Raw genomic sequence first — 57350 nt, 5'->3', positions numbered from 1 at the left:
GCCGCGAGGGCATTCGCTAGATTATGTCTTCCCGGCATATTCAGCCGAAGCGCATGCTTGGAACTGTCATGGCGGTCGACGATCATGGCGGCTTGTCGGATCGGTCCTTCGGCAATGCTGCCGGGCACCACGCCGATTTGCGCCTTCTGTTGCTCGATCCCGAAAGTAATGACTTCCTGGGCATGCGGCAGCAGAGCGATGGCTTCTTCATCATCGGCATTGATGACCGATATACGACTGCGCGAGAGATAGTCGCCGAAGAGCTGGCGCAATTCCTCCATGCTCTTGTGGTCGAGGCTGACATTCAACAGTACGCCGACCGCGGGACGATAAAGAGCAATCGACCCGTCGCTTTCATCCACTTCACTGATGTACAGACTTTGCCCGCCCACAACGGCGCTCGCATAGGGGCGTTCTGGTGAGACGAAATTTTTCATCACGGCGCCATTCATGATGGTCGGCTCACGTCCAGTGGCCTGCATTATCCAGCCGAGCATCCCGGTCACAGTAGATTTGCCGCTCGTCCCTGCCACGGCCACGCCCGCCCCGCTGGTATTGAAGAGAATGGAATTGAGCTCCGCCCGCGTAAGGCGAAGGCATCCCAATTTGGTCGCCCGGTTGATGTCCGGGACGCTCTCTTCAATCGCAGCAGAAGCCACCACAATCTGGTCGCCCGACACAATGCCGCTTCCGTCCTGCGGGTGCAGTTCAAAGCCCTGCTGTTCAAGCGCGGCGAATTTGTCCGGCGTGCGCCCCTGATCAAAACTCCGGTCCGATCCGCCGACCTTGGCGCCGCGCCCTTTCAGAATCTGCGCAAGCGGAAGCATCCCCGATCCGCCGATCCCGACGAAAAAGAATGGGCGTGCGAAAAGTTCGTCGGGGCTGGGGAAGTCACTCATTTTGAACGCGCTATGCAGTTGTAAGCGCAATGACAAGCGGGCATGGTCCCAAGTGTGCACCGACCTATCCGAAAAGTCGCCATTTGCGCCCCGGCAACGCCACTGAAGCGCAACTATGCGGACGCTGTTCTGAAGCTGGCGGAAACTGAGTTTCCCGACATTGCGCTTACCTTTCACCCACAATGTTTCGTGGTTGAAGGACATTTTGCGGGGAGAGATGAGGTAAGGCTAGAAGCGCTGCTGGAGTGCGCGAACGACCCGCAGTTCGATGCGGTGTGGTTTGCTAAAGGCGGTTATGGTTCAAATCGCATTGCAGCCGAGTTTATCCATAGCGCTGGAATTGCGGCACGAAACAAGGCCTATCTTGGATATTCCGATCTGGGCTTCATACTGGGGAGCTTGTACCGCGCCGGCATCGGGAAGTCGGTTCACGCGCCAATGCCCGTAGATGTCAAGCGAGAGGGGGGCGTCGCTGCCGTCAGGCGCACGCTTTCATGGATGTCTGGTGACGATAGCGGGCTCGATCCCTCGCTTTCCGGCAAGCCTGCCGTCGCCTTCAACTTATATACACTTGCCATGCTTGTCGGCACTCGTTTCATGCCGGATCTTTCCGGCCATGAAATTCTCATCGAAGAGGTTGGCGAGTATGAATACGCCATCGACCGCCTGCTTTTCCATGTATTCGAAAACCTCGAAGGCGTGGCCGGCATACGGCTCGGCGAAGTCACTGCGGTACCGGAAAATGATAGGCCTTTCGGTGCTTCGCCCGAAGAGATTGTGCGTTATTGGTGCGATCGATACGATATCGAATATCTGGGGCGAGCCGCGATCGGCCACACGCCTGACAACAGGATAGTCCCCTTCGGCCTTGAGGGATAAGCGACACGCGCCTAAGCGCAGCCCCGACAAGGAGAGTTACATGACTGCATTCATCTTCCCCGGTCAGGGGAGCCAGAAGGTCGGCATGGGCGTAGAGCTCGCCGATGCAAGCGCCCATGCCCGTGAAGTCTTTGAAGAAGTGGACGAGGCGCTAAATCAGAAGCTTTCTGCGCTGATGAAGGACGGTCCGGAAAGCGAACTCACGCTGACTAGCAATGCTCAGCCCGCGATCATGGCGAACTCGATTGCCACCCTTCGCGTGCTTGAGAAAGAATTCGGCGTGTCGCTCGCCGACAAAGCCGATTGCGTAGCGGGGCACTCGCTAGGAGAATATTCTGCCTTGTGCGCTGCAGGGGCGTTTGGGCTTGCGGAGACCGCCAAACTGTTGCGTCTGCGCGGCATTGCCATGCAGGACGCCGTCCCAATCGGTGTCGGTGCCATGGCAGCGTTGCTTGGCGCAGATATCGAGAAGGCCGGCGCGCTTGCTGAAGCGGCCGCAGAAGGTCAGGTATGTGAGGTCGCCAACGACAATGACCCGACACAGGTTGTAATCTCCGGTCACGCCGAAGCAATCGACAGAGCCATTGAAATGGCCAAGGATCATGGCATCAAGCGTGGGATCAAATTGCCAGTCTCAGCGCCGTTTCATTGCTCGCTGATGCAGCCCGCAGCCCAGCGAATGAAACTGGCCCTTGCCGATACGTCACCGAGCGGTTTCATCGTTCCGCTATATGCCAACGTCACCGCAGCTCGTGTCAGTGATCCTGCCGAAGAACAGGCTTTGCTGGTCGATCAGATTACCGGTCGCGTGCGCTGGCGGGAAAGCGTGCTCGCAATGCGCGAAGCAGGCGTCGAGCGGTTCGTTGAACTGGGCGGCAAGGTACTCGGACCGATGGTTGGCCGTATAGACAAGCAGGCCGGCACCGTCAGCCTCGTCACCATGGAAGACCTTGAGAATTTCGCGAAGGAAAACGGCTGATGTTCAATCTCGAAGGAAAAACCGCGCTCGTGACCGGTGCAAGCGGCGGCATCGGCAGTTCCATCGCTTATGCGCTCGCCCGTCAGGGCGCGCGCCTCGCCCTCTCCGGCTCGAATGGCGAGAAGCTGCGCGCTTTTCGCGATCAGCTCAATGCCGACACCGGCGGAGACCATGTCGAGATCACTTGCAACCTGTCAGAGACCAAGCAAGTTGAGGAACTCATCCCCGCCACCGTCGATACGCTCGGCAGCATGAACATTCTCGTGAATAATGCCGGAATCACGAGGGACAATCTCGCGATGCGCATGAAAGACGAAGAGTGGGATGAGGTCATCCGCATCAACCTTGAAGCGAGCTTCCGTCTGATGCGCGCGAGCGCCCGCCCAATGATGAAAGCCAAGGGTGGGCGCATCATCTCCATAACCAGCGTTGTCGGCCACACCGGCAATCCCGGCCAGATGAACTACGTTGCTGCGAAGGCAGGCCTCACCGGGATGACCAAAAGCCTCGCGCAGGAACTTGCGAGTAGGAAGATCACCGTAAACTGTGTCGCTCCGGGCTTCATTCGGACCGCAATGACCGACGCTCTGAACGATGAGCAAAAGGCAGCTATCAACAGCCGCATCCCGATGGGCCGAATGGGAGAGGGCGAAGAAATAGCGGCTGCCGTGGCCTATTTGGCTAGCGATGAAGCAGCTTATGTCACTGGTCAGACCATCCATGTGAACGGTGGTATGGCAATGATGGGCTGATTCCTCGGGTTTATCCCCAAGGGAAGTCTGTCCTCTGGCGTCCGACGCTTGCGGGGCGTGGCAGCCCCGCTAAGGTCATTGTCCGTATTCCGGCGCTGGTGGGGCGATTCCGGCCTTCACCGCGCCAAAAAGGGACGAAAGAAGGACCATGAAGGCCACAATCGAACGCGCGACCCTGCTGCGCTGTCTCTCCCACGTCCAGTCGGTGGTCGAGCGTCGCAATACCATTCCTATCCTGTCGAATGTCTTGATCGAGGCCGAAGGTAACGGTCTTAGGGTCATGGCCACCGACCTCGATTTGCAGGTGGTCGAGCACATCGAAGCTGCCAGTGTGGAAAGCGATGGTGCGATTACCGTCTCTGCACACCTTCTGTTCGACATCGCCCGCAAGCTGCCCGAGGGGAGCCAGGTCAGTCTCGAAACTGCGGAAAACCGGATGGACGTGAAGGCCGGACGCAGCCGCTTCAAGCTGCCGACGCTCCCGCGGGACGATTTTCCGGTGATCGTTGAGGGGGACCTGCCGACCAGCTTTTCCTTGCCAGCTAAAACCCTGGCCGAGATGATCGATCGGACGCGGTTTGCGATTTCGACCGAAGAGACTCGGTATTACCTCAACGGTATTTTCCTCCATGTGTCGGATGAGGATCAGCCGGTTCTCAAAGCGGCCGCCACTGACGGCCATAGGCTGGCGCGCTTCACTCTTGCGCGTCCTGAGGGAGCGGAAGGCATGCCCGATGTCATCGTGCCCAGGAAAGCCGTGGCAGAATTGCGCAAGTTGCTGGACGAGAAAATGGATGGCGATGTCCAGATCGACCTGTCCGCCAGCAAAATCCGCTTCACGCTCGGCGGTGAAGGTGGGGTAGTGCTCACCAGTAAACTTATCGATGGCACATTCCCGGATTATTCGCGCGTCATCCCCACCGGGAATGACAAGCTGCTAAAAATCGATCCGAAAAGCTTCTTCGCCGGTGTTGACCGCGTGGCCACCATCGCCACCGAAAAGACCCGTGCTGTCAAGATGGGGCTCGACAAAGATCGTGTTACGCTGACCGTGACTTCGCCCGACAACGGGACCGCCTCCGAAGAATTGGCTGCGGAATACGGAGCGGACGGGTTCGAGATTGGCTTCAACGCAGGCTATCTGAAAGATATTCTCAGCCAAATCGATAGCGACGAAGTGGAAATTCACCTCGCGGATGCCGGCGCGCCTACCTTGATCCGCAAAAACGATGACAGTCCTGCGCTCTACGTATTGATGCCAATGCGTGTTTAAGATCGGAAAAGGGGAGGCAGTCTGATCGCTGCCTCCCCTTCTGGTTTGGGCGCTTGAGAGGTTGTGGTCCGTCAGTGATTTAGCTTTTTGCGGCGATCATGCTGGCTATGTCCACGAATTTTTCCCGCGGCGCGCCGGAACGCGCGGCGGCGACTTCGGCGCCTTCGATTTTCTGCCAATCGCTGAAAGTGACGATCTCGAGACCTCTTTCCGAGGCGAGCTCATCGAACCCCTCACGACCTCGCTTATGGCTACCCGAGGTCATATCTTCGGCCACAAGCTCCATCACATTATAGCCATCGGGACGGTTGGTACCGATCGTACCCGTGGGGCCGCGTTTTGCCCAACCGACACAGTACAGGCCGGGGGATATCCGCCCATCCACGCTATCAAAACGCCCGGCGCGCTGGTCGAAAGGCACGTCGCCCAAAGGCGAAGCTCGATACCCGATGCATGAAATGACCAGATCGGCAGGGAGGCGAAACAATTCACCCGTTCCCACCGGACGCCCGTCCACGACATTCATACGTTCGCATTCGACCTGCGTCACTCTGCCATCTTTTCCGTAAAAGGCTTTCGGACCGGCAAAGAACCGGAAGTCGATTGTGATTGCTGTTTTTGCGTGACTTTCCTCTGGCAAGTCCGCGAACTTCCGCAACAGCTCAACTGATTTACGCAAGCCCGGCTCGAGATTTGTGTCATCGGCAGGAGGCGGTAGATCAGCATGGTCCACCGATGGCGCCGCCCGCTGCAACTGCAGGAGTTCGCCCAATTCCTTCGGTGTCATCATTATCTGATGGGGCCCGCGGCGGCCAAGAATAGTGATAGTTTCCAGATTAGATGTGTGCAGCGCTTCGAAAGCGTGCGCTACGATATCAGACCCCCGCATCTCCGCAGAGGTTTTCGCCAAGATACGAGCCACATCCAGAGCGACATTGCCCATCCCGATGACGACAGCATGCTTGCCTGAAAGATCGGGGTTAAGATCCGCGAATTTGGGATGTCCGTTATACCAACCAACGAACTCGGCGCTGCCAAAGACGTTGTCAAGCTGATCGCCTTCAAGCTGAAGTTGGCGATCATTTGGTGCACCGGTCGCCAGGATGACCGCATCGTAAAGTTCTTGCAACTCTCTGACGGTGATGTCGTCTCCAACAGAAACGTTGCCGACGAAGCGGACATTGCTGGAAAGCGCAGTCTTTTCGTAACGAAGTGCGACTTTCTTGATGGACTGATGGTCCGGAGCAACCCCGCTGCGGATGAGCCCGTAAGGGACTGGAAGGGCATCGAAAACGTCTACGCGAACGTCATCACCCCATTTCTTGTTGGCTGCTTCCGCGGTGTAGTAACCGGCCGGGCCTGAGCCCACGATCGCGATCTGGCGCATAAAGCCTCTCTATATCCTGGAATGCCAGCATGGCGTCGCATTTTCGCTGTGGCAAGTTTCGCCAGCGCGTGGTTATCGGTTCATTAAGCAGTTTGAGATACAGTGCATATAGATCGGGATGACGGTATATTCGAACGGGAGCGGGATCTGATTGCGATGCCGGGGTTATTTTCGAAAGGCTCCAAGGGTGTACCAGACCTGACGGATGACGCGTCGGTTATTCCTATTGCCGAGACCGACTACATTCGGCGGGTCGAATTGCTGGATAGTTTCGAGGATGCGGGTCTGGGCTGGTTCTGGGCAACCGATCATCTGGGCCGGGTTATTTATCTTTCGAAAAATGCGAAAGAAAAATTCGGCCTCCCTGATGCAATGGTGATTGGAAAACCGCTCACCGGTCTTTTTATTACCGACGATGCGTCAATGTTGGATGAGGATGACGTTTCTACGCGCCCGCTCGCCTATTATTTAGGTGCACGAAATTCGATAACCGAAATGCCGGTAAAGCTTGCATCTCGACGCGAAGAAATCTTTCTGGAAATTGCCGGCAAGCCGCAGTTCGATGCTCGTCATCGTTTTCTCGGGTACAGAGGCAGTGCCAGAGATATAACTCGAAGCCGGGAAACCCGGCGCGATGCACAAAGGCTTTCGCTCTATGATTCCCTGACAGGGCTCTCAAACCGTTTGCGAATGGGCAGGCGGTTGGAAACGATGCTCAAACAGTATCGCAATGCGAAACGCGTCTGTGCGCTTATCATGCTCGATCTGGACCGCTTCAAACAAGTTAACGACACCTTGGGCCATCCTGCCGGAGATGAATTGCTCAAACAGGTTGCGGCGCGACTGAAGCAGATTTGTGATACGAAAGGCGAGATTGGGCGCCTGGGAGGCGACGAATTCCAGATTATTCTGCCAGATATTGATGATCGCGGTGAGTTAGGAGAATTAGCTGCTCGCCTGATCCAGATGCTTGCCCAGCCTTACTCGGTAAACGGTTCGCGGGCGACCATCGGAGCTTCTGCGGGAATAGCAATTGCACCATATGACGGGGTGAACTCCGAGGACCTCGTCAAAGCAGCCGATCTGGCCCTTTATGCAGCCAAAGGTGGCGGTCGAGCGCAATACCGTTTCTATTCCAGCGATCTCCAAGAGGATGCCCAATCGCGCAGATATCTCGAAGAAGATCTTCGCGATGCCATCGAGCGCGGGGAAATGCTCATGCATTACCAACCGATCGTGAAGGCGAGGGATTACAAGCTTTCCGGCTTCGAAGCGTTGATGCGCTGGGACCATCCGGATCGCGGATTTGTATCACCGGAGATATTTATCTCATGCGCCGAGGATATCGGGATAATCGACAAACTCGGAAAGTGGGCGCTGCGAAAGGTCTGCGAGCAAGCGCAGCAATGGCCCATGGAACTGCGGGTTGCCGTCAACGTATCTCCTACCCAGCTCAACACCGGCGACTTCGTACAGTCGGTCCAGATGGCTCTCCAGCAGTCAGGCCTCGATCCCAACCGTCTTGAACTTGAAATAACCGAGAGCGTGTTCGCAGGAGACGATGAGCAGACCCTCAAAATCTTTCACGAATTGAAAGAACTCGGTGTGCGTCTCGCCCTTGACGATTTCGGCACCGGCTATTCCTCCATGAGCTATCTGCGGCACGCTCCCTTCGACAAGATAAAGATCGATCAGAGTTTCGTGCGTGGCTCTACTGAAAAGGGGAACAAAAATTCCGCCATTGTCAGTGCGATCGTGAGCTTGGCCGAAGCGCTCGATATGGAGACTGTCGCGGAGGGTACGGAGACACACGACGAACTCGAACTTGTTAAAGCTCGCGGTGCAAGCCACATTCAGGGCTACATATTTTCGCGTCCGATTTCCCAGCAAGAGGCTCTGGGCAGGCTTGAGAAGGGAGATCTCGCCTATGAACCCAGGGGGCCGGAAAGGCACCGCGCTGAACGGCAGACGGTCTTTCGCAAGATTGGCTTAATTCATGATGATCACCGCTACAGGGTAACCCTTCGCAACATTTCGAAGACCGGCGCACGCATTGAAGGTCTTATTGACGTGCCGGTCGGGACCAAGTTCGTCCTGGATCTGGGTGATGGGCAGCTTGCAGTAGCTACAGTGCGAAGGTCGAAGAAACACACCCAAGGCGTGGAATTCGAGACGTCTTTAATCAGTGATGGCGCGGATGGCCTATGCACGCGTCATAGGGTTTCTCCTTATGAGATAGAAGCTGCCGGTAAGCCTTTGACCGCATTGACAAGGGATGCCTACGGTCAGCTGTCCGGCCTCGGGCCGGGAATGAGTATTCCTCGGTTCGCGGAAAAAAGCGACTGACCTGAACTGCAGTCGGAATTTTTTACACTGCCATTGCTGTTGTTAGGTCAATCCTAACCATTTCTTCCTAGTCAGACGGCACGCAATTCGTTGGCAGGGTAAGACCAAATGGGCGCGACGCCCTTCTCCGATTTCTTCAAAGCCCGCAAAACTCCCGCGTCTTCGGAGGTAGAAGAGCGTGTGGATGTAGAAACGCCGCAATTTTCTGCCTCTGACAAACTCGCAATCGTCGAGCAGCTCGAGAATTCGGGCGTCGCATGTTTCTGGGCGACCGATCAAACCGGTATCCTCACCTACCTGAGCCCAGCGATCCATGGCCAGCTCGGCATGAAAGGCGCCACTGCTTTTGAATCGCCTCTTCAACAGGTTTTCGAACCCTTGGAGGGAGATGGAGACAGTCGATCTCTCGGCCTGAAGCTGGGCACGCGAAAAAGCTTTTCGAATCTGTTGGTCGTCGCCGGAGATAAGAGTTCGGACTGCGTTCTTCGAATTAGCGGCAAACCACTTTTCAATGATGAGCAGGTGTTTCTTGGTTTCCGGGGCACGGCGACGGATGTCACCGAAGCATACCGCAGTGAAGAGGAGGCAAGTCGGCTTGCCAAATTCGATTCGCTCACCGGTCTCGCCAATCGTCATCGGATGGAGCAGCGCATCGATTCAACCCTGCAAACCTTTCGCAATGCAAAACGGGCGGCCGCGCTACTCATGCTCGACCTCGATCGGTTTAAGCAAGTCAATGACACGCTTGGGCACGCGGCGGGTGATCAGCTGTTGCAGCAAGTCGCAGAGCGGCTCAATCAGGCCATCGCCGGGCGTGGTGAAATCGGTCGGCTTGGTGGGGACGAGTTTCAGATACTCATTCCCGACATGGACGACCGCGGTGAGCTTGGCGAGATTGCGAAAAAAATCATTCAGATGCTTTCGCAGCCCTACTCGGTGGAGGAGGGACGCTGCGCCATTGGCTGCTCGGTAGGAATTGCGATCGCTCCCTATGACGGGCTCGAACGGGAAGATCTGACCCGGGCTGCAGATCTGGCTCTTTACGCCTCGAAGAACGGCGGGCGTGGTCAATTCCGTTTTTATGCGGCGGATCTCGAGCACGAAGCCCATCTGCGCAGACGGATGGAGGATGATCTGTCCGCTGCAATCGAGGCTGGGAACTTTACCCTGGAATACCAGCCTTGTGTCGACCTCGCTACCAATGCCGTGGTGGCACTGGAAGCACAATACTGCTGGGAGGACGAAGAACGCGGTCGGGTTTCGCAAGAAACCTTCATCCCCGTGGCCGAGGGTAGCCGGCTGATCGTTCCAATCGGGGAATGGGCGCTGCGCAAAGCGTGCGAAGAGGCATGTCAGTGGCCATCGCATTTGCGGCTGTCGATGAACATTTCTCCGGTGCAGTTCGAAGCATCTGGCTTTGTCGAGATGGTCGCCGAGATCTTAGATGAAACTGGCCTGGATCCGGCACGACTGGACCTCGAACTGAATGAGTCTGTCTTGCTCGGTGACAGTAGCAAGGTCGCAGCCGCGCTTGGAGCCTTGTTCAAACTCGGCGTGCGTCTCACGCTCGACCAGTTCGGGACGGGCCTCTCCTCTTTGTCTTACCTTCGCCGAGCGCCTTTCAACTCTCTCAAGCTGGGTGCCAATTTCTTTGAGCCGGTCATGGGCAACGATCTGGGCGACATGGAACTGGTCAAAGCAGTCGTTGCTCTGGCTGGGGCGATGGGCATGGAGACTGTAGCTACCGGCGTCCATGCAATAGAGCTCATGACCGAACTAAGGCGGATCGGTGTCGGCCATGTGCAGGGTTTTGTGTTTTCCGAAGCGGTACCGCAGCAGACTGTTCTGGAGGAGATTGCGCAAGGCGTATGGATCCTCGAACCGACCGATCAGGGCAGCCAGCGCGCAAGCCGGCGAACGGTGTTCCGCAAGGTCGGCTTGATCCACGAGGACCATTACTACGACGTGACGCTTCGCAATCTCTCCCGCTCTGGGGCGATGATCCAGGGGCTTGAGGACGTTCCCACAGGGACGCAGTTCGTGCTCGACTTCGGGCAAGGCCAGCTGGCCGTATGCACGGTGCGGCGGACGATGGGAGATACGCAAGGGGTCGAGTTCGAGCAGGAGATGGTCGACGACGGGGCGGGGGGACTGTGTACGCGCAGCCGAGTAAGCCCCTATGCACTGGCGGCGGCGGGGGCTCCGCTCACCGCGCTTCCGGCTGGCAAGTACAGTCAGGCACCGGAGGCTGCGCCGGGCAGCTATGCGCAGTTCAAGCTTTCGCCCAACGCCCCGAAACAGGGCGGCGGTCCGCAACAGGACTGATCGCGCGCTTTGCTGCTGACAGGGCGATGCGGCGCGGCTAAAGGGCGCGGGCAATGACCGACCTTTCCAAGATCCGCAACTTCTCCATCATCGCCCATATCGACCATGGCAAGTCGACCTTGGCGGACCGGCTGATTCAGTTTTGCGGGGGGCTTACGGATCGCGAGATGTCGGAGCAAGTCCTTGATAACATGGACATCGAGAAGGAGCGCGGCATCACCATCAAGGCGCAGACCGTGCGCCTCAACTACACCGCCAAGGATGGCGAGACCTATGAGCTCAACCTCATGGACACGCCCGGCCATGTCGACTTCGCCTATGAAGTCAGCCGCAGCCTCGCCGCCTGCGAGGGCGCGCTGCTGGTCGTCGACGCCGCGCAAGGCGTCGAGGCGCAGACGCTCGCCAATGTCTACCAGTCGATCGAACACGATCACGAAATCGTCCCGGTCATCAACAAAATCGACCTGCCCGCGGCCGAACCCGACAAGGTAAAGGCCGAAATCGAGGACATTATCGGCCTCGATGCGTCCGACGCCGTACTCACTTCCGCCAAGTCCGGCATCGGGATCGAGGAAACGCTCGAGGCGCTGGTCCAGCGCATTCCCGCCCCCACGGGCGACCGGGACGCGCCGCTGAAGGCCATGCTCGTCGATTCGTGGTACGATCCCTATCTCGGCGTGGTCATCCTCGTGCGGGTCATGGACGGGGTCATCAAGAAGGGCCTCAACGTCAAGTTCATGCAGGGCGGCACCCAGCACCTGATCGACCGCGTCGGCTGCTTCACCCCCAAGCGCACCGATCTGCCCGAACTGGGCCCTGGCGAAATCGGCTTCATCACCGCGCAGATCAAGGAAGTCGAACAGGCCAAGGTCGGCGACACGATCACCACGGTGAAGGGCGGTTCGCAAACCGCGCTGCCGGGCTACAAGGAAGTGCAGCCCGTGGTCTTCTGCGGCCTCTTCCCGGTCGACGCGGCGGATTTCGAAAAGCTGCGCGAAAGCATCGGCAAGCTGCGCCTCAACGATGCCAGCTTCACCTTCGAGGCCGAGAGCAGCGCCGCGCTGGGCTTCGGCTTCCGCGCCGGCTTCCTCGGCCTGCTGCATCTGGAGATCATCCAGGAACGCCTGACCCGCGAATATGATCTGGACCTGATCACCACCGCTCCCTCGGTGGTCTATCGCATCCAGCTGAATAAATCGCGGACCGACCCGGCGCAGGAAATCATGCTGCACAATCCGGCCGACTATCCCGATCCCAGCCGGATCGAACAGATCGACGAACCGTGGATCAAGGCTGTGATCTACACGCCAGACGAATATCTCGGCTCCATCCTGAAGCTGTGCCAGGACCGGCGCGGCATCCAGATCGACCTGACCTATGTCGGCGGCCGCGCACAGGTGACGTATGAGCTGCCGCTTAACGAAGTGGTGTTCGATTTCTACGACCGCCTGAAATCGATCAGCCGCGGCTATGCCAGTTTCGATTACGAACAGATCGGCCTGCGCGAAGGCGATCTGGTGAAGATGAGCATCCTGGTGAACAACGAACCGGTCGATGCGCTGTCGATGATCGTCCACCGCGACGTGGCCGAAAGCCGTGGCCGCGGCATGTGCGAACGATTGAAGGACCTCATCCCGCGCCACCTGTTCAAGGTGCCGATCCAGGCCGCGATCGGCGGGAAGGTCATCGCCCGCGAAACCATCGCCGCCATGCGCAAGGATGTGACCGCCAAATGTTACGGCGGCGACATCAGCCGCAAGAAGAAGCTGCTGGAGAAGCAGAAGAAGGGCAAGGCCCGGATGCGCGAGTACGGCAACGTCTCGATCCCGCAGGAAGCCTTCATCGCAGCGCTGCGCATGGGCGAAGAATAACCCGCATTCCGAAGGTGCGAGAGCATCTTCGGCCACGCCCTTTCCCCGCTTAGGAGGGAGAGGAATTCAAGCATTCCGCAAACAGGCAGGCCGCCTCCTTGCGGATCGACAACAGGCGGGCCGCGCTGCCCGCTTCGGCAAAACCTGCCTTTCCCGCCGGGTAAGACCCGGCCAATCAGAAGAGATAACGCCCCATAATGGCTGGATATAAAGACCCTACGTTCGAAGACCGCGCCGCTCTGGCCCAGAAGGCCCGCGAAAAAGCGCTGAAGAAGCTGGCCAACAAGCCCAGGGTGGATGACGAGACCGTGGCCAAGCGCAAGGCCGCGCAGGAAGCCCGCGAAGCCGAGGCCGCCGAAAAGAGCGCCGCCAAGCGCGCCGCGCGCGAGCAGGCCAAGGCCGAGAAGCTGGCCGCCGACAAAGCCGCCGCTGAGGCCGCTGCCGTGCCGGAGCCGACCGAGGAAGAGCTGAAGGCCGCGCGCGATGCTAAGTATGCGGCACGGAAGGCGCGTAAGAAGCGGTGAGGTTGGGGGAGGGCGAGGGTGTAGCCGTCGGTTGGTGCGGCTGCACCACGTAGTGACCAAGTTTCAAACGTTATAAAAAACAACGGTCTTAAGCGCGCTAGTGCGGCAAAAAAGAGTTCTTACCTATTACGTTAGGTGTAGCTTTTTCTCGTCTTCCTATTCTGGAAGAGGTAAAATTCCAGCTACTATAACTCGAATTGGCTCGCGTGCTCGATCTCTAACCATGTATACTTGCAGATAAACTTGTTCTCTTCCCATTTGCGATAGAAGCATGTCTTGTAGGGATGATTTTTATCTGAGGGAACACTAAAACTAAGAGGCTGCTCAAAATTCCCTAGTCTCACTTTCCCCCAACCAGTCTCTTTGTTGTATTGAATAATATTACCTAGAATAGGAGTTATTTGATCATCCACTTTCGATGAAAGGATCCCCTGCGCCATCGGTTGGTTTAGATAAAGAACATTCGACGGTGTGCCGCTTGAGCGACCATGTATCTTCAAGGTGTCAGCGCTCCGTCGCAAAGCTGTGGCCATTTCAGAAATAAGTGGAGCGGCCATGGAGATGAGCTTCTGCTCTCTCGGTCCGTCAATTTTGGCAACCTGGCCGCTTGCTATTGCCAAGCTGTCCTGTCTTGTTACTTCGCTTATTCGACGTTCTATCAACTCTGATGCTTCTGGAAAAATCGTCCCACGAAGCTCTGGATCGACGATCAAAAGTCTGACGATCTCCTCCAGTCGCTTGCTGTCGTCTGGTGATAGCCGACCAAACCGGTCAGTTATCTCTGGGATAGCATTAAAAAGCGAAATTAAATCATCATCATTAGTCTTCTCAATCACCCGCTCAATTACGTAGGCTAACAAGCTAGACAAACTCATATTCAAAAATGCGTTTTCAGTTTGGCTTTCTACTCTAGAGTTTGGATCGGGCGCGTCGGTATTTATTCGAAAGCTACCTTCAGACTGACTTTCTAAGATTATCCCAAGATTTGAAACGTCGGTAATTTTTTGACGGAAACGCCCTGTACTTCTGAATTGAGCTAACTTCACCAGTAGTCTTGCCGCAGCGTATTGAAATCTGGCTGCTTCATAAAAGTTCATCTGGTGTTGATCAGCAAGAGCGCCGTTGAATTCAAAAACTATTTTCTCGCTCAATTTACGATTTCCCTCTGTTCCCCTGCTCTAGAATTGACACCAAGGATGGCGAAAGCATAGGAAAATCGAAGGAGGCTAATGGGGCAAAAAAGATGGGTGGTCTAACTTTTGGAGCAATTGGCGCGGCACTGATTGCAGCAGTAGTTTCTCTGATCGGCCTCATTCTCGGGAAAGAGCAAAAAACATCAGAATTCCGGCAGGAATGGATAAACAAGCTACGAGAAGAGATAGCAACCTATGTAACAAATGTAAGTGTTATAGCTGATCATCTGAAGTTAGAATTCAAAGATGATACCGAAAAACTTAAGACTTTAGCGCCCTATTATTCGCAAATTAATTCGGCAGCAAACTCGATCAAGCTTCGGCTTAATCCTGAAGAAGACCGTTCTTCGATCGTTCTCAATTTGATGGCTGAGGTCGAGAGTGCTTCTCATGTAGATGCTGATTTCTCCTCTGCGAGAGTTCTAAATCTTGAAGAGAAGTTAATCAGTGAATCACAGATTCTTCTAAAAGAAGAATGGGTTCGCGTAAAAAAGGGCGAAAGAGCGTTTAAATGGGCTAAGTACTCTGCCCTTACTTCAGCAGTGATGCTATTTGGATTTTTAGTATTTGTCGCATTTAAAAATCTTGAGGCATCAGAGGAGGGGAAGGAGCTACAGGCTAGCCATACTGAGCAGGCCGAGTTTACGGATAGTCATCTTCCTTCTCCAAATCCTGATAGCTCGTTGGTTCCGTCGGCAACCACTCCATCGAGAGAAATGGCGCAAGATCAATGACCTTCGGACTTTTTATGCACAAAGATGGGTCGATCTATGACGACATTCCGGAGGTGCATTTCTAGTTTGCCAAAAGCTATATCAGCCGTGCACAGAAAATGGTCGACGATTGGATTGTTTATCGTGCACCGCAAGGTCAATGACCGCGAAAGTGTCGAGGCGATCATTAGCACCACGGGCAAGCTTAAGGTGCCGGAGATCCAGTCCTACGGGCCGCATCCCAAGTCCTTGTCTTGGCATCGAAAGTTTCACGGCTTCGACACATAGCTGAAGCACTCTTTTGGTAGCTTTATCGAGGGCTCGGTTTTTTGTTATGGGCCCTCAGACGCCGGGCGCGACGCGTCCGCGTCGCTTGGCTTCCTCGCATAAGCTCGGACGGCCGGTCGGCCTTGCGGCCCGCTGGTCGCGGGCCGGGTTAGCGCCATTCTGCAAGGCCGATTAGTGGCTGGTCCTCACCCCAAATCCTTCCAGTAGTCCTCGTCCTCGTTCCACTGTTCCAGCTCCTCCTCGACCGAATAGAGGTCTTCCAGCTCGCCGGCGGCCTTCCAGTCGGTGGTGACCAGGTGGGCGAAATGCGTGTCGGCATCGTTTTCCGGCGGGCCGTCCTCGTCGGCGCGCTTGCGGCGGGCGATTTCGGCCAGCTGGGCCTGCATCGCCTCGATCTCCTCCAGGGTCATCTCCACCGGATCGAAATGTTCCACCATGGCGGCGTTCATGTCGTCCTTCTCCGCGCGGCTGAGGGCGGGGGTGGTCATGCTTGCGGGGTGGGAAGAGTTTGACGACCCTGCGTTAAAATAACTCGCGGCAAGGCGTTTGCCGCGTCCGTCGCGCGCGTTCATCCTCAGGCAGAACATCAGCAGGCGATCGTTGCGGATGCGGCGGAAGCCTTTCAGCTTGCCGGCGACGAAGACGGGGCTGAGCTGGCCGTCGATCGCGCGTTCATAGGCGATGTCCTTCAGGCGCTGCACGCCGAGATCGAGCGCGGCCTCCCATGCGCGGCGGAAGCTTTCGGACCCGGGGCGGCGGCGCAGGTAATAGGCGCCCTCGGTGCTCATGTTGACATAGCGCGCGGCGCGGCTGACGCAGCCGGTATCGGCCAGCGCGCCGATGAAGGCCTTCTGGCGCGCGGGCGTCCAGCCATCGTGGCGGAACTTGACCGGCACGGTGTCGAAGGCGGGAATGTCCTCTGCGGGGACGGGGGTGCGGGTTTCGGAAGGGTCCTTGCTGCGGGTCATGCGTGCGTCTCCTGGGCTTGAAAAGCACGGGGCATGGAACGGCAAGGGGCGTGTAGGAAAGCAAATAGGATTCCCTCTGGGGCAATCCTACATCCGAGGAGCTGGTGGGCAGCCGCGGCGGGGGAAATGCGGCGGCTCGGCCCGGCTTAGAGAGGTAAAAAACTCAGGCGGGACGGGGGGATAGCGGGCCGGCGGGCGATTCGCCCCGGGGCAGCGCGCTGCGGTAGGAAATCTCCAGCTCGTCGGCCTGGCAGGACTGGTCGCGGCCGCGGCGCTTGGCTTCGTAAAGCGCATCGTCGGCCCGGCGGTAGAGATTGCGCCAGGCGGGATCGTCTTCCAGCGTGCCCTCGGCAATGCCGATGCTGACCGTCACCCGTTCGCCGTGCGGCATGGTGGCCGCGCGGATCTCGTCCAGCAGGACCTCGGCGGTGGAGCAGGGCAGCGCCTCGCGCGTGCCGAGCAGGGCGAATTCCTCGCCTCCCAGCCGCGCGGCGCTGACATTGTTGCCCGCATGCGCATCGATGATCTGGGCGATTTCCTGCAGCACACTGTCGCCCACGTCATGGCCATGCGTGTCGTTGACTGCCTTGAACCGGTCGATATCGATCAGCAGCAGGCGGGAAGGCCCGTCGTCATCCCCCAGCGCCTCGGCGAAATCGAGCAGGGCGCGGCGGTTGAGCAGGCCGGTTAGCGGATCGGTGAGGGCTAGCGTGTGGTTCTTGCGCTGGAGCAGCAGCAGCTCGACCACCTGCTGGTGATGCATGTTGATCATCCGCCACTGGAACATGCCCGCCAGCGCCAGACTGACCGCCGCCGCCCGGTCGAGCGTGGAGCCGAAGATCAGCAGCAGCGCGGCGATGGGGACGATGTCGATCAGCAGATGCATCGCCGCCGCCGCGCGAATGCTCGCCACGCAATAGGCGGTGGCCAGCGCGCCCATCACGAGGATGACGGGGAAATGCAGCCGCTCCGCCCCGTCTGCGCTCAGCCAGCTGGCGATTGCCCAGGTGGTGCTGATCAACGCGCCGATGAGCGAGGAGAACCAGCTCTCGACGATGAATTTCTCGGCGCGCCAAGGCCGGCCTTCGAAGGATTTTCCGCGCAGGAGAGTGATCAGGCCGGAGATGCAGTAGATCGACATGCCGAGCGGTAATACCCAGCGCACGACCCAGCCGGTGCTTTCCGGCGTTACGAAAATGGCGAGCGGGCACGTGAGCAGCAGCGCGACAAACAGCCAGCGCGCCTACTTGTTCACCTGCTGCGCCGCCGCGATCACGTAATCCGCGCGCACATCCTGCGGCAGATCCGGAATCGCTATTGCGCGGACAATCTTGCCGAGCTTCCCCATAAGCAGACGTTAAACCCCCCGAGGCCCTAACATCTCCCAACGGGCCTACCCTCGTATAACTACGTAGTTGCTAATCTTTGCGTTAACGTTTGTCGAGTACGCATTTCCGCACTTCAGCAAGACAGATGGACCGATAATGCCACAGCAAGCTCCACTTTCTCCATCACTGCCCCAAAATGACACAGCGGCAGAGCAGCAGGCCCGGAAGGAACAACTAGCTGAAAGTCAGGCGCAATATGAATGGACCGATACCGTGCCCGCCGTAGACGGTGTTCCGGTGGTCAAGGTTTTGCCCGAGGCGGAAAAGCCCTCGGTGGAATGGTGGCTGAAGCTGCTGGGTATCGTGATCGAGATGGCAAAAAATGTCGTCGCGGTGGAAACGTCTCTGGTTGAGCAGGGTCTGTCCTCGCTCGATACAGCATTACTCGATGCCGATCGCGCGGTGATTGCGGCGATCGAGAGGGACATTGCGGGACTTGAGGTGAAGCTGGCCGGTGACCTGATCGGGCACAAGGGACTGGCGGCGCTGGCAGGTGATTGCCTGCACATGGTCGAGGCGGAAGTCGTTACTGTGGATCTGCAGAACCACGCGACCAAGCTGAAAGGCATTCTCGAGCTACGCGGTGCAACGATTGCTGCGCTCGGCAAGGAGCGACCGCGGACGCTGGAAAACTATCTCGACCTGTTCAAGACGATCCCGGTTCCTGCAATCGCCTATACTTTCCAGGACGATCTCGAATTCGCGCATCTGCGCGTGGGCGGACCCAACAGCGTACTGATAGAGGCGGTAAGCGCCATTCCGTCAGGCTGCGCCATTACGGCGGAGCAATATGCCGCTGTCGTGGCAGGCGATACGCTGGATGCGGCGCTGGAGGATGGCCGGCTTTTCCAGTGCGATTACGCACCTCTGTCAATCATCGAGCCTGGCCTATGGAATGGCATCGCGAAATATCTGACCTGCCCGGTTGCCCTGTTCGCGGTGCCACCCGGCGGAGACAGTCTGGTGCCTATTGCCATCAACTGCGATCCTTCCAATGCGGCCAGTCCGGTTATGACACCGGCCATGGACAGCGCCCATGAATGGGGTTGGGAAATGGCCAAGCTGGTGGTGCAGGTTGCGGACGGGAATTACCATGAACTCTTCGCGCATCTTGCGCGCACGCATCTGGTGATCGAGGCAATCGCCGTGGCCACCCAGCGCCATCTTGCGCAGCAGCATCCGCTCAACGCATTGCTGGTGCGCCACTTCGAAGGCACGATGTTCATCAACGAGGCGGCTGCAACCAGCCTGATCACGCCCGGTGGCCCGATCGATCATATTTTTGCAGGCACCATTCAGAGCAGCCAGAAGGCGGCTGTGGAGGCCCGGCTCTCCTTCGATTTCGCCAAGGGTATGCTTCCGCTCGACATCGAGGCGCGAGGCGTCGGCGCCGGAACGCCCCTGGCCGTCTATCCCTATCGCGACGATGCCCTGTTGATCTGGGGAGCGATCGAGACTTGGGTGCGCGAATACATCGAGACGTATTATGCCGAGGACGCCGATGTCGTCGGCGACGCGGAGGTCCAGGCGTGGGCAGCAGCGATCGCGGGCAGTGGCAAACTGACAGGCTTTAGCGCACCGCAGACCGTCCAGAGCCTGATCGATCTGTGCACGATGACCATCTTCACTGCGAGCGCGCAGCATGCCGCGGTCAATTTTCCGCAGAAAGACATCATGGAATACGCCCCGGCCGTGACCGGGGCCCTGTGGCAGAGCGTGCCCGATACTCAGGATGGCAATACCAAGCCCCAATGGCTTTCCATGATGCCGCCTGAGGCGCTGGCGCTAGAACAGCTCAAAACGCTCTATCTGCTCGGCTCGCTCTATTATCGTCCGCTGGGAACTTACCGCTCGCCGCAATTTCCCTATCCGCAGTGGTTCCGCGATCCGAAGATCAGCGGTGCGAGCGGGCCGCTGGCCCGCTTTCAGTCGGCGCTGGAACAGGTTGAGGAGCAGATCGTGGCGCGCAACGCGCAGCGGCGGCGACCGTATACCTATCTCCAGCCAAGCCTGATTCCGAGCAGCACCAATATCTGACACGAAAAAGCCGCCGGGCGCGAAGGCTCCGGCGGCTTCTTTGATCGGTTTTGACGGTTCGCCTTACGGGCGTGTCTGCCCGTCGCCGTGGACGAGGTATTTGAAGCTGCAGAGCTGTTCGAGGCCGACAGGGCCGCGAGCATGCATCTTGCCGGTGGCGATGCCGATTTCCGCGCCCATGCCGAATTCGCCGCCATCAGCGAACTGCGTGCTGGCATTGCGCATGACGATCGCGCTGTCGATGCTGGTCATGAATTTCTTCGCCGCAGCGTCGTCTTCCGTCATGATCGCATCGGTGTGATGCGAGGAATGTTCGGACACCCACTCGATCGCTTGGTCGAGGCCATCGACGACTTTAACGCTGGCGATGGGATCAAGGTATTCGGTGTTCCAGTCGGCATCGTCGGCAGGCTTGATGCTATCGTCGATGGCGACCGCTTCCGTGTCACCGCGCAGCTCGCAATCGTTGCCCATGACGGAGGTGAGGCGGGGGATGAAGTCCTTTGCCACGGCCCGATCAACCACGATGCTTTCCGTCGCGCCGCAGACGCCGGTGCGGCGCAGCTTGGCGTTGCGGATGATTTCGGCAGCCTTGTCGAGATCGGCCGCTTCGTGGACGTAGCTATGGCAGTTGCCATCGAGGTGGAGGAGGGTGGGCACGCTTGCCTGGTCGCGGACCAGTTCAACGAGGCCGCGGCCCCCGCGGGGGATCACGAGGTCTACATATTCATCGGCCTTGAGTAGCGCCGCAACGGCTTCACGGTTGGTCGTGCCGACAGTCTGGACTGCATCTTCGGGCAGGCCAGCCGCGTTGAGGCCCTTACGCATGCAATCAACGATTACACGAGTGGAGTGACGGCTTTCGCTGCCACCGCGAAGGATGACGGCGTTGCCGCTCTTCAAACAAAGAGCACTGGCATCTGCGCCGACATTTGGGCGGCTTTCGTAAATCATGCCGATGACACCGATCGGTACGGCAACCCGTTCGATCTTGAGGCCGTTGGGCCGGTCGAAAGTCGCCAGGCTGCGTCCGACGGGATCGGGCAACTCCGCGATTTCTTCGAGTGCAGACGCCATGCCCTCGATGCGATCTTCGGTGAGCCTCAGACGATCGATAAAGCTTTCGGGCTTCTTCCCCTCGACGCTCTTCACGTCCTCGGCATTGGCTTCGAGCAGCTCGGGCGTCTTCTCACGCAGCGCCTTGGCGGCCTCGCGCAATGCAGTGTTCTTTGCGTCGGTGCTCGCGGAAAGCAGGCCTTGGGCGGCTTTGCGGGCGTTCTGGCCCAGCGTGGTGATGTGGATCTGCGTGTCTAGCGTCTGGTCGTTCATAGTCTCTCTCTTCGTCTTGTATCGGAGCGGGAGGCGCTGTCGTCAGCGCAGCTCTACCGCCCGGTCGTAGCAGGCCTGGAGTGTAGCATGCATTCGGTCGGTTAGGCCATTGTCGCCATTAAGGGCGTTGAGGCCGGCGGCTGTGGTACCGCCTTTGCTCGTCACCGAATTGCGTAGGTCTTCGAGGCTTGGGGCGCCTGGTTCGCTGGCCATGGCGATGGCGCCGCCGATAGTGCCGAGGACCATTTCACGGGCCTCTTCTTCGCTGAAGCCTTGTGCCATGGCGGCCTCTGCATAGGCGCGGGCGATCTCGAAGACATAGCCTGGACCCGAGCCTGCCACAGCGGTTACGCGGTCCAGCTTCTCTTCGCTATCGACGGTCACGACCGTGCCGGCCCGTTCCATGAATTCGACAGCGTGGGCCATATGGCCGTCGGCCGTGTGAGGCCCGGCAACGACGCCGCTCACTCCGCGGCCGACCGCCGCAGGAAGGTTGGGCATGACGCGAACCACGGGCTTGTCGCCCATCAATTTCGACAGACGCGCGGCGGAATAGCCTGCGGCAATCGAGATGATGTAACCGTCATCCGCAAGGTTCTCCGCATATCCGGGCATCACATCATCGAACATCTGCGGCTTGACCGCTGCGACAATGCAGTCGAAACGTTCGTCGGCGATTTCGGAACCATCACGCACGAGCGTGACTTTTTCAGGCAGATCGCTGGCCATGGGGTCCACCACGGTTATCGCCTCCGGGCCGGAAACCCATTGCGAAAGTAACGCGGAGCCCATTTTTCCGCAGCCGACAATAAGTATAGAATTGATAATGGTAGAATTCCGTTTCCGCGCTCAAGGCGCTCTGTGTAATTCTTAATTTAGTTCCAAAGTGAAATAACGATCCAATTAAGTCTTCGCTATTTCTTCGAAGAATACTTCCAGCATTTTGCGCATTCGATATTCTTAAAAATCCGGTTGTGCACTGCACCATCCCTATCTACGTTCTGACACAGAAATTTCAAGTTAGAGATATTTTTTAGATATGACCAAGAAACGCAATATTGTTGTCAAGATCGGTTCGGCATTGCTTGCCAATCAGGAACTCCTGACCCCGCGATATGGTTTCCTGCAACGCCTGCTCGAAGATGTCGCCACGCTGCGCGCCGAGGGTAACGATGTCATCATCTGTTCGTCGGGTTCGGTCGCGCTCGGTCTGCGGATCATTGGCGAAACGCCGGAAAGCGCAGGGGTTTCGGACAAGCAGGCGGCTGCCGCTTGCGGCATGCCGCTGCTCCTGAACGCCTATAAGCAGGTTGGCCATGAATTCGGTTTCGAAATCGCGCAGGTCCTTCTGACGCTTGGGGACTTCGAAGATCATCGCCGTTTCCTCAACACCCGCAACACCGTGCATCGGCTGCTGGAATCCGGCGTGATGCCGATCGTCAACGAGAACGATACGATCACGACCGAGGAAATCCGCGTGGGCGACAACGATCGCCTCGCCGCGAAGGTGGCGCAGATGGTCGGTGCGACCGACTTCATTATCCTGACAGGGGTGGACGGTCTGTACGATCGCAACCCGGACGATCCGGATGCCGAGTTCATCCCGGAGGTGAGCGATGTTGGCCCATACATGGCCGCGACCAAGGGTAAGAGCACGCTGGGCACCGGCGGCATGGAAACGAAGCTTCAGGCCGCGAATATGGCGCAGGAAGCCGGCGTGACGACCTGGATCGCGCAGGGCGAGGTGGATCGTCCGCTGTCGACCGTGCTCGACGGCAGCCGCCGGGCGACCAAGGTGCTGCCCAATCCGAACCCGCTGTCGGGCTGGGACAGCTGGATTGCCAATCGCCTACAGATGGCGGGAAGTCTCGTGGTCTCCGAAGCGGTGGCCGATGCGCTGGCGCAGGGAGAGCGGCCGATCCGCCGCGCAGACGTGGTCAGCATGGACGGCGATTTCACACGCGGGGACGTGCTGCACATCTATGACAGCAAGGGGATCGAGCGGGCACGCGGGCTTACCGATTTCACCAGCGAGGAATTGCGTGTGCTGACCCACAATCCCTCCACCGATCCCGAGCAGCTTCTGGGCTACAAGACCCGCGGCGAAATCGTGCGCAGCAACAATCTCGTCATGCTGGAAACCCGCCATTTGCTGTGGGATGCGCCCGACGGGTTTAGTGAAGGCTGAAGCGCAACGAAACACGCCGCGCGCTGGCTGAATCGGCGCGCGGCTTGAATTCCCGTTCAGTTGGGCTATAAGGCTCAACACGGACCGGGCCCCTCTGGCGGGCGCTCTTGCGCACGTGATGTCGGCCGTATCGGACATACCGATGCCAGCTGATAGGCCCGTTTCTTTTTCTTAGCCCGTCCCGCGCCGGTAGTCCGATCGATTTGAAGTTCGATCAGGGAGCGTATGATGACGGCGGAACATTCCATACTGGCATTCGACCGTGGGAGGTCCGTGCGACCGCATCTGCTGTGCGGGTCGGCTGCGCAGTGCAAATCGCTGACGCATGGTGGCTTACCCTTGGGAAAGCCTCCTTGCCTCCTGGCGGGCCGCTGATCGCCCAAGCAAGCTTCACCGCTTCCCTACTATCCGGAGCATATCATGGTCAAAGCCATCACCCCCTTGCTGCGCGACTTCCTGCAAAAGGAAAGCGCCGGCGGCATCGTCCTCATTTTCGCGGCGGCACTTGCGCTTGCGGTGGCCAATTCGCCGCTGGCTGCCAATTATATCGCCCTGCTGGATGTCCCGGTCGTCTTCGCTATCGATAGTTTCGTTATCGACAAGCCCTTGCTGCTGTGGATCAACGACGGTCTCATGGCCGTCTTCTTCTTCCTTGTCGGTCTTGAGGTGAAGCGAGAGGTACTGGAAGGCCAGCTATCCAGCTGGAGCAAAGCCTCGCTACCGCTCGTCGCGGCTCTCGGCGGCATGGCTTTGCCTGCTCTCGTGTTCATCGGTCTCAATCTCGGCACGCCCGACAATATCCAGGGCTGGGCAATCCCGGCCGCGACCGACATCGCCTTCGCGCTTGGCATTCTGTCTTTGCTCGGCCCGCGGGTGCCAGTTGCGTTGAAGGCGCTGCTGCTGGCAATTGCCGTGATCGACGACATCGGCGCCATCGCCATTATCGCCCTGTTTTATTCCGGCGAAATCGACACCGGGATGCTGGCTGCAGCTGCAATGGTCTTCATCGCGATGCTGGCACTGGGCCGCGCGAAGGTCGCCTCGACGATACCCTATGTGTTGCTGGCAATCCTGATGTGGGCATTCGTCCTCAAATCGGGCGTTCACGCGACGTTGGCTGGCGTCGCCGCCGCGCTGACGATACCGCTGGATCGCTCCAGCGATCATGGTCCGCTGGAGCGGATGGAGCATGCGCTTCATCCGTGGGTCGCGTTTCTGGTCATTCCAGTCTTCGGCTTCGCCAATGCCGGCGTTACGCTTGTGGGGCTCGAGCCATCGGCTCTGCTTGATCCTCTGCCGCTCGGCATCGCGCTGGGGCTCCTGATCGGCAAGCAGCTCGGTATCTTCGGGTTCGCCTGGTTGGCCGTAAAAATGAAGCTCGCCAGCCTGCCTAACGATGTGAACTGGCGTCAGATCCACGCTCTATCGCTGCTCGCGGCGATTGGCTTCACGATGAGCCTTTTCATCGGGAATCTCGCATTTACGACTGCGGATCAGATCGATGCCGTGAAACTTGGTGTGCTCGCAGGTTCAACGGTCGCCGCACTGACCGGTTACTTCCTGCTCAAGTCCGCTCTCCCGGCCCTGAACCCAGCTAAGGAGCATCACGCATGACCGACTTCTTCCTTTCAGACTGGCAAGGAACGCCTCTGTGGTTCTGGGCGGCATTCCTTGCGATCGTGATTGTCCTTACCGCGTTCGACCTCGGTGTCCTCCACAAGGAGGACAAGGAGATCGGAATTGCGGAGAGCCTGAAACTATCCGTGTTCTATATCGGGGTCGCCTTGCTGTTCGGTTTCTGGGTCTGGGTCGAGCGTGGGCCTGAAGCGGGCATGCAGTATTATACGGGCTTCTTCATCGAGAAAGCGCTGTCGATCGACAACGTCTTCGTTATTAGTCTGATATTCACCTACTTCTCGATCCCGCCAAAATACCAATACCGCGCGCTTTTGTGGGGTATCATGGCCGTGATCGTGCTGCGCGGCCTCATGATTGCCGGCGGCGCGGCTATTCTGGCGGAAGCTTATTGGGTGCTCTATCTTTTCGCCGCCTTCCTGATCGTGACCGGAATCAAGATGTTCTTTGCCGGGGACGAGCCGATGGATGTGGGCAACAATCCGGCGGTGAAATGGATCAGTCGGCACATGCGCGTCACCCCGGACCTGCACGGGCAGCGCTTCCTCGTGGAGGTAGAGGATGCCAAGACCGGAAAAATGGTGCGTGCCGCTACGCCCCTGCTGCTCGCTCTCGTCGTGATCAATCTCGCTGATCTGGTGTTCGCAGTGGACAGCGTTCCCGCCATTTTCGCGATCACGACGGATACTTTCATTGTGTATACGTCTAATATCTTCGCGATATTGGGATTGCGGGCGCTCTATTTCGCTCTGGCGGCAATGGTCCATCGCTTCCACTATCTGAAATATGCGTTGGCGGCCGTGCTGGTCTTCATCGGTAGCAAGATCTTCGTCTCCGATTTCCTGCTCGACGGTGGCAAGATGCCGCCATGGCTCAGTCTCGGGGTCACGATCGGACTGATCGGCGCAGGGGTGGGCTATTCGCTCTGGAAGACTCGCGGCCAGGAAGAAGCAGACTGGCCCGCCACGCAATGATGCGGCCAGTTGCGGGTGTGTGCGCGGAAGCGGTGAAATCGCCGATAACTTCACTTGGCGTTCAGCGGGGTGCTGGTTATAGGCTCGGCCCTATGAAGACCCAATCGCGCACCACCCGCATGCTCGCCTTCGGCGCACTCGCTGCTGCCACCACACTCACTGCAGCCTGCGGTGGCGGTTCGAACCGGCCCGAAGACACGGCCTATGTCGCGCGCGATGTGGAGACGCTTTACGGTCAGGCCAAGTCGGAACTCGATAGCGGGAAGCCGCAATTGGCCGCTGCGCTGTTCGATGAGGTGGAGCGCCAGCATCCCTATTCGCCTTGGGCCCGCCGTGCCCAGCTGATGAGTGCGTTCAGCTATTATGTCGCTGGCGACTACAACAAGACTGTCGCTTCGGCGCAGCGTTTCCTGTCGATCCACCCGGGTAACAAGGACGCGCCCTATGCCTATTACCTGATCGCGCTCAGCTATTATGAGCAGATCAGCGATGTTCAGCGCGACCAGAAGGTGACCGAGCAGGCGCTGACTGCGCTGCGCGAAGTAAATCGTCGTTTCCCGCAAACTCAGTACGCTGCGGACGCGCGTCTCAAGATCGACCTTGTCCAAGATCATCTGGCCGGCAAGGAAATGGAAATCGGCCGCTATTACCAGCGCTCGGGCCGTTGGATCGCCGCGCAGATCCGGTTCCAGAATGTGGTCGATACCTATCAGACCACAAGCCATGCGCCCGAAGCCCTCTATCGTCTGGTGGAAAGCAGCCTTGCCTTGGGGATCAAGCCGGAGGCGGTAAAATATGCTGCCGTCCTCGGCGCGAATTATCCCGGCAATGAATGGTACGAGAAGGCTTACGAGCTCATTGAGGACAATGCTGCTGGCGTCTCGGCCAGCTGACCGGCGAACGACTATTCACAAGTCGATCATAAGGGGAACAGTGACGCGGCGTTCCGGCTGCGTTACATAGGGTAGCAATGCTGACCCGGCTTTCCATTCGCAATATAGTGCTGATCGAAGCGCTCGATCTCGATTTCGGGCGTGGTCTTGGCGTGCTGACCGGGGAAACCGGGGCGGGCAAGTCCATCCTGCTCGACTCGCTGGGTCTCGTGCTGGGCAACCGCGCCGACAGCGGTCTGGTTCGCGCCGGCGAAGCTAAGGCCAGCGTTTCGGCAAGTTTCGAATTCTCGTCCTTGCCCGAGCAGATCGTCGATGCACTCGACGACGCCGATATCGAGATTGAACCCGGAGAGCCGCTAATCATTCGGCGCCAACTCAAGGCAGATGGCGGCAGCAAGGCCTTCATCAACGATCAGTCGGTCGGCGTGGCCATGCTCCGCGAAATCGCGGGCATCCTCGTCGAACTGCACGGGCAGCATGATGATCGGGGGCTGGTCAATCCGCGCGGTCACCGGGCGCTGCTCGATCGGTTCGCCGGTGCAGGGACCGCGCGGGTGGAACAGGCTTGGGCCAAATGGCGCGAAACCGAGGCCCGGCTTGCGAGCGTGCGCGATGCGCTGGATCAGGCCCGGGAAGATCGTGATCTGCTCCTGTCTCACCTGAGCGAGCTTACGTCCCTTGAACCGCAAGCGGGAGAAGAGGCGCGATTGGCCGAAACGCGTGCCGACATGCAAAAAGGTGAGCGGCTTTCCGGCGATCTGGAAGAGTTGCGTCATCTGTGGGAAGGCTCGGACTCGCCGCTTGCCAGCCTCCGGGTTGCGGCCCGCAAGCTGGACCGGATCGCCGCCGAGCATCCCCTGCTGGCCGAGGCTCTTAGCGCGCTGGATCGTGCTGTGATCGAGGCCGGGGAAGCCGAAGAAAAGCTGGAAGCGGCTGCGGAAGCGCTCGACCATGATCCGGCTGCACTCGAAGCTGCAGAAACGCGATTGTTCGAATTGCGGGCGCTGGCCCGAAAGCACCGCTGCGAGGTCGACGAGCTGCCCGAAGCCATGCGCACGATGCGCAGTCAGCTGGACTCCATCGAAGGAGGTGAAGCTGAGCTGGATGCACTGGAGGCCGCAGCTGTCGAGACCGAGGGCAAATATCGCGCGGAAGCCGAAGCGTTGCACGCAGCGCGCACCGCTGCGGCGCTAAAACTGGATGATGCCGTGGCACGCGAACTGGCGCCGCTCAAGCTCGATGCGGCACGGTTCAAGACTGCGGTAACAGAACTGCCCCAGGACCGCTGGGGACCGCATGGGATGGATAGCGTCGAGTTCCTGATCGCGACCAATCCGGGCGCGGATTTTGCGCCTTTGAACAAGATTGCCAGCGGCGGGGAATTGTCGCGTTTCATCCTTGCCTTGAAGGTTGCCTTGGCGGAGCAGGGCGGGGCGGCCACGGTTATCTTCGACGAGATCGACCGCGGCGTGGGCGGCGCGGTCGCCAGCGCGATCGGCGAACGTCTGGCGCGGCTTGCGTCCGATGGTCAGCTGCTTGCGGTCACGCACAGCCCGCAGGTCGCTGCGCGTGGCCGGACTCACTACATGATCGCCAAGAGTTCGGACGGCACTGTCACCCGGACAAGTGTGGGTCTGCTCGATGAAGCCGGTCGCAAGGAAGAAATCGCTCGAATGCTCTCGGGTGCCGAAGTTACCCCAGAGGCGAGGGCACAGGCGGACCGTCTGCTAGAGGGTGTGTGACACGAATGCTCGGAACTCGCGCGGGCCGAGATGATCCGGGATTAGTGGGCATGTGACCCGCGAGGCTATGGCGAATCTCGCAACGTCTGCTTAGAGCCAAGCCATGGAGATCAGTGAAGCCGAAGCAGCGAACGAGCTGATGCGCCTGGCGCGCTTAATCGCTAAGCACAACAAGCTTTATCATGCAGAGGACGCGCCGCTGATCACGGATCAGGAATATGATGCTCTCGTGCGACGCAATGCCGAGCTGGAAGAGGCGTTTCCCCATCTTGTGCGGGATGATTCCCCATCCCGGGCCGTCGGGCATGAAATAGCTTCTTCTCCGCTATCCAAGGTGACGCACGAGGTTCGCATGATGAGCCTCGACAACGCGTTTTCGCCTGAGGAAGTGGAGGAGTGGATGGCGCGCGTGCGGCGCTTTCTCTCGCTGGACGAGGGTGACGCCATTGCCATTACGGCGGAGGACAAGATCGACGGTCTCTCCTGCTCTCTGCGCTACGAGGGGGGCAAGCTGGTACGCGCTGCCACGCGTGGGGACGGCCAGGTCGGTGAAGATGTCACTCCCAACGTTGCCCACATCGCTGACATCCCACAGGAACTTTCGGGTGCCGATATCCCGGAGGTGTTCGAAATCCGCGGTGAGGTCTACATGGCCAAGTCCGATTTCGAGGCTCTGAATGAGGCGCAGGAAGAAGCGGGCGGCAAGCTCTTTGCCAATCCGCGCAACGCTGCTGCGGGCTCCCTCCGGCAGAAGGATGCCGCCGTAACGGCGAAGCGGCCGCTCAAGTTCTGGGCCCATGGCTGGGGCGCAGCGTCGGCAGTGCCGGGGGCCAGGCAGGAAGAGGTAATACGCAGGATCGAGGGGTGGGGCGTGCCGGTCTCGCCTCTCTTTACATGCGTAAAGGACGTTACGGGAATGCTTGCTCACTATGACAGGATCGCCCGCGATCGTCCTGATCTTCCTTACGAAATCGACGGCGTCGTCTACAAGGTCGATCGGCTCGACTATCAGCAGCGTCTGGGCTTTGTCGCCAAGGCACCGCGCTGGGCCCTGGCGCATAAATTCCCGGCGGAGCGGGCCGAGACGACGTTGGAAGCAATCGATATCCAGGTCGGTCGTACTGGCAAGCTGACCCCCGTAGGTCGCCTTGCGCCAGTGCTGGTGGGCGGCGTCACAGTCACGAATGTCACGCTCCATAACCGCGATGAGATCGAACGGCTCGGAGTCAGGCCGGGCGATCGGGTGGTGGTTCAGCGGGCTGGCGACGTTATTCCACAGGTTGTGGATAATTTGACACGCGACGTCGAGCGCGCGCCATTCGTATTTCCGGACCATTGCCCCGAATGCGGCAGCGAAGCGGTGGCGGAGGAGGGAGAAGTCGATGTGCGTTGCACAGGCGGCCTGATATGTCCGGCGCAACGCACTGAAAGGTTGAAACATTTCGTCAGCCGCGGGGCACTGGATATCGACGGGCTGGGCGAAAAGACCATTGATCAATTCTTCGCCCTGGGATGGCTCGAAAGTCCCGCCGACATCTTTCGTCTCAAGCAACGCCGAGACGCCATTCTCGCGCTTGATGGCTGGCAGGAACGGTCTGTGGAAAAGCTTGTGGACAGTATCGAAGCGAGGCGCTCACCGGATGCGGCAAGCCTGCTTTTCGGTTTGGGCATTCGTCATGTCGGCACCGTGACGGCACGCGATTTGATGAAGCATTTTCACGAGCTTCCTGCCTTGCGCGAGACTGCAGAGAAAGCGCGCGCGGGCGATGAGGGAGCTGCTGCCGCGTTGACTTCGATCGACGGTATAGGCGGTGCTGTCGTCGAAGCCCTCGGCGATTTCTTCCACGAGGACCATAACAAGGCGGTATGGGACGATCTCCTGAGCGAAGTCGATCCGCCCCGCTTCGAAGTTGAGACCCGCGATAGTCCGGTTAACGGCAAAACAGTAGTTTTCACCGGCAAGCTCGAAACCATGAGCAGGGACGAAGCGAAGGCTCAGGCAGAACGGCTTGGGGCTAAGGCCAGCGGATCGGTGAGCGCAAAGACCGACCTGCTGGTGGCGGGGCCGGGGGCTGGCAGCAAGCTGAAAAAAGCGGCCGAGCTGGGCATCGAGGTGATCGATGAGGCAGCTTGGGCCGAAATCGTTGCGAACGCGGGATAATCTTGCGAATTTGGAAACTTACGCCGTGGCCCGTGTTTCTGTGACGTGAACCGTTCTCCCATACTAATCCTCACCGTCCTCATCGTCGGAGCCTTCCTCGTCCTCGCCACAATAGCGAGCACTCCGGGCGAATCCGCCGAGGATTTTCACAAACGCGTGACGCTGGCCGAGCAGAAACCGACGCCGCCTCCGGAACCGGAGCTGACCGAGGCGCAGCTGGCGCTTCAGGAGCAGCTGCGGGATCTGGGCGAGAATTTCAGCGGCGATGTGGGTATCGCCGTGACCGAGGCGGATACGCTCGCAACTATGTCCTATACGGGAAAGAAACGGTTTCCGCAGCAGAGCGTCAGCAAGCTATGGGTGTCTCTGACCGCGCTCGACCTTGCCGACAATGGCGGTCTGGAGCTGAGCGAACCCGTGACACTGCGCGCCGAAGACCTGACGGTTTTCCATCAGCCCATCCGCAATATCGTGCGCGCCCGTGGCTCTTTCGCGACCGATTATGCCGACCTGATAGACCGGGCGATCACACAGAGCGACAATACGGCAAACGACCGTCTGCTGCGCCGTGTCGGAGGTCCGAGTGCAGTGGAAGGCTTCCTGCGGCGCAATCAGCTTGGAGGGGTCCAGTTTGGCACCGACGAGCGGACAAAGCAGAGCGCGATCGCGGGTCTCAAATGGAAACAGGCCTATTCAATCGACAATGCGTTTTACGAAGCGCGCAATCTGGTAGACGAGGAAGACCGGCGACGCGCATTCGAGGCTTACCTCGCCGATCCGATCGATGGTGCCAGCCCCGAAGGCATCACCAGGGCGTTGGCGCGGCTTGCGAGGGGTGACTTGCTGTCGGAAAACTCGACCGATCTCATCATCTCGACGATGCAACGCACGCGCAGCGGGCCGAGGCGACTAAAAGGCGGGGTGCCGGCCGGATGGACCATTGCGCACAAGACTGGCACCGGCCAGTTCTTCGACGGGGTCCAGTCGGGCTACAATGACATCGGGATCCTCACTTCGCCGGACGGCACGAATTATGCGCTTGCAGTGATGATCGGGAGTACCCGGGCCTCCTACGCCGCCCGAATGGAGATGATGCAGAAAGTAACGCGAAGTGTTGCCCGCTATCACGACCGGCGCACGGCTGAGGTCACCGCAGAGACGGATTCTCAATCCACTTCATGACCCCGCCGGGAAAGGGCGTCCAGAGGCCTGTCTTGACGCCTGCCTTTGCCATCATGTCGCTGGTCCACTGATTGCATGTGTTGCCCAGATGATAGGTCCCCGGCGCATCGTAGAAGACATCGTAACGGGCATAGCCGCGCAGCGGCTTGCCATCTCCCGGTCTAGGCGCCTGCCGTTCGATCGCTGCCACCAGTTTCGCATACTGCATTCGCGTGAGGCGTAGAGGGCGGTTCGATGAACCCGGAGCCGGTCGCACGTAATGGGCCACGTGAAGCAGACCATCTCCGCCGAGGGCTGCCCCGACTGCGGTCGACAGGCTGAGATCGGCCCATGTTGGCGTGTTGAGAAAAACTTCCCTTTCGCCCCAGCTCACGGCCACATGAGTATAGGGCTGTGCGCCATCCGGCAGGTCGCTGGATGGGAAAGTGTTTCGCCAGTCCTTCACGTCAGAAACCAGCGGCATGACGATTTCGGTATGGATGCCGTTATCGCCCACCATAATTTCGATGCCTTCGGCAGGCTCGGTCCAAGATCGGTTTCGGGGAATGGAACTGCCGATCCATGCCGCGAAAAGAAACAGCACGATGGCAGAGATGATCGCTCCTATTGCCCAGGCGCCCGCCCGCAGCAGCTTCGCCTTCATTCGATCCGGCTTTTGCGAAGCCACAGGATTGCCCAGTCCCCGTTCGTCACCCTTCGCGCGAGCCGGAAGCCTTGCGCTCTATATGCGGCGCGTACCTCGGCCTCCTGCGTGACGAGGAGACCGGCCAGCAACAGGCTGCCTCCGGGCGTAGTGACACTTGCGAAATCAGGTGCGAGTTCGACCAGCGGACCCGCGAGAATATTGGCGATCAGCAAATCGTAGGGCGCCCGCGCTTGGATCAACTGATCGTGCGTCCCCGGAGCGATCACCATGGTCAGTTCGCCGGGGCCGGGCCCCATCGCGATGCCGTTCGTAGCGCAATTGTCCACGACCACGCCGGCGCAGACCGCGTCGATATCCGAAGCAGTTGCCCGGGCACGAGGCCACAAGTGCATGGCAGCGAAGGCAAGCAGGCCGGTTCCAGTGCCGATGTCTGCATGATTTCGAACCACCAAGCCCTCGCTCTTCATGAGGTCGAGCATGGCAAGACACGCGGCGGTTGTCTTGTGCTGTCCCGTGCCGAATGCCTGGCTGGCTGGAATGATGAAATCGACCAGACTGTCATCGGCGGGATATTCCGGCGTGTGAACATGGAAGCGGCCTGCCCGGATGGGTTCCACGCCTTGCTGGCTAAGAGTTACCCAATCCTGCTCGGCAAGCTTTTCCGCAGACAGTTCGGGGGCGCCCTCAGCGAACAGCGCTTCGACGGCTCTCTTGTCGGAAGCGGTCGGCTTGTGATCGAGCCACACCTCCAAAATCCAGTCATCAGGCCTGTCCTCGGCAATCTCGCGGCCCGAGACGACCAGTTCCTCCGGGAAACCCAAAGCCTCGTCGTGTGCCAGCAGCGCTTCCTGAACGATTTTCTTTCCAGCTTCGCCGGATAGCTTCCACGAGCTCATTCATCAGCCTCCTTAGCCAGACGGGCATCGAGTTTTGCGGACAAGGAGGCAGCGTAAGTCCCGCACTGGCCCGGCGCGCCGAATGTTCCATCCCGAAGGTTTTTCAGCAACTGGCTCGCCGAGGGGTGCGGGGTGACGATGAAATCGCAGGGCAGCAGCCGCACTTTTTCGATGCTGTCGCGAAAGGCGGCAAGATAGGCGGGGTGGTCGCTGAAGCGATAGCCGTCGGAGGAAACCGCCGAGAGGCTGTCGACATAGGCCATTCTGCTACAGGCACGTGGTTCGGAGGCTAGGCTGCAAGAGTTCCACGTCCAGCTCATTGCGCCGGGGGTGTGGCCCGGAGTGGCGTGAGCGGTGAATTCTAGCTCACCCAGCCTGAGAACTTCGCCATCGGAGAGGATTTGTCCCACCTCCACCGGCGTCATGGCCGGGTGATCCATTTCGGCCTGTGGATCATCAGCTGCCGCCAGCCCGCTTTGCAGGACGGCTTCGGCCTGCGGTGAAGAGATGATTTGCGCCCCTGTTGCTTCGGCAAGAGCGGCATGCGCGCCCACGTGATCGAAATGTTCGTGGCTCATCAGGATAAAGCGGACATCGCGTGGATCGAAGCCAAGCCGGCGGATGTTGGCGAGAACCAGCGGTGCAGCTTCGGGCACGCCGGTATCGATCAGGACATGCCCGTCATCGCTGGTGACCAGCACCGCCGAAATGCCGCAGGTGCCGACGTAAAAGCTGTTGCCGATCAGCTGGAACGGCGGGGAAGGCTTGGCCCAATCGTCCCACGCTTCGCATGTGTCGAGAAAGGCCAGGCGCTGTTGCTTCAGATCAACCGGATCTAGAGTGGGTTCTCGGCTGATCGCTGTGGTCATGCCTTCTTCTTCTGCGAGTACAGCGCCCGTGCAGCCAGCCACGCTGATGCCCAGTGCGAGGGAAATGAGATACTTAGCGGACATAGCTCGCCCCGTTAGCATCCAGCGTCGCACCCGTCATGCTCGCTGGCGCGTCGAGTGCGCAGAATTCGATCAGCCGTGCAATCTCTTCCGGCTCGGCCACGCGGCCAAGGGGAATGTCCGCCAGGAGGCCGGGCCCGCCCCGGCTTTCCAGATAATCCCCAGCCATCGCCGTGTCGGTGAAGCCCGGAGTGATCGCGAAGCTCAGAATACCTTGGCCGGCATAGGCCCGCGCGATGCTTTTATGCATCGCCAGCATACCGCCTTTGCTGGCCGCATAATGCCAATGCGCGGGCGAATCGCCGCGGTGTCCTGCGCGACTCGCCACATGGACGATGCGGCCAGTGCAGCCACGTTCCTGCCAGTGGCGGACGGCAAAACGGCTCAGCTGAGCGGATGCGGTGAGATTGATCCGCATCGTATCCTCCCACGCATCGAGCCATTCGATATCTGATCGCTCGATCGGATTGGGATCGAACAGGCCGGCATTGTTCACCAGCACGTCGATCTTGCCGCCAGCCCGGGCGAGGGCGGCGTGCCATAATTCGTGCGGCGCATTTGGTTCGCAGAAATTCGAAGGGACCGTATCTTCGCGGTCGGTACGGGTGGCCTGGCCGATGACCTTGGCGCCGCGCGCTTCGAGTGCCGATTTGGCTGCTGCGCCGATTCCGCGGGAAGAGCCGGTAAGTAGGATGCTTGTCATGCAACCCGCTATTCGGAATTTTGCAGCAGATGTCGAGGCCGTGTGCCTTGCGTGGGCCGTCATCTTCGCTAAGGAGGCCCCACTGAATTCACGTAACGGACAAGGCATCTATGGCAAACCGCCCGCTTTCACCGCATCTGCAAATCTGGAAATGGGGTCCGCACATGCTGGTCTCGATCCTCCACCGCGTGACGGGGGACGGATTGGCACTGGTTGGCCTCGCCGTGCTGCTGTGGTGGCTGGGTGCGATGGCGGGCGGGCCGGAAAGCTACGCCACCTTTGCAGACATCATGGGCTCGCCGATCGGAATCATCGTGCTGGTTGGCCTGAGCTGGGCGTTCTTCACCCACATGATGAGCGGCCTGCGCCATTTCGTCCTCGACATCGGCGCCGGTTACGAACTCGATACGAACAAGACCTGGTCGATCCTGTCGCCGGTTCTCGGTATTCTCCTCACCGTCGCCTTCTGGGCGGTGATCCTTCTCAAGTGAGCCAAATCATGAGTGACGGAACTCCCATCGGACGCGTGCGCGGGCTGGGCCCGGCGCATGAAGGCGCGCATCACTGGCTGGTGCAGCGTTTCACCGCCATCGGCAATCTCGTGCTGATGCTGTTTCTTGCGATCAGCCTCGCGCTGCTCCCGGCTTACGATTATGCAGCGGTGACGGAATGGGCATCGCAGACGCTCCCGGCGACTGCGCTCGCGCTCCTGATCGTCAGCGTTTTCTGGCACGCGCGCCTCGGCCTGCAGGTGCTGGTCGAAGATTATGTCCACGACGCCGGCTCCAAATTCGCCGCAATCACCCTTCTCAACCTTGCAACTATCGGCGGCGGCGCTTTCGGCCTCATCTCGATCGCCCGCATCGCCCTCGGAGGAGCCGTCTGATGGCCCGTACCGACACATTCGAAATCGGCGGCCGCAGCTACCCGATCATCGACCATGTCTATGACGCAGTGGTGGTGGGCGCCGGCGGTTCTGGTTTGCGCGCCACCATGGGCAGCGCCGAAGCCGGTTTGAAAACGGCCTGCATCACCAAGGTCTTCCCCACCCGCTCGCACACCGTTGCGGCTCAGGGCGGTATCGCCGCCAGCCTCGGCAACAACACGCCCGACCACTGGTCGTGGCATATGTACGATACGGTCAAGGGTTCCGACTGGCTCGGCGACCAGGACGCGATCGAATATATGGTCCGCGAAGCGCCGCAGGCGGTTTACGAGCTGGAGCATGCCGGGGTGCCCTTCAGCCGTAACGACGACGGCACGATCTACCAGCGTCCGTTCGGCGGCCACATGCAGAATATGGGCGAAGGCCCGCCGGTGCAGCGCACCTGCGCCGCGGCCGACCGCACCGGCCACGCCATGCTCCACGCGCTCTACCAGCAGAGCCTGAAGTATGACGCGGACTTCTTCATCGAATATTTCGCGCTCGATCTGATTATGGAAGATGGCCCTGACGGCAAGGTTTGCCGCGGCGTGATCGCTATGTGTCTCGATGACGGGACGATCCATCGCTTCCGCAGTCAGGCCGTGGTCCTCGCGACCGGCGGTTATGGCCGCTGCTACTTCACGGCTACTTCGGCCCATACCTGCACTGGTGACGGCGGCGGCATGGTTCTGCGCGCAGGCCTCCCGCTTCAGGACATGGAATTCGTTCAATTCCACCCGACCGGCATTTACGGAGCAGGCGTGCTGATCACCGAAGGTGCGCGCGGCGAGGGTGGTTATCTGACCAACTCCGAAGGCGAGCGCTTTATGGAGCGTTATGCTCCTTCAGCGAAGGATCTCGCATCACGTGACGTCGTTTCGCGCTCGATGGCACTGGAAATGCGCGAAGGCCGCGGTGTCGGCCCGGATGGCGACCACATTTTCCTGCACCTCGATCACATCGATCCGAAGGTGCTGGGTGAACGCCTGCCGGGTATCACCGAAAGCGGCAAGATCTTTGCCGGTGTCGACCTCACCAAACAGCCTCTGCCTGTCACGCCGACCGTGCATTACAACATGGGCGGCATCCCGACCAACTTCCACGGCGAAGTGCTGGCGGGTGATCCGGGCGATCCGGAGAAGATCGTACCCGGTCTGTTTGCTGCCGGCGAAGCGGGCTGCGTCTCGGTCCACGGTGCGAACCGTCTCGGCTCCAACTCGCTGATCGATCTGGTGGTGTTTGGCCGCGCTATCGGACACCGCCTGCGCGATACGGTGAAGCCCGGCGCGAGCCAGGCGGAACTGCCATCGAGCAGCGCGGACATGGCGCTTGGCCGTCTCGACCATTTCCGTCACGCAGACGGCGGATCGCCAACTGCGGAAGTACGCGCGGAAATGCAGAAGGGTATGCAGAAGCACGCCGCAGTTTTCCGCGACAGCAAGCTGCTGGCCGAAGGCGTCGACGTGTTGAAAAACGTGAACAAGCGGATGGAAGACATCAAGGTTTTCGACCGCTCGCTGATCTGGAACAGCGATCTCGTCGAAACGCTCGAGCTCGACAACCTGATCGCGCAGGCCAATGTCACCATGGCATCCGCCGAAAATCGCAAGGAAAGCCGCGGCGCGCACGCGCATGAGGATTTCCCGGATCGGAACGATGCGGAGTGGATGAAGCACACCATCGCGTGGTTCGAAGGCTGGGGCGGCAGCGGCGGCGGTGTGAAGATCGATTACCGTCCGGTCCACGAATACACGCTCACCGACGACGTGAAGTATATCGAACCGAAGAAACGGGTGTACTAAGGTGGCGCGCGCGCCGGGTCGGCCCCTGCGCGTCGCTGTCATCGGAGGTTACGGCAATTTCGGCGGCTATGTCGCGCGGGCCCTGGCAAGCGATCCGCAGATCGAACTGGTGATCTGCGGGCGGGATGGTGCCAAGGCCCGCCACTTTGCCGCAATGCTGGGTGCCGCCAATCCAGCTATCGGCGAGGCGGTCGATATTACGTCGCCACCGGAGGAGATGCTGCGCGGTATCGACCCAGACCTCGTGATAAACATGGTGGGCCCTTACAATGGGCAGGGTTACGGCGTCGCACGCGCGGCCATCTCGGTCGGAGCGCATTACTGCGACATCGCGGATGCGCGCGACTTCGTTTGCGGCATTACCGAGCTCGAAGCTGACGCCAAGGCGCGCGGCGTGGCCGTACTGGCAGGCGCAAGCTCCGTGCCCGCGCTGACCGCAGCCTATTGCGATGCGGCGCTCGGCGAAATGGCAGAATTACGCCGCGTCGAATATGGCATCAGCGGAGCCGAGCAGGCCAATCGCGGGGCTGGGACCGTGGCGGCGGTGCTGTCCTACGTCGGCGAGCACTTCACACGCTTGCGTCAGGGTAGGATGCAGCGCGAGACAGGGTGGCGGGGGCTGGAATCCGTGACCTATCCTGAATTGGGCACACGCTGGTTTTCCGCTGGTAACGTTCCCGATCTGGAGATTTTCCCTCAGCGTTACCGTGGCCTCACCGACCATCGCTTTCTTGCAGGCCACGAAGTTGCGCCGCTTCACTTCGGTTTGTGGATTGCGGGATTGCTGCGGCGATGGCGGCTGCTACCCAATCTGGCGCGCTTCGCGCCGCTGCTTGTCCAGCTGTCTCGCCCCTTCAATGCCTTGAGCAGGGGGCGCAGCGGGTTTCATATGGTTATCGAAGGCGTGGATCATGCCGGGCAGTCCGTCAGCCGGCGGCACTGGATCATCGCGCGCAGTGGTGACGACCCGAATATCCCGGTCATCCCGGTGATCCTCATCGCCAGGAAACTCGCGCACGGTGCACAGCTGGCGCCGGGTGCGAGGCCTTGCCTGGATGTCATAACGCTCGATGAATATCGGGATGCCTTTGCCGATCTCGACGTAAGCTGGATAGACGATTGACGCGGCGACCCTACAGTTATCGGGAAGATCCCGACGTTCCTTTATTCGATGACAGCCGCCCGCTCTTCGTCTTCGACAATATCTGCCTGCTTTGTTCGGGAGGGGCGAACTTCCTGATGAAGCAGGACCGCAAGGGCGCCATCGCCTTCACCAGCGCTCAGGGTCCGATAGGTAGTGCGCTGTATCGCCATTACGAAATGGCCGTCGATGAAACCTACCTCTTCCTTGCCGATGGCAGGGCTTACGGGATGAGCGAGGGGTATTTTCAGCTGGCCAAGCGGCTTGGCGGGATGTGGAGGCTTACCCTTGTCGCACGGCTTATGCCGCGGCCACTGCGCGATGCGATCTATCGGATGATTGCTCGCAATCGCTACCGCTGGTTCGGCAAGACGCAGGCCTGCGCATTGCTCACGCCGGAACAACGTGCACGTCTGCTATGAAACGTGTCGCTGCCATCCTTGCGCTGCTAGCGACCGGCTGCGTTACCGTGCAGCGCTTGCCGGAAAGTGAAGGGTTTTACCGCAAACAGGTCGTCGCGGACGGAATCCCAATCCAGTCGAGCGAGCGGGTCCCTGACGAAGCGCTGCTCGCCGCGCGCGACATGACCCGGGGTATGCTGAGCAATCGGCCCGAACTGGCCAAGTGGCTTTCTGCCAACGACTACCGGGTGGCAATTATCGCCGAGGAGGAGGCGCTGCTCGATCTGCCGGACAAGGCAAACTGGACCAAGCCCGCGCGGGACGATCCGAGGCTGACGCGCTGCGAACTCAAGCATTATGATACCCGCATCGGTGCCATGAGCGACCGTGCCTATTGGGATGCGCGCGCCCGCGGCATTGGCGGGCCGCGCTCAGTCGGCTCTGAAGAGGATGTGCTGGGTCTGCCGACCACGCGCTACTGGGGCGAAACGATCTTCGTGCACGAAATGGCGCACAATATTCTGTTCGCTATCGATGGTGTGGATCCGAAGCTGTATCGCGAAGTCGAGGCAGCCTACGCCAATGCGCTGGCGAGTGATCTTTGGCTTAACGAATATGCGACCACGACCATCCAGGAATATTGGGCGGAAGGCACCCAGATCTGGTTCAATTCCAACCGCTTGGTTGTGGTCGAAGGGACGCGCATTTTAAACCATTCAGACCTGAAGGATTACGACACTCAGCTCTACGCGGCACTCGCCAAGGCGTATGGGTCAAACCACCGCCTCAAGTCCGATCCCTTCTGGATGAGCGCCGCACGCGTGCCGCCTGGGCCAATCCCGAAGAATACCGCGGAGGAATGTTGAGAGCCTCTTTGAGTTGTAACGGAACTTTTACAGCCAGCTTCTAGCATTAAGTTGCGGATCAAAATCAGAAAGCGGGTGGGGCATGAGTTTCGGACGTAAGGGGCTGGCTCCGGGAGGGTCGCCGGCAAAATTAGACGGCTTGTCCGCGGCACGCAGCGGAGGGTCAAAAGGAAATCCCCTGGCTGATCATGCGGTGCGCAAGTTCGACATAACGCCGAAACCGCTGAGCATGTTTTTGTGCATGATCCTCTTCGGTGCCGGTGCCCTCGTCATGGTCGAAAAGGTCCTCGACCCACGAGGAGTTGTCATTAATGGAATGATCACCTTGGGGCCGCTCGGAGCCGACTTGCTTTTCGGCCTTTTGGCTCTCTTTGCTGTCGCGCTGGCGCTCGCGGGTGGTCTGGAACTCGTGTCAGGCCTGACTTCCAAGACCTTTCTCACACTCGACGGCAGCGCAGTTGAAGGGAGGGGGAGCCCACTCTCGCGCAAATCCAGGCGCCTGTCCTATGCCTCCATCGTTGATGTCTCGCTCAGTAGGTACAAGGGTAATCATTTCGTCAAGATCGTGAGCGATAACGGCGAGAAAATTCGGATCGGGTCGGATAATTTCCGCTCCAAAGACGATTTCGCTGAATTTCTCGATCTACTCGGAGACCGTATTGCGAGCGCGCGTCGTTAGTCTTCCGAAACTCGCCTGACGTCGATTATCGTTACCGGCTGCGCCAGCATCTGACCTTTCATCCAGCCTTCACCAGCGTCCGGATCGCGCGGCGAGGCGTGGATCGCACGGACGACATCCATGCCCTCGACGACATAGCCGAAAACTGCGTAGCCTGCGCGCAGGTTGGCATCTTCGCTGGCAGGCTGGGCGTCCAAGCCGGTCTGATCCTTGATCATGATCGAAAAGTCGCCTGTCGCTGTACCGGGTTCCAGACGCGCCATCGAAAGTGCGCCATCGGTATGGGTTAGACCGGTCTGGTCGGTGGGCTCGTGCGCTATCCCGTCCAGAACACGGTCCGGATCGTTCTGAGTCCCGCCCTGGATCAAACCATTGGGCGGGTCCCCCCAGTCGAGATGCATGGCGCGATAGAACACGGTGCCATCGAAACGATCTTCGTCCGCGTAACGAAGAAAATTGCGCGAGGTTATCGGTGCCCGTTCGGTTTCCAGTGCTACCGTGATATCTCCAGCGGTGGTTTCCAGCACCACCAGCGTGGTTTCGTGGTCCGTTTGGGGATCGGCGTCTTGTGCGGCCAACGGGCTCGCAGCCAAAGCGGCCAGTGAGATGAACGTCCTAATCATTTGGCGATCCTAATCTGACTGAGCCTCAGATGATATCCGAAATCAATCCGCGGCGTTTTGCTTCTTCTGAACCGATATACCAGTTGTCAGGCGCCTTATCCCTTATCTCCTCGAAGTCGACCTCAGATCCATCTGCCAGAGACCTGAAGCCCGCTTCCTCGATGGCGATTGACTGGTCGATTTCGTTCAGCGCGGCTTTGAGCTGCGCGATGCAGCTTCGCAGTGGTCCGGACAGGTTTATGGTTTTGGCGATCTGGCGCTCGTGCACCAGCAATGTGGTGTCGCGCGTCAGGAAGCGGCATTCGACAGGGAAACCCGCCATGAAAGTCGCTCCGGCGGAGTAAACCGCGGCTTTGCCAAGGAAATATATCGTGCGCCCTGCTTCGCGCAGAAGGCGAATATCGTCGGCCATCGCCCGCGCGATTTCCGGGTTGCCGCCAAGAGTGGTTAGCGCAACGACCAGAGGCCCCTCTTTTGGTGCCGCGCTCAACTGATTGCGGAATTCGGCATACATCGCCTCATCCACGCTGCCCATCAGGCGAAGCTGGGGGGCTGTCAGCACAGTCTGACGGTCCTGTTTTTCCATTCTCGTCTTTCCCTTTTGACTGGGGAGATGAACTCATCCAGTGGTTGAGAGACCAGCTTGTTCCGTAGAAATCCCGCCGCCAGCAGAACAGTTCAAGAAATTGTTGGACGAATGACGTTCATTCTTGCTGAAAAAAGGGCGCGGCCAGCTCGGACCACGCACCCTTTTGCTCCATTCCAAGGAGGCACTTAGCCCATATTGGTATACTGGTCGCAAACGCTGTCATCGCCCCCGAGCCCGGCACGCAAGGCCTCGCTGCGCTGGGCGCTGGTGCCGTGGGTGAAGTTCTCGGAGGAAACGCGGCCGCCGGTCAGGCGATCGTCGCCGATGGCTGCTGCTGCCTGCATGCCTTCCTCGATGTCTCCGGGTTCGATGAGATTGCGGTTCTTGCCAGCCCATACGCCGGCATAACAGTCGGCCTGCAACTCCATCCGGACCTGAAGCTGATTGGCCGCGCGCGGGTTCTGTTGTTGCGCACTGGCGATCTGGCCCGATATGCCCGTGATCGTCTGGATGTGATGGCCATATTCATGGGCGACCACATAATAGCGTGCGAAATCGCCGCGGTTGCCGCTCATTTGAGCAAGTTGGTCGTAGAAATTAACGTCAATATAAATACGCTGGTCGGCGGGGCAGTAAAAGGGGCCCATGCCGACGGACCCCGTACCGCATCCGGTCTGGAACTGGTTGGCGGTCGCAAAGCGCAATCCGGGTTGGCGGAAGCGGTCGCCCAAGCCCTGTTCGCGGAAAACCCGCGCCCAGGTGTCGTTGAGCGAGGTTAGCGCGTTACAGGTCTCGGTGGCATAGGCGTTCGAGGAACAGATCGCCTGTTCATCCTCGTTCTGGGGAACTTGCTCCGCCGATCCTTGCTGGACACTTTCGACTGTGGCCGCAGTCTGCATTGGGTCCAATCCGAAGACGAAGTATCCAAGCGCTGCGAGGATGATCGTGCCGCAGCCGATGCCCCCGGCCTTGCCCACGCCGCCCCGACCACCGGTAGTTCCGACGTCGATCTTGCTGGTATCGAATGGATTGAGCCGCATGAATGTCCCCTCTGTATTGGCCGCTTTACAGCGCGCTCCCTGTGCGCGATGGCCGTGACTGATTGTAGCCCCAACGCTCGGAGAGCAAAATGTTTCTCGAAGGTAAGCGCGCACTAGTCACCGGATCGACCAGCGGCATCGGCCTCGCCATCGCCAGAGCCATGGCTGGGGAGGGGGCCAGCATCGTCCTCAATGGCTTCGGCGATGAGAGCGAAATCGCCAAATTATGCGAGGAACTGGGCGCCACGCACTCCGGTGCCGATCTTACCGACGTAGCTCAGATCGAGGAGATGATGGCGGAGGCGGGCGAGGTGGATATTCTCGTAAACAATGCCGGTCTGCAGCATGTATCGCCGGTGGAGGAATTCCCGGTCGAGAAATGGGACACTATCATCGCGCTCAATCTCACGGCTGCCTTCCACACCACGCGCCTTTCCGTCCCGGGAATGAAAGAGAAGGGCTGGGGGCGCATCATCAATACCGCCAGCGCGCATTCGAAAGCGGCCTCGCCCTACAAAAGCGCCTATATTTCGGCCAAACACGGCCTTGCCGGATTCACCAAGACCATCGCGCTCGAACTGGCCGAACACGGCATTACCGCGAACTGCATCAGCCCCGGCTATGTGTGGACGCCGCTGGTGGAGAACCAGATACCGGACACGATGAAGGCCCGCGGGATGACGCGCGAGCAGGTGATAAATGAGGTGCTCCTAGCCAAGCAACCGACGAAGAAGTTCGTCCAGCCCGAGGAACTCGGCGCGCTGGCTGTATTCCTTTGCCGTGACGAGGCGCAGAACGTGAACGGCGCGAACTGGAGCGTCGATGGCGGGTGGACGGCGGAGTGAACACTATACGTCCGCTATTAATTGCATTTATTGCTTTGTTTTGGGAGAGTCCCACTTTCGCTTGTGCAATGGTGAAGCAGCAGGTTATCGAAGATATCAATCAAGCTGATTTCATAGTTTCTGCTAATGTGGAAAAATACGAGCTTGTTCAGCATCCCGAATACAAGAATGCTGAGTTTGCTCTTTTTACAATCAAGATCGATCGCAGATTCAAAGGCAATCTTGCAGGCATACAGCACGTAAGATGGCACAATTCGACTTTCGGCTTGCCTCAAACTCGACCGAATCCCCAGCTCATCCTGCTAGCGGGCAATTTCTCAAGTGATTCAGATGAAGGCTTGCCTCAAATTTATCCTCTGCAGGTTTTTCAAATCAGTTGCTCCTCAGCGTTTATCTTTCCGTACGATCGCCAATACGAAGAACAGGTCTGGCGAGCCGTAAATGGCCTCATTTCATGGGACACGCTTGAGGATGCCCTGTATTGCTGAGCCGGTCTTTAGTCCTGCAATATCAAGTGGTTCGACACCGACTGAATCGGTGATTGGTAGGGAAAACCAAAATGACGACTATGAGAGTAATTTGGGGGATGATTTCTCGATACTTGCAGCAGTAATTTCTTCTGGTTTCTTTGCATATCTCGGTTTCCGTTTGTTTGGTCCGAAGCGAAGGGCCGCCTGAAGTGAGGCACTAGCTAATCCCGGTCACCATCGTTACATGGGCCGCCACATTTCACCCCCGGCAGGCGATTCTTAACAGTGGCACATCTCGACATCCCCCTCGGCCTTACTTTCGACGACGTGCTCCTGCGTCCCGCCGAGAGCGATATTCTGCCATCCATGGCCAATACTACCACGCGCCTCACTCGCGACATCCAGATCAACATTCCGGTCCTGTCGTCTGCCATGGACACTGTGACAGAGGCGGACATGGCCATCGCGATGGCGCAGCTTGGCGGTATCGGTGTGCTCCACCGTAATTTCGAGGTGGACGAACAGGCCGCCGCCGTTCGGGCCGTGAAACGCTATGAGAGCGGTATGGTCGTCAATCCCATTACCATCCTGCCCGACGCCACGCTGGGTGATGCGCAGCAGATCATGACTGCCAACCGCATCAGCGGCATTCCCGTTACCGATCGCAGCGGGAAGCTGGTCGGCATTCTTACCAATCGCGATGTGCGCTTCGCTGAAAACCCCCGCCAGCCGGTCAGCGAACTGATGACCACCGAAAACCTCGCCACCGTGCCTTTGGGTACCGGCCAGGAAGAAGCACGCCGCCTCCTTCATCAGCGGCGGATCGAGAAGCTGTTGGTTGTGGACGACGGTGGGCGCTGCGTCGGGCTGATTACGGTGAAGGATATCGAAAAGGCGGTCGCTTATCCGCATGCCACCAAGGACGAGCAGGGCCGCCTGCGCGTTGCTGCTGCCACCACTGTGGGCGATAAGGGGTTCGAGCGTACCGAAGCGCTGATCGATGCGGGCGTCGATGTGGTCGTCATCGACACGGCGCATGGCCACAACAAGGAAGTGTCCAAATCGGTCGAGCGCGTAAAGAAACTCTCCAATGCTGTGCAGGTCATTGCAGGCAACGTCGCCACGGGCGAAGCGACCAAGGCGCTGTGCGGTGCAGGGGCGGATGCGGTGAAGGTCGGTATCGGTCCGGGTTCGATCTGCACCACGCGCGTGGTTGCCGGTGTCGGTGTGCCGCAGCTGACCGCGATCATGGATAGTGTCGAGGAAGCCGACAAGCAGGGCGTGCCGGTGATCGGCGACGGCGGACTTCGTACCAGCGGCGATGCGGCGAAGGCTCTGGCAGGTGGCGCCAGCTCCATCATGGTGGGGTCCATGCTCGCCGGCACCGAGGAAGCGCCTGGAGAAACGTTCATCTATCAGGGCCGCAGCTACAAGAGCTATCGCGGCATGGGCAGCGTGGGCGCAATGGCACGCGGCAGCGCGGACCGTTATTTCCAGGCGGACGTGTCGCAGCAGAAACTCGTGCCTGAAGGCATCGAAGGCCAAGTGCCGTACAAGGGGCCAGCAAGCGCGGTCGTTCACCAGCTCGTCGGCGGGATCAAGGCGGCGATGGGCTATACCGGCAGCGCCACCATCGAGGACTTGCGCAAGAACGCGAACTTCGTGCGCATTACCAATGCGGGCCTGACCGAGAGCCATGTCCACGATGTGTCTATCACTCGCGAAGCGCCAAATTATCCGACGCGCTGATCTGGGAGGGGACGCATGACCCCCGCTGCCCGTGTCCAGACCTCGATAGAGCTGCTCGACACGATCATAGACGCCGCGCGCTCGAAAGGTGCGCCTGCCGACCGGATTCTGGCCGATTGGTTTCGTGGCAATCGCTTTGCAGGATCCAAGGACCGGCGCGCCATCCGCGAACTGGTGTATTCGGCCATCCGCGCCTGCGGGCCTGTTCCGGACAGTGGCCGTGCAGCGATGCTGCGGCTGGCCCAGACGGACGACAGCCTGGCGCCGCTTTTCGACGGGTCCAATTACGGCCCGGCGCCCCTTGCTGAAGGCGAAGTCGCTGCGCAGGGCGGTGTTGCCCCGGATTGGCTTACCCGCCGCCTTGCGGCGTCAGACATTGCGGCTGACGAAGCCGAAGCCTTACTTGAGCGCGCACCGCTCGATCTGCGGGTCAACACTCTCAAGGCAGAGCGCGCCACGCTTTCGCTCCCGCTATCGGGCGAGCAGACAGCTGCTCCCCACGGCCTGCGCATCGAAGCGGGTACGCAGGTAGAGCAATGGCCTGAATGGCGCGATGGCAAGCTGGAGGTTCAGGACACAGGCTCGCAGCTCGCCTGTCTTGCGGTTGGAGCACAGCCCGGCGAAACCATCATCGATCTCTGCGCCGGGGGAGGGGGCAAGACCCTCGCGCTGGCAGCGGCGATGGACAACCTTGGCCACCTGATCGGGTCGGACACCGACCGCGGGCGTCTTTCACGTTTGCAGCCCCGCGCCGAGCGGGCAGGGGCCAGCATCATCGAGACGCGGCTACTCGACCCCAAGCGCGAGTTCGAAGCCTTGGGGGACCTCGAAGGCCAGGCGGATGCGGTCATGGTGGATGCGCCATGTTCCGGCACCGGCACATGGCGGCGCAATCCGGAGGCGCGGTGGCGGTTGGACGAGCAGGAGCTTGCGCGGCTGACGGCCCTGCAGGCCGACCTGCTCGACCTCGCCGCCCGTCTGGTGAAGCCTGGTGGCCGGTTGATTTATGTCACCTGCTCCCTGCTCGATGAAGAGGGTGCGGACCAGTTTGCAGCCTTCCTCCAGAGGGCGCAGCGCTTCAGACAGCACGAGCTTTCGCTCCCCGCTGGCCGAGCACGCGGGAACGGCATCCGGTTATCACCGTACCGTGAAGGCACGGATGGATTTTTCATCGCCTGTGCAGCTCGACCATGATAGTTCCGGGATTATGGTTAGCACCATTCCCCCCGCGCACAGATCGCTGACGGAGACCATAATGCGTTTTGCCCCCGCCGCCGCCGCCCTGTCACTGGCCTTCGCCATGACTGCCAGCGTTAGCTACGGGCAAATGCGCGACCCAGACCCGCGGGCCGGAATGCTTATCGCTCAGGGTGAAGCAGCTCTTAACGCCGGTGACACGCAAGGTGCCATCGATGCCTTCGAAGCCGCGCTTGCCGTGGATCCGGGATATACGCCTATCTTCCTCCATCTGGGCGAAGCGGCGCGGGCGGACGAATTGCAGGGCAAGGCGATCCGTTACTATCGCGAGGCGCTGGACCGCGATCCGGGCAACCTCGCCGCCATTTCGGGCGAAGGTGCGGCGATGGCGGAAAAGGGCGCGCTGGAGAAGGCACGCCTCAACCTGGCGAAAGTCCAGTCTCTCTGTGGTGAAAATTGCCCCCAAACGCGTGAGCTTGCCGCTGCCATTGCCGCCGGTCCGCATACGCAGGTTCTGACTGCAGAGGCGAATATCGAACCTCAGCCGCAGCAGAACTGATCGCTGCTACAACGCGCTAAGCTGAAACCGGTCCTCAGCGTTGCGCATGCGAAGCGGCGCGTGCTTTAATCAGATCAGCGCACGAAACTCTTCCAGAACAGAGCGGTAGACCCGTTTCTTGAAGGGAACTATCAGGTCGGGCAGCTGCTCCGCATCGACCCATTTCCAGTCGCAGAACTCGGCCGGATCGTGTGCCTGAAGGTCGATATCGTCATCGGTGCCGGAGAACCGCGCCAGGAACCAAACCTGCTCCTGTCCGCGATATTTCCCGCCCCACAGCTTGCCGATCAGTTCCTCGGGCAAATCGTACCGAATGGGCTCCTCGGTCTGACGGATCAGCGACACATGCGCTGCCTGCGCCCCGGTTTCCTCGGCCAGTTCACGCAGCGCCGCTTCCTTCAGATCTTCGCCTTCATCGACGCCGCCCTGGGGCATCTGCCACCAATCGCCTTCTTTATTGTCGATCCGGCGGCCGACGAAAACGCGCCCTTCGCTATTTACCAGCATTACGCCGACGCAGGGCCGGTAACCGAGTTCGCTCACTTGTAACGCTCCACCATCAGATGAACGGCATCGAGAAAGGCGTCGAGGTCCTGCTGGCCGCTCGGAATCGCTTTCCGCAATGTCGTGAAACCATGAATTATACCGGGGAATTCGAGATAGACCACCTCTGTCCCCTGCTGCACGAGATGTGCGGCATACTCGCGCCCGGAATCGCGCAAGGGATCGAGGCCCGCCGTACACAGGACAGTCGGCGGCGTGTCGGAGCAATCGCCCACCATCGGGATGTTGCGCGGATCTGCGGGATCGGCCGCATATTGCCGCGTGAACCAGCTCATCGTCGCGCCGGTCAGCAGATAACCCTCGGCGAAATCGGCAAATGACCGGTGGTCCGCGATGTCGCTGGCAACCGGATAGATCGGCGCCTGCACGATGACCGGGACCTTGGCCGGTCGGCGGACCAACTGGTTCGTCGTCACAATGGTGAGATTGCCGCCTGCACTGTCGCCCGTGATGACAAGGCCCGTGATGTCCCGTCCAAGTGCTTCGGGCGAGGAGGCGAGCCAGCGCGCGGCGGCCTCGCAATCGTCGGGGGCGGCGGGGAAGGGGTGTTCGGGCGCCAGACGGTAATCTACCGACACCACCGGCAGGTCGAGCTGGAATGCAATCTCGGTACACAGCGAATTGTAGACTTCCAGATCGCCGATCACGAAGCCGCCGCCGTGAAGGAACAGCACGCAGGGACCGGGATCGCGGCTTTCGCGCGTGTCGTAAAAACGCAGCGGTATGTCGCCTGCCGGCCCGGGGCAGGTCAGATCCTTTATCACCGCAACATCGCGCGGCGGCGCTTCGGCAAGCCCGCCCATGGCGCGCATCTGCTTGCGGCCTTCGACCGCGCCCACGGCTTCCACGCCCTTTGCGTCCATCGCCTGCAGCATGGCGAGGAAGGTGCGAACATCGTCGCGTACGAAATGTTCCGTGTCGGGCATGGGTCTCTCCTTGAGTTGCGAAAAGGGACTTAGCCACTCGGCAAAGCTTTTCCACCTGCCTTTTTCCCGCTAGCAGAGAAACTTCATTGCGAGAGCAGGGCGTGCCTCCTAGGTGGCGCTCCCGATGACATTGCGCCCATCGCGTGGCGCGCGACAAGGAATTTGAACGGATGGCAACAGCCGCCACCGCGCCGCAAGACGGCCTCCCCGCAAGCCCCGATGCCATCGTCGTGCGTTTCGCCGGCGACTCGGGTGACGGCATGCAGCTGACCGGAGGGCAGTTCACGCTGTCGACCGCGCTCGCCGGAAACGATCTCGCGACCTTCCCGGATTTTCCCGCGGAAATTCGCGCGCCGCAGGGCACGCTGTTCGGCGTCTCGGCGTTCCAGATCAATTTCGGGAGCCGCGCCATCAACACTGCAGGTGATGCGCCCGACGTGCTGGTGGCGATGAACCCGGCAGCGCTGAAGGTGAACCTTGCCGCGCTGAAGCCCGGCGGCCTGATCATCGCGGACACCGGCGCCTTCACTAAACGCAACCTCGACAAGGCGCATTATGAAGCCAACCCGCTTGAAGACGGCAGCCTTGCGAAGTTCGACGTGCTGGCTTTCGACATCAGCGAGAAGACGATCGAGGCGGTCAAGCCCTTCGGCCTCGGCAACAAGGATGCGCTCAGGTCCAAGAACATGTGGACGCTGGGCCTCGCGCTGTGGATGTTCGACCGTCCGCGCGAGCCGATCCATGAATGGCTGAAAGCCAAGTTCAAATCAAAGCCCGATATCGCCGACGCCAATATCGCCGCGCTCGATGCAGGGCATGCCTATGGCGAGACGGCGGAGCTGGCCGGCCCGGTCAAGCAGCTGACCATGCCTCCGGTGCAAAGCGAACCGGGTCTCTATCGCACCATTACCGGCGCGGAAGCCGTGTCGCTCGGTCTTGTCGCGGGTGCGCAGCTAGCCGAACTGCCGATGTTCTTCGGTGGCTATCCCATCACCCCCGCCTCGGCCATTCTGCACCACCTCGCGCGGTTGAAGGAATTCGGTGTCACGACCTTCCAGGCGGAAGACGAGATCGCCGCCGTGTGTGCCGCCATCGGCGCAAGCTGGGCCGGGCAACTGGGCGTCACCTCGTCCTCCGGTCCGGGCATCGCGCTCAAGACCGAAGCGATCGGCCTTGGCATCATGACGGAACTGCCGCTGGTGATCGTGAACTCGCAGCGCGGCGGTCCCTCGACCGGCTTGCCGACCAAGACCGAGCAGAGCGACCTCTATCAGGCGGTCTACGGCCGCAACGGCGATGCGCCCATGCCGGTGATTGCCGCGCGCAGCCCCTCCGATGCGTTCGAAGTGGCGATCGAGGCCTGCCGCATCGCGGTCGAATACATGACCCCGGTCATGCTGCTGACCGATGGCTATATCGCCAATGCCGCCGAGCCGTGGAAGGTGCCGGACCCGGCCGGTTTCGAGCCGTTTCCCGCGCAATTCCTCACCGAACCGCGCGGCGAGGAACTGCTGCCCTACAAGCGCGACGAGAAGGGCGCGCGCCCCTGGATCAAACCCGGCACGCCCGGCATGATGCACCGCATCGGCGGCATCGAGAAGCACGAGGAAACGGGCAACATCGACTATTCGCCCGATAACCACCAGCGCATGACCGACCTGCGTAAGGCGAAGGTCGAGAATATCGCCGTGCCCGATCAGGAAGTGGCGCTGGGCGAAGACAGCGGCACGCTCGCCGTCGTGGGCTGGGGCAGCACTTATGGTCCGATCCACCAGGCCGTGCGCCGCAGCATCGCCAAGGGTTGCTCGGTCAGCCACATCCACGTGCGCCACATCTGGCCCATGCCGAAGAATCTGGGCGAGCTGCTCAAGGGCTTCGACAAGGTGCTGGTGCCGGAAATGAACACCGGCCAGTTCAAGACCGTCCTGCGCGACCAGTTCCTCGTCGATGCGCAGCCGCTGACCAAGACCAGCGGCCAGCCATTCCAGATCGCCGAGCTAGAGCGCGAGATCGCGAAATATTTTGACGGCATCGAAGGCAATGAAGGCGGCGAGGTTGCGGTCAATGACCAGCAGCTTCCCAGCCCGATTGCGGAGAACGATTAATGAACGCACCCGTTAAGATCGAAACCACGCTCAAGGACTGGGAAACCGACCAGGAAGTTCGCTGGTGCCCGGGTTGCGGGGACTATGCCATCCTCAAGGCCGTTCAGCGCACGCTGCCGCAACTTGGCTGCGATCCCGCGAAGACCGTCTTCATCAGCGGCATCGGCTGTTCAAGCCGTTTTCCATATTACATGGAAACTTACGGCTTCCACACGATCCACGGCCGCGCGCCGGCCTTTGCGACGGGTGCGAAGCTCGCCAATCCCGAACTCGACGTCTGGCTGGTGACGGGTGACGGCGACGGGCTTTCCATCGGCGGCAACCATTTGATGCATGTGCTGCGCCGCAACGTGAACATGCAGATCATGCTGTTCAACAACGAGATCTACGGCCTCACCAAGGGTCAGGCTTCGCCGACCAGCCGCGAAGGTACCAAATCGCCTTCCACGCCGATCGGTAGTTACGATCACCCGGCCCGCCCGGCAGCTTTTGCGCTGGGCGCAGGCGCGCGCTTCGTCGGCCGCGGTTTCGACGTTTCGAAGAACCTGCCCGAAGTGCTCAAGGCCGCGCATGCCCACAAGGGCGCAGCCTTCATCGAGATTTTCCAGAACTGCATCGTCTACAACAAGGATGTGTTCGACGATTTCGCTGCGCCCAAGGGTGCCGAGGATCGCCAGCTCTGGCTCGAAAACGGCAAGCCGATGCTGTTCGCCAAGGACAGCAAGGGCATCACGCTCAACCGCGACACGCTTAGCCTCGAAGTCGTCGACGTGGTCGATGGCGATTGGGCAGCTGCGGGGGTGATCGTGCACGATGTCACCAATCGCTCGATTGCCCATATGCTGGTGGAAATGCCCTTCGGCCCGTTCCCCATGGCGCTCGGCGTGCTTTACGACGATCCTACTCCGACCTTCGAAGACGCTGTCATCGCAGAGCGCAAGATGGCGAGCGAGGGCAAGGAAGCCAATCTCGCCAAGCTGCTTGGCAAGGGGCAGACCTGGACGGTCAGCGGAACGGCGCAGGATCCGATCTGAGATTGCTGGTTCGCGCCGTACATTGACGGCGCGAACCAAATCGCTTTCCTACATTGCCAGCGCGCGTTACGCCCGTTGACAATGGATCGGCCCACACCTTTTTCTTTCGCAAATGCTCGTCAGAGCAGCGTTTCTGTCGCCCGATCGGGCAGCACGGTTTGCAACCCCAGGACTGTGTCAACTGTGTCAACTTGGGTCAGCAAAACCCTCTCGAATCTGAACGCCGATGGATAATCTGACGCACAGCCTGGTAGGGGCCGTGATCGGTCAGGCGGGACTCAAGAAGAAAACCGGGCTGGCGATGCCCGCGCTGATAATCGGCGCCAATCTACCCGATGTGGATGCGACCTGTTTTTTCTGGCTCGACGGGGTGGAGCACCTCGGCTTCCGCCGGGGTATCACCCATGGCCCACCGGCCATGGCGTTGCTGCCGCTGATCCTCGCCGGGCTGCTGTGGGGTTTCGATCTTTGGCAGGCCCGGCGTGGCAAGCGGCCCGAGACGCGGCGACCGGTCAGTTTCGCGTGGCTCTACGTGCTCAGCCTCATCGGCTGTCTGACGCACCCGGCGTTCGACTGGTTGAATACCTACGGCATTCGCCTGCTCGAACCGTTCAGCCATCGCTGGTTCTATGGCGATACGCTGTTCATCATCGATGTGTGGCTTTGGGCGATCTTGGGCAGCTCAGTGTGGCTATCGCTGCGCCGCGAAAAACGGGGAGGGGCGTGGACACGGCCTGCATGGCTCGGGCTAGGCGCTGCGCTAGCCTACATCGGCGCGAACTGGCTGGTCACGCGAGACGTCGAGCGTATGGATTCCCTCAACATGGCGGTCAGCGAAACCATCGCCGCGCCGGTCGCCTTCGATCCGCGTGCGCGCGATGTCATCTTCGTCGACCGTGACGGGCGGCATGGCATCATCCCCGGATTTCGCAAGCAGGCGACAGGAAAGGTGGAATATCTGGGAGACGCTTTTCTCCCCTCGTGCGATCTGCAGGGAGCGGCGCGGGCCGATCCGCAGGTGAGGGCGTTCCTGTTCTGGTCGCGGGCTCCTTTCGTCGAAAGGCGCGATGGAGGTCAGCTCTGGCTTCGCGACGCGCGCTTCGTCGATCCTCGGGCGGGCGACCGCTTCTCGGTCCGCTTACCACCGCAGACCTGCACCGAGTTCTTCCGCTAGGGTCGATCCGGCTCGGGACTCTTTTTTGCCCCGTGATCGGCAGCAGCCTTTGCGGGTGCATAGACCAGTGCCGCTGCGAGAAAGGCCCAGCCGGCCCCGCCGAGCCAGCCCGCGACAACATCGCTCGGGAAGTGGACGCCAAGCATCACGCGGCTCCAGGCGACCATGGCGGACAGCGCCATGGCGAAGCCGATGACGGTCAGGCGGACCGACTGCCTCCAGGACAGCGCGGCAAAGGCCAGCGCCATGCCGATATAGACGACCGCTGCGGAAAAGCTGTGGCCGGACGGAAAGCTCTCGCCGCCCGCCTCTGTCAGATGCGGCACGATTTGCGGCCGGTCGCGACCTATGAGCAGCTTCATGCCGGTGTTGACGAGCCATCCGCTAACCACCGTTGCCGCATAGAGGATGGCTTCCCGCCGCAGTTTCAGGAACAGGAGCGCCACCACCGCCGCCAGCGCAAAGAGGTTGCGGAGAAAGACGCCGCCCAGCGCGGTGACATCGCGCACGCTTTCGAACAGGATCTCCGGCCCTTTCGGCCCCAGCGCCTCGCCGGTGCGAAAGGACAGGAGGCCCCGGGCATCGAAATCGGCAGTCATTCCGTGGGTCACGGCGTAGACGAGAATAGCGAAGCCGGCCCAGCAGATCGCCGCCGCGGCGATGGCCTTGGAGCGATCGATCGTGAAGCCTCGTTCGGGCAGCACGATATGCTCCGGCGGCAGCGGAGCTTCGGGTGTGGACACGGCCTTGGTCATGCCGTGTGGAACCACCACCCGCGCGCTTCCGTTCCGCTGTCATGAGTTCTCCCCAGATCGTCTGGCTCAGGCGCGATTTGCGCATGGCCGATCACCCCGCTTTGCATGCCGCCGCACAGGCAGGTCCGGTAATCCCCGTGTTCGTTTTCGACGAGGACCGCGGCGGTGATCACGCGATCGGCGCCGCGTCCAAGGTTTGGCTTCATTACTCGCTCGAGAGCCTGGGAAAATCCTTCGGCAGCAGGCACTCGCGCATCATCCTGCGAAAGGGCGATGCGCCGCAGGTGCTCGCTGCCATTGCCGATCAAACCGGGGCGTCCTGTATCCATGCGATGCGCCACTACGAGCCGTGGTGGAAGGAAGCCGAAGACGAACTGCGCGATGCCTTGGGCGCCGAGCGCAAACTGTGTCTCTACGACGGAAACTACCTGCTGCCGCCCGGCTCGGTAACGACCGGCTCGGGCGATCCCTACAAAATTTATACGCCGTTCTCCAAGGCGATGCTGGAAGTGATGCCGCCGCGCGATACGCTGGAGGAACCGGACCACATCTCATCGCCGGAAAGCTGGCCGGAAAGCGATGAACTGGAAGAGTGGGGCCTGCTTCCGACCTCGCCCGACTGGGCGGGCGGCATTCGCGACTTCTGGGATTTCGGCGAGTATGCCGCGCACGAACGGCTCGACTGGTGGGCCGATGAGGTTGCCGATTATGACGACGGGCGAAATTTGCCCTCACAGGACACGACCTCACGCCTGTCGCCGCACCTCCATTGGGGCGAAATCAGCCCGGCGCAGGTCTGGCATAAACTCAAGGACAAGCGCAGCGACGGGTGGAAGACCTTTGCGAAGGAAATCATCTGGCGTGACTACGCGCAGAACGTCATCGACCAGTTCCCGGCCTACCCTCGCGAAAGTTACCGCGACTACGACGAACGCACCTTATGGCGAAATCCCAACGCCGGGCATCTGATAAAGGATGATCTGCGCTGTTGGCAGAAAGGCATGACCGGCTATCCCATTGTCGATGCCGGCATGCGGCAACTGTGGCAGACAGGATGGATCCACAATCGCGTCCGGATGATCTGCGCCAGCTTCCTTGTGAAGCATCTGCTGATCGACTGGCGATTTGGCGAACAGTGGTATTGGGAATGGCTCGTGGATGCCGACTACGCGAACAATGGCGTGAACTGGCAATGGATCTCCGGAACCGGAGTGGACAGCAACATGTTCAGCCGCATCATGGCTCCGCTCTCGCAGAGCGAGAAGTTCGATGCTGCCGACTTTATCAGGCAGTACGTCCCGGAGCTTGCCGAGGTTGAGGACGCCTGCATACACGATCCTCCCGACGACATGCGCGGGGATTATCCGGTCAAGATGATCGCCCACAAGGAAGCCCGGGAGCGTGCATTGCAGGCTTACCGGGAAAGTAAGACGTAGCGGACTTGTCGGCGCGCAGATGGCGCGGCATAGGCTCGGCGCATGGAGACCCTGGCCAGTCAACGCGGACGCACCCTGATCGAAGGCGCCAAGCCCTTCGCACGTAAACCCGGTTGGCTTGCGCGGCTGTTCGCGCCCGGCATTGACAAAATGCTCCAGCGTATAGACGACGCGCTTGTCACGGGGACAATCCACGGAACTCTGCCCGATGGATCTCCGCGAGTACTTGGCGGACGCGCGCCGGGGTTCGAATGCGTGTTCGAACTTCGCAGCTATCGCGCACTCATTCGCATCGCGACCAATGGCTCGGTTGGTCTTTATCAGGCGTGGGAAGCTGGGGAGTGGTGGAGCCCGGACCCGGTTCCGCTCTTCGCGCTTTTCATGCAGCACGCCGAAAGGCTCGGCGACACGGCGCGGGCCAAAGGCCCTTTCCGGCATTCGTTAAAGCTGGCGCATCTCGTTAATCGCAACACCCATGTCGGGGCGCAAAAGAACATCTCCGCTCATTACGACCTCGGCAACGATTTCTACCAGGCCTGGCTTGATCCGACGATGAGCTATTCTTCGGCACTCGAGGTCGGTGATGATGCTCTTGAAACAGGCCAGAAGCGCAAGTGGAAAGCTTTGGCCGAGCGCATCGGCGATGCCGACAAGGTGCTGGAAATCGGTTGTGGCTGGGGCGCTCTGGCGGCGTACTTTCAGCGGGCTGGCAGCCATGTCACTGCAATCAGTCTTTCGGATGAGCAACTGGCGTGGGCGCGTCAGCACCACTCACGCGAAGTCGATTTCCGGAAGCAAGACTACCGCGATACTGCCGGTCAGTACGATGCCATCGTTAGCGTCGAGATGGTCGAGGCGCTCGGCCGCGAGTACTGGCCAACCTACATGGACTGCATAGCGCGGAATTTGAAAGCCGGGGGCAAGGCCGCGATCCAGTACATCTCGATGCGAGATGACCTGTTCGACGAATATGAGAAAAGCGCGGATTTCATCCAGGCCTACATCTTCCCCGGTGGTCTTCTGATTCGAACCAGCGAATTCCGGCGGTTGGCCGAAGAGCGAGGACTAAGCTGGTCTGATCAATGCGACTTCGGGTTGGATTACGCGGAGACGCTTCGGATCTGGCGCGAGAATTTTGATGCTGCAATTGCCGGGGGGAAGTTGCCTTCCGGTTTCGATGCGCGCTTTTGCGACCTCTGGCGATACTATCTGATGTATTGCGAGGGTGGCTTCCGCGGGGGAGGTATCGATGTGCATCAGGTGACGCTGACGAAGGTTTGAAGGCGCGAAGCTGGTTTCTTCAGGACGGTTTCGGTGCGACAGTCCGACCTCACATAGATTCTTAAGAC

At 59.9% G+C, this 57350-nt stretch carries 51 protein-coding genes (1 of these 51 only partly in view); 34 read left to right on the top strand and 17 right to left on the bottom strand.

Annotation, left to right across the window (positions count from 1 at the left end):
• A protein-coding gene (locus ACI2I1_RS00535) for a glutamate ligase domain-containing protein (RefSeq protein WP_404678303.1) crosses the window boundary here: on the bottom strand, positions 1-899 show its 5' portion. 529 nt of this gene lie to the left of the window's left edge; 899 of the gene's 1428 nt are visible here — the first part of the coding sequence; its start codon is at positions 897-899; its stop codon lies beyond the left edge, outside the window.
• Positions 900-965: 66 nt separating this feature from the next.
• Between ACI2I1_RS00535 and ACI2I1_RS00530 the strand changes: the two genes are divergently transcribed.
• The 4 genes from ACI2I1_RS00530 to dnaN all read left to right on the top strand — a co-directional run bounded on the left by ACI2I1_RS00530 (position 966) and on the right by dnaN (position 4782).
• Positions 966-1778 carry an LD-carboxypeptidase gene (locus ACI2I1_RS00530; RefSeq protein WP_404678302.1) on the top strand — a complete coding sequence of 271 codons (813 nt, stop codon included), beginning with the start codon at positions 966-968 and terminating at the stop codon, positions 1776-1778.
• Positions 1779-1818: 40 nt separating this feature from the next.
• Positions 1819-2757: an ACP S-malonyltransferase gene (gene fabD, locus ACI2I1_RS00525; protein ID WP_404677486.1), complete on the top strand. Its 939-nt coding sequence runs from the start codon at positions 1819-1821 to the stop codon at positions 2755-2757.
• A complete protein-coding gene (fabG, locus tag ACI2I1_RS00520) occupies positions 2757-3509 on the top strand; it encodes a 3-oxoacyl-[acyl-carrier-protein] reductase (protein ID WP_221541409.1) in 753 nt (250 codons plus the stop codon). The genes fabD and fabG overlap by 1 nt, the downstream gene beginning before the upstream one ends.
• 148 nt (positions 3510-3657) lie before the next feature.
• Entirely contained in the window at positions 3658-4782 is a 1125-nt protein-coding gene (gene dnaN, locus ACI2I1_RS00515) for a DNA polymerase III subunit beta (protein ID WP_221541410.1), read from the top strand.
• A 79-nt stretch (positions 4783-4861) separates the two neighbouring features.
• On the opposite strand, the gene ACI2I1_RS00510 is transcribed toward dnaN, so the two are convergent.
• Positions 4862-6169 (bottom strand): FAD-dependent oxidoreductase, encoded by a 1308-nt coding sequence (locus ACI2I1_RS00510; protein WP_404677485.1) that lies wholly within the window; start codon positions 6167-6169, stop codon positions 4862-4864.
• A 102-nt stretch (positions 6170-6271) separates the two neighbouring features.
• On the opposite strand from ACI2I1_RS00510, the gene ACI2I1_RS00505 reads away from it, so the two are divergent.
• The 4 genes from ACI2I1_RS00505 to ACI2I1_RS00490 all read left to right on the top strand — a co-directional run bounded on the left by ACI2I1_RS00505 (position 6272) and on the right by ACI2I1_RS00490 (position 13235).
• A complete protein-coding gene (locus tag ACI2I1_RS00505; RefSeq protein ID WP_404677484.1) occupies positions 6272-8515 on the top strand; it encodes an EAL domain-containing protein in 2244 nt (747 codons plus the stop codon).
• A 108-nt stretch (positions 8516-8623) separates the two neighbouring features.
• Positions 8624-10840, top strand: coding sequence for an EAL domain-containing protein (locus ACI2I1_RS00500; RefSeq protein WP_404677483.1), 2217 nt, complete (start codon positions 8624-8626; stop codon positions 10838-10840).
• A gap of 53 nt (positions 10841-10893) precedes the next feature.
• Complete coding sequence (lepA, locus tag ACI2I1_RS00495) at positions 10894-12711, top strand: translation elongation factor 4 (RefSeq protein ID WP_224811726.1); 1818 nt, start codon at positions 10894-10896, stop codon at positions 12709-12711.
• A gap of 197 nt (positions 12712-12908) precedes the next feature.
• Complete coding sequence (locus tag ACI2I1_RS00490) at positions 12909-13235, top strand: DUF6481 family protein (protein WP_404677482.1); 327 nt, start codon at positions 12909-12911, stop codon at positions 13233-13235.
• 185 nt (positions 13236-13420) lie between these two features.
• Here the strand turns inward: ACI2I1_RS00490 and ACI2I1_RS00485 are convergent, their stop codons facing one another.
• The gene (locus tag ACI2I1_RS00485; protein WP_404677481.1) at positions 13421-14386 is read right to left on the bottom strand and encodes a hypothetical protein; all 966 of its coding nucleotides are present in this window, start codon (positions 14384-14386) and stop codon (positions 13421-13423) included.
• Positions 14387-14478: 92 nt separating this feature from the next.
• Here ACI2I1_RS00485 and ACI2I1_RS00480 point away from each other — a divergent pair, with 92 nt between their 5' ends.
• Positions 14479-15162 (top strand): hypothetical protein, encoded by a 684-nt coding sequence (locus ACI2I1_RS00480; protein WP_404677480.1) that lies wholly within the window; start codon positions 14479-14481, stop codon positions 15160-15162.
• Positions 15163-15614: 452 nt separating this feature from the next.
• Here ACI2I1_RS00480 and ACI2I1_RS00475 read toward each other — a convergent pair whose 3' ends face one another.
• Positions 15615-16397, bottom strand: a complete 783-nt coding sequence (locus ACI2I1_RS00475; protein ID WP_404677479.1) for a hypothetical protein — start codon at positions 16395-16397, stop codon at positions 15615-15617.
• A gap of 163 nt (positions 16398-16560) precedes the next feature.
• Complete coding sequence (locus ACI2I1_RS00470) at positions 16561-17562, bottom strand: diguanylate cyclase domain-containing protein (protein ID WP_404677478.1); 1002 nt, start codon at positions 17560-17562, stop codon at positions 16561-16563.
• Between the two features lie 319 nt (positions 17563-17881).
• Between ACI2I1_RS00470 and ACI2I1_RS00465 the strand changes: the two genes are divergently transcribed.
• Entirely contained in the window at positions 17882-19822 is a 1941-nt protein-coding gene (locus ACI2I1_RS00465) for a lipoxygenase family protein (RefSeq protein ID WP_404677477.1), read from the top strand.
• A 63-nt stretch (positions 19823-19885) separates the two neighbouring features.
• Here ACI2I1_RS00465 and ACI2I1_RS00460 read toward each other — a convergent pair whose 3' ends face one another.
• Positions 19886-21151, bottom strand: a complete 1266-nt coding sequence (locus tag ACI2I1_RS00460) for a glutamate-5-semialdehyde dehydrogenase (protein ID WP_404677476.1) — start codon at positions 21149-21151, stop codon at positions 19886-19888.
• A gap of 42 nt (positions 21152-21193) precedes the next feature.
• Positions 21194-21961: a pyrroline-5-carboxylate reductase family protein gene (locus ACI2I1_RS00455; protein ID WP_404678301.1), complete on the bottom strand. Its 768-nt coding sequence runs from the start codon at positions 21959-21961 to the stop codon at positions 21194-21196.
• Positions 21962-22190: 229 nt separating this feature from the next.
• Here ACI2I1_RS00455 and proB point away from each other — a divergent pair, with 229 nt between their 5' ends.
• From proB to ACI2I1_RS00420, 7 genes are all read left to right on the top strand, one after another.
• Positions 22191-23339, top strand: a complete 1149-nt coding sequence (gene proB / locus ACI2I1_RS00450) for a glutamate 5-kinase (RefSeq protein WP_404677475.1) — start codon at positions 22191-22193, stop codon at positions 23337-23339.
• 420 nt (positions 23340-23759) lie between these two features.
• Positions 23760-24953, top strand: a complete 1194-nt coding sequence (gene nhaA / locus ACI2I1_RS00445) for a Na+/H+ antiporter NhaA (protein ID WP_404677474.1) — start codon at positions 23760-23762, stop codon at positions 24951-24953.
• On the top strand, positions 24950-25948 hold the full coding sequence (locus ACI2I1_RS00440; protein ID WP_404677473.1) for a TerC family protein: 999 nt from the start codon (positions 24950-24952) through the stop codon (positions 25946-25948). Before nhaA ends, ACI2I1_RS00440 begins: the two co-directional genes overlap by 4 nt.
• Positions 25949-26040: 92 nt before the next feature.
• Positions 26041-26841, top strand: a complete 801-nt coding sequence (locus ACI2I1_RS00435) for an outer membrane protein assembly factor BamD (protein WP_221541427.1) — start codon at positions 26041-26043, stop codon at positions 26839-26841.
• A gap of 77 nt (positions 26842-26918) precedes the next feature.
• Positions 26919-28583 carry a DNA repair protein RecN gene (gene recN / locus ACI2I1_RS00430; protein ID WP_404677472.1) on the top strand — a complete coding sequence of 555 codons (1665 nt, stop codon included), beginning with the start codon at positions 26919-26921 and terminating at the stop codon, positions 28581-28583.
• A 103-nt stretch (positions 28584-28686) separates the two neighbouring features.
• Complete coding sequence (gene ligA / locus ACI2I1_RS00425; RefSeq protein ID WP_404677471.1) at positions 28687-30744, top strand: NAD-dependent DNA ligase LigA; 2058 nt, start codon at positions 28687-28689, stop codon at positions 30742-30744.
• 45 nt (positions 30745-30789) lie between these two features.
• Positions 30790-31926, top strand: a complete 1137-nt coding sequence (locus tag ACI2I1_RS00420; protein ID WP_404677470.1) for a serine hydrolase — start codon at positions 30790-30792, stop codon at positions 31924-31926.
• Here ACI2I1_RS00420 and ACI2I1_RS00415 read toward each other — a convergent pair.
• From ACI2I1_RS00415 to ACI2I1_RS00400, 4 genes are read right to left on the bottom strand one after another with little or no spacing between them, the layout of a single operon-like run.
• Complete coding sequence (locus ACI2I1_RS00415; RefSeq protein ID WP_404677469.1) at positions 31892-32569, bottom strand: DUF2459 domain-containing protein; 678 nt, start codon at positions 32567-32569, stop codon at positions 31892-31894. The genes ACI2I1_RS00420 and ACI2I1_RS00415 overlap by 35 nt on opposite strands.
• Positions 32566-33468 carry a 50S ribosomal protein L11 methyltransferase gene (locus tag ACI2I1_RS00410; protein WP_404677468.1) on the bottom strand — a complete coding sequence of 301 codons (903 nt, stop codon included), beginning with the start codon at positions 33466-33468 and terminating at the stop codon, positions 32566-32568. Before ACI2I1_RS00410 ends, ACI2I1_RS00415 begins: the two co-directional genes overlap by 4 nt.
• Positions 33465-34421 carry a subclass B3 metallo-beta-lactamase gene (gene bla, locus ACI2I1_RS00405; RefSeq protein WP_404677467.1) on the bottom strand — a complete coding sequence of 319 codons (957 nt, stop codon included), beginning with the start codon at positions 34419-34421 and terminating at the stop codon, positions 33465-33467. Before bla ends, ACI2I1_RS00410 begins: the two co-directional genes overlap by 4 nt.
• Positions 34411-35121 (bottom strand): SDR family NAD(P)-dependent oxidoreductase, encoded by a 711-nt coding sequence (locus tag ACI2I1_RS00400; RefSeq protein WP_404677466.1) that lies wholly within the window; start codon positions 35119-35121, stop codon positions 34411-34413. The genes bla and ACI2I1_RS00400 overlap by 11 nt, the downstream gene beginning before the upstream one ends.
• Before the next feature lie 110 nt (positions 35122-35231).
• On the opposite strand from ACI2I1_RS00400, the gene sdhC reads away from it, so the two are divergent.
• The 7 genes from sdhC (at position 35232) to ACI2I1_RS00365 (ending at position 40935) form a co-directional block, all read left to right on the top strand.
• Positions 35232-35612 (top strand): succinate dehydrogenase, cytochrome b556 subunit, encoded by a 381-nt coding sequence (gene sdhC, locus ACI2I1_RS00395; RefSeq protein WP_404677465.1) that lies wholly within the window; start codon positions 35232-35234, stop codon positions 35610-35612.
• A gap of 8 nt (positions 35613-35620) precedes the next feature.
• The gene (gene sdhD / locus ACI2I1_RS00390; protein ID WP_224811710.1) at positions 35621-36007 is read left to right on the top strand and encodes a succinate dehydrogenase, hydrophobic membrane anchor protein; all 387 of its coding nucleotides are present in this window, start codon (positions 35621-35623) and stop codon (positions 36005-36007) included.
• Positions 36007-37848, top strand: a complete 1842-nt coding sequence (gene sdhA / locus ACI2I1_RS00385; protein ID WP_221541437.1) for a succinate dehydrogenase flavoprotein subunit — start codon at positions 36007-36009, stop codon at positions 37846-37848. The genes sdhD and sdhA overlap by 1 nt, the downstream gene beginning before the upstream one ends.
• Position 37849: 1 nt before the next feature.
• Positions 37850-38971, top strand: coding sequence for a saccharopine dehydrogenase family protein (locus ACI2I1_RS00380; RefSeq protein ID WP_404677464.1), 1122 nt, complete (start codon positions 37850-37852; stop codon positions 38969-38971).
• Positions 38968-39411: a thiol-disulfide oxidoreductase DCC family protein gene (locus tag ACI2I1_RS00375; RefSeq protein WP_404677463.1), complete on the top strand. Its 444-nt coding sequence runs from the start codon at positions 38968-38970 to the stop codon at positions 39409-39411. The genes ACI2I1_RS00380 and ACI2I1_RS00375 overlap by 4 nt, the downstream gene beginning before the upstream one ends.
• On the top strand, positions 39408-40256 hold the full coding sequence (locus ACI2I1_RS00370; RefSeq protein ID WP_404677462.1) for a glycoside hydrolase: 849 nt from the start codon (positions 39408-39410) through the stop codon (positions 40254-40256). The genes ACI2I1_RS00375 and ACI2I1_RS00370 overlap by 4 nt, the downstream gene beginning before the upstream one ends.
• A gap of 241 nt (positions 40257-40497) precedes the next feature.
• Entirely contained in the window at positions 40498-40935 is a 438-nt protein-coding gene (locus ACI2I1_RS00365; protein ID WP_404677461.1) for a hypothetical protein, read from the top strand.
• Here the strand turns inward: ACI2I1_RS00365 and ACI2I1_RS00360 are convergent.
• The 3 genes from ACI2I1_RS00360 to ACI2I1_RS00350 form a co-directional block, all read right to left on the bottom strand.
• Positions 40932-41558 carry a peptidylprolyl isomerase gene (locus ACI2I1_RS00360; protein ID WP_404677460.1) on the bottom strand — a complete coding sequence of 209 codons (627 nt, stop codon included), beginning with the start codon at positions 41556-41558 and terminating at the stop codon, positions 40932-40934. The two genes, ACI2I1_RS00365 and ACI2I1_RS00360, sit on opposite strands and share 4 nt — an antisense overlap.
• A gap of 25 nt (positions 41559-41583) precedes the next feature.
• Complete coding sequence (locus ACI2I1_RS00355; RefSeq protein WP_221542299.1) at positions 41584-42144, bottom strand: ATP-dependent Clp protease proteolytic subunit; 561 nt, start codon at positions 42142-42144, stop codon at positions 41584-41586.
• 188 nt (positions 42145-42332) lie between these two features.
• Positions 42333-43187 (bottom strand): neutral zinc metallopeptidase, encoded by an 855-nt coding sequence (locus ACI2I1_RS00350; protein ID WP_404677459.1) that lies wholly within the window; start codon positions 43185-43187, stop codon positions 42333-42335.
• Between the two features lie 89 nt (positions 43188-43276).
• Here ACI2I1_RS00350 and ACI2I1_RS00345 point away from each other — a divergent pair, with 89 nt between their 5' ends.
• From ACI2I1_RS00345 to ACI2I1_RS00325, 5 genes are all read left to right on the top strand, one after another.
• Positions 43277-44032: a 3-hydroxybutyrate dehydrogenase gene (locus ACI2I1_RS00345; protein ID WP_404677458.1), complete on the top strand. Its 756-nt coding sequence runs from the start codon at positions 43277-43279 to the stop codon at positions 44030-44032.
• Positions 44029-44520, top strand: coding sequence for a hypothetical protein (locus ACI2I1_RS00340; RefSeq protein WP_404677457.1), 492 nt, complete (start codon positions 44029-44031; stop codon positions 44518-44520). The genes ACI2I1_RS00345 and ACI2I1_RS00340 overlap by 4 nt, the downstream gene beginning before the upstream one ends.
• 267 nt (positions 44521-44787) lie before the next feature.
• Positions 44788-46251 (top strand): IMP dehydrogenase, encoded by a 1464-nt coding sequence (gene guaB / locus ACI2I1_RS00335; RefSeq protein WP_404677456.1) that lies wholly within the window; start codon positions 44788-44790, stop codon positions 46249-46251.
• Positions 46252-46266: 15 nt separating this feature from the next.
• Positions 46267-47445: an RsmB/NOP family class I SAM-dependent RNA methyltransferase gene (locus tag ACI2I1_RS00330; protein WP_404677455.1), complete on the top strand. Its 1179-nt coding sequence runs from the start codon at positions 46267-46269 to the stop codon at positions 47443-47445.
• A gap of 61 nt (positions 47446-47506) precedes the next feature.
• Entirely contained in the window at positions 47507-48007 is a 501-nt protein-coding gene (locus tag ACI2I1_RS00325; RefSeq protein ID WP_404677454.1) for a tetratricopeptide repeat protein, read from the top strand.
• Positions 48008-48076: 69 nt separating this feature from the next.
• On the opposite strand, the gene ACI2I1_RS00320 is transcribed toward ACI2I1_RS00325, so the two are convergent.
• Both ACI2I1_RS00320 and ACI2I1_RS00315 read right to left on the bottom strand, forming a co-directional pair.
• Entirely contained in the window at positions 48077-48550 is a 474-nt protein-coding gene (locus tag ACI2I1_RS00320; RefSeq protein ID WP_404677453.1) for an RNA pyrophosphohydrolase, read from the bottom strand.
• Positions 48547-49497 (bottom strand): alpha/beta hydrolase, encoded by a 951-nt coding sequence (locus tag ACI2I1_RS00315; RefSeq protein WP_404677452.1) that lies wholly within the window; start codon positions 49495-49497, stop codon positions 48547-48549. Before ACI2I1_RS00315 ends, ACI2I1_RS00320 begins: the two co-directional genes overlap by 4 nt.
• Before the next feature lie 170 nt (positions 49498-49667).
• Between ACI2I1_RS00315 and ACI2I1_RS00310 the strand changes: the two genes are divergently transcribed.
• The 3 genes from ACI2I1_RS00310 (at position 49668) to ACI2I1_RS00300 (ending at position 53810) form a co-directional block, all read left to right on the top strand.
• The gene (locus ACI2I1_RS00310) at positions 49668-51602 is read left to right on the top strand and encodes a 2-oxoacid:acceptor oxidoreductase subunit alpha (protein WP_404677451.1); all 1935 of its coding nucleotides are present in this window, start codon (positions 49668-49670) and stop codon (positions 51600-51602) included.
• Positions 51602-52636 (top strand): 2-oxoacid:ferredoxin oxidoreductase subunit beta, encoded by a 1035-nt coding sequence (locus ACI2I1_RS00305; protein ID WP_404677450.1) that lies wholly within the window; start codon positions 51602-51604, stop codon positions 52634-52636. The genes ACI2I1_RS00310 and ACI2I1_RS00305 overlap by 1 nt, the downstream gene beginning before the upstream one ends.
• A 226-nt stretch (positions 52637-52862) precedes the next feature.
• Positions 52863-53810, top strand: a complete 948-nt coding sequence (locus ACI2I1_RS00300; protein ID WP_404677449.1) for a metal-dependent hydrolase — start codon at positions 52863-52865, stop codon at positions 53808-53810.
• Here ACI2I1_RS00300 and ACI2I1_RS00295 read toward each other — a convergent pair.
• On the bottom strand, positions 53807-54583 hold the full coding sequence (locus ACI2I1_RS00295) for a phosphatase PAP2 family protein (protein WP_404677448.1): 777 nt from the start codon (positions 54581-54583) through the stop codon (positions 53807-53809). The genes ACI2I1_RS00300 and ACI2I1_RS00295 overlap by 4 nt on opposite strands.
• Before the next feature lie 23 nt (positions 54584-54606).
• Between ACI2I1_RS00295 and ACI2I1_RS00290 the strand changes: the two genes are divergently transcribed.
• Complete coding sequence (locus tag ACI2I1_RS00290) at positions 54607-56001, top strand: cryptochrome/photolyase family protein (RefSeq protein WP_404677447.1); 1395 nt, start codon at positions 54607-54609, stop codon at positions 55999-56001.
• Between the two features lie 42 nt (positions 56002-56043).
• The gene (locus tag ACI2I1_RS00285) at positions 56044-57282 is read left to right on the top strand and encodes a class I SAM-dependent methyltransferase (protein ID WP_404677446.1); all 1239 of its coding nucleotides are present in this window, start codon (positions 56044-56046) and stop codon (positions 57280-57282) included.
• Positions 57283-57350: the final 68 nt, after the last annotated feature.

The organism is Qipengyuania sp. NPDC077563 (genome assembly GCF_044901345.1).
GTDB lineage: Bacteria > Pseudomonadota > Alphaproteobacteria > Sphingomonadales > Sphingomonadaceae > Qipengyuania > Qipengyuania aestuarii.
The sequence above is the reverse complement of the archived record's forward strand: the minus strand, read 5'-3'. Positions and strand labels throughout refer to the sequence as shown.

What these genes read in the sequence shown, in the direction of transcription:
- fabD (WP_404677486.1), top strand. Translation starts at nt 1,819, where the DNA reads ATGACTGCATTCATCTTCCCCGGTCAGGGGAGCCAGAAGGTCGGCATG.
- fabG (WP_221541409.1), top strand. Translation starts at nt 2,757, where the DNA reads ATGTTCAATCTCGAAGGAAAAACCGCGCTCGTGACCGGTGCAAGCGGC.
- dnaN (WP_221541410.1), top strand. Translation starts at nt 3,658, where the DNA reads ATGAAGGCCACAATCGAACGCGCGACCCTGCTGCGCTGTCTCTCCCAC.
- ACI2I1_RS00510 (WP_404677485.1), bottom strand. Translation starts at nt 6,169, where the DNA reads ATGCGCCAGATCGCGATCGTGGGCTCAGGCCCGGCCGGTTACTACACC.
- ACI2I1_RS00500 (WP_404677483.1), top strand. Translation starts at nt 8,624, where the DNA reads ATGGGCGCGACGCCCTTCTCCGATTTCTTCAAAGCCCGCAAAACTCCC.
- lepA (WP_224811726.1), top strand. Translation starts at nt 10,894, where the DNA reads ATGACCGACCTTTCCAAGATCCGCAACTTCTCCATCATCGCCCATATC.
- ACI2I1_RS00490 (WP_404677482.1), top strand. Translation starts at nt 12,909, where the DNA reads ATGGCTGGATATAAAGACCCTACGTTCGAAGACCGCGCCGCTCTGGCC.
- ACI2I1_RS00480 (WP_404677480.1), top strand. Translation starts at nt 14,479, where the DNA reads ATGGGTGGTCTAACTTTTGGAGCAATTGGCGCGGCACTGATTGCAGCA.
- ACI2I1_RS00475 (WP_404677479.1), bottom strand. Translation starts at nt 16,397, where the DNA reads ATGACCCGCAGCAAGGACCCTTCCGAAACCCGCACCCCCGTCCCCGCA.
- ACI2I1_RS00465 (WP_404677477.1), top strand. Translation starts at nt 17,882, where the DNA reads ATGCCACAGCAAGCTCCACTTTCTCCATCACTGCCCCAAAATGACACA.
- ACI2I1_RS00460 (WP_404677476.1), bottom strand. Translation starts at nt 21,151, where the DNA reads ATGAACGACCAGACGCTAGACACGCAGATCCACATCACCACGCTGGGC.
- proB (WP_404677475.1), top strand. Translation starts at nt 22,191, where the DNA reads ATGACCAAGAAACGCAATATTGTTGTCAAGATCGGTTCGGCATTGCTT.
- nhaA (WP_404677474.1), top strand. Translation starts at nt 23,760, where the DNA reads ATGGTCAAAGCCATCACCCCCTTGCTGCGCGACTTCCTGCAAAAGGAA.
- ACI2I1_RS00440 (WP_404677473.1), top strand. Translation starts at nt 24,950, where the DNA reads ATGACCGACTTCTTCCTTTCAGACTGGCAAGGAACGCCTCTGTGGTTC.
- ACI2I1_RS00435 (WP_221541427.1), top strand. Translation starts at nt 26,041, where the DNA reads ATGAAGACCCAATCGCGCACCACCCGCATGCTCGCCTTCGGCGCACTC.
- recN (WP_404677472.1), top strand. Translation starts at nt 26,919, where the DNA reads ATGCTGACCCGGCTTTCCATTCGCAATATAGTGCTGATCGAAGCGCTC.
- ligA (WP_404677471.1), top strand. Translation starts at nt 28,687, where the DNA reads ATGGAGATCAGTGAAGCCGAAGCAGCGAACGAGCTGATGCGCCTGGCG.
- ACI2I1_RS00415 (WP_404677469.1), bottom strand. Translation starts at nt 32,569, where the DNA reads ATGAAGGCGAAGCTGCTGCGGGCGGGCGCCTGGGCAATAGGAGCGATC.
- ACI2I1_RS00410 (WP_404677468.1), bottom strand. Translation starts at nt 33,468, where the DNA reads ATGAGCTCGTGGAAGCTATCCGGCGAAGCTGGAAAGAAAATCGTTCAG.
- bla (WP_404677467.1), bottom strand. Translation starts at nt 34,421, where the DNA reads ATGTCCGCTAAGTATCTCATTTCCCTCGCACTGGGCATCAGCGTGGCT.
- ACI2I1_RS00400 (WP_404677466.1), bottom strand. Translation starts at nt 35,121, where the DNA reads ATGACAAGCATCCTACTTACCGGCTCTTCCCGCGGAATCGGCGCAGCA.
- sdhC (WP_404677465.1), top strand. Translation starts at nt 35,232, where the DNA reads ATGGCAAACCGCCCGCTTTCACCGCATCTGCAAATCTGGAAATGGGGT.
- sdhD (WP_224811710.1), top strand. Translation starts at nt 35,621, where the DNA reads ATGAGTGACGGAACTCCCATCGGACGCGTGCGCGGGCTGGGCCCGGCG.
- sdhA (WP_221541437.1), top strand. Translation starts at nt 36,007, where the DNA reads ATGGCCCGTACCGACACATTCGAAATCGGCGGCCGCAGCTACCCGATC.
- ACI2I1_RS00370 (WP_404677462.1), top strand. Translation starts at nt 39,408, where the DNA reads ATGAAACGTGTCGCTGCCATCCTTGCGCTGCTAGCGACCGGCTGCGTT.
- ACI2I1_RS00365 (WP_404677461.1), top strand. Translation starts at nt 40,498, where the DNA reads ATGATCCTCTTCGGTGCCGGTGCCCTCGTCATGGTCGAAAAGGTCCTC.
- ACI2I1_RS00360 (WP_404677460.1), bottom strand. Translation starts at nt 41,558, where the DNA reads ATGATTAGGACGTTCATCTCACTGGCCGCTTTGGCTGCGAGCCCGTTG.
- ACI2I1_RS00355 (WP_221542299.1), bottom strand. Translation starts at nt 42,144, where the DNA reads ATGGAAAAACAGGACCGTCAGACTGTGCTGACAGCCCCCCAGCTTCGC.
- ACI2I1_RS00350 (WP_404677459.1), bottom strand. Translation starts at nt 43,187, where the DNA reads ATGCGGCTCAATCCATTCGATACCAGCAAGATCGACGTCGGAACTACC.
- ACI2I1_RS00345 (WP_404677458.1), top strand. Translation starts at nt 43,277, where the DNA reads ATGTTTCTCGAAGGTAAGCGCGCACTAGTCACCGGATCGACCAGCGGC.
- ACI2I1_RS00330 (WP_404677455.1), top strand. Translation starts at nt 46,267, where the DNA reads ATGACCCCCGCTGCCCGTGTCCAGACCTCGATAGAGCTGCTCGACACG.
- ACI2I1_RS00325 (WP_404677454.1), top strand. Translation starts at nt 47,507, where the DNA reads ATGCGTTTTGCCCCCGCCGCCGCCGCCCTGTCACTGGCCTTCGCCATG.
- ACI2I1_RS00315 (WP_404677452.1), bottom strand. Translation starts at nt 49,497, where the DNA reads ATGCCCGACACGGAACATTTCGTACGCGACGATGTTCGCACCTTCCTC.
- ACI2I1_RS00310 (WP_404677451.1), top strand. Translation starts at nt 49,668, where the DNA reads ATGGCAACAGCCGCCACCGCGCCGCAAGACGGCCTCCCCGCAAGCCCC.
- ACI2I1_RS00305 (WP_404677450.1), top strand. Translation starts at nt 51,602, where the DNA reads ATGAACGCACCCGTTAAGATCGAAACCACGCTCAAGGACTGGGAAACC.
- ACI2I1_RS00300 (WP_404677449.1), top strand. Translation starts at nt 52,863, where the DNA reads ATGGATAATCTGACGCACAGCCTGGTAGGGGCCGTGATCGGTCAGGCG.
- ACI2I1_RS00290 (WP_404677447.1), top strand. Translation starts at nt 54,607, where the DNA reads ATGAGTTCTCCCCAGATCGTCTGGCTCAGGCGCGATTTGCGCATGGCC.
- ACI2I1_RS00285 (WP_404677446.1), top strand. Translation starts at nt 56,044, where the DNA reads ATGGAGACCCTGGCCAGTCAACGCGGACGCACCCTGATCGAAGGCGCC.